The 56,219-nt window shown below is 65.8% G+C and carries 51 protein-coding genes and 2 tRNA genes (1 of these 53 running past the window's edge); 20 read left to right on the top strand and 33 right to left on the bottom strand.

Translation table 11 applies throughout. The features are described from left to right. The 7 genes in view from ACI6S0_RS09235 to ACI6S0_RS09205 are tightly spaced (at most 46 nt apart) and all read right to left on the bottom strand, a layout consistent with a single transcriptional unit that may run on beyond the window. Positions 1–108: the 5' end (the start) of an acetyl-CoA C-acetyltransferase gene (locus ACI6S0_RS09235; protein ID WP_434405613.1), read on the bottom strand. 1,092 nt of this gene lie to the left of the window's left edge; only the first 108 of its 1,200 coding nucleotides appear in the window; its start codon is at positions 106–108; the stop codon falls past the left edge of the window. A 28-nt stretch (positions 109–136) separates the two neighbouring features. Beyond that, positions 137–1,291 (bottom strand): acyl-CoA dehydrogenase family protein, encoded by a 1,155-nt coding sequence (locus ACI6S0_RS09230; RefSeq protein WP_159366426.1) that lies wholly within the window; start codon positions 1,289–1,291, stop codon positions 137–139. A 13-nt stretch (positions 1,292–1,304) separates the two neighbouring features. Continuing rightward, complete coding sequence (locus ACI6S0_RS09225) at positions 1,305–2,129, bottom strand: FAS1-like dehydratase domain-containing protein (protein ID WP_434405612.1); 825 nt, start codon at positions 2,127–2,129, stop codon at positions 1,305–1,307. After that, positions 2,126–3,334 (bottom strand): CoA transferase, encoded by a 1,209-nt coding sequence (locus ACI6S0_RS09220; RefSeq protein ID WP_434405611.1) that lies wholly within the window; start codon positions 3,332–3,334, stop codon positions 2,126–2,128. The genes ACI6S0_RS09225 and ACI6S0_RS09220 overlap by 4 nt, the downstream gene beginning before the upstream one ends. Before the next feature lie 11 nt (positions 3,335–3,345). Next, on the bottom strand, positions 3,346–4,365 hold the full coding sequence (locus ACI6S0_RS09215) for an NADP-dependent oxidoreductase (protein WP_434405916.1): 1,020 nt from the start codon (positions 4,363–4,365) through the stop codon (positions 3,346–3,348). Positions 4,366–4,372: 7 nt separating this feature from the next. Beyond that, complete coding sequence (locus ACI6S0_RS09210; RefSeq protein ID WP_434405610.1) at positions 4,373–5,524, bottom strand: acyl-CoA dehydrogenase family protein; 1,152 nt, start codon at positions 5,522–5,524, stop codon at positions 4,373–4,375. 46 nt (positions 5,525–5,570) lie between these two features. Continuing rightward, positions 5,571–6,752 carry an acyl-CoA dehydrogenase family protein gene (locus tag ACI6S0_RS09205; protein ID WP_434405609.1) on the bottom strand — a complete coding sequence of 394 codons (1,182 nt, stop codon included), beginning with the start codon at positions 6,750–6,752 and terminating at the stop codon, positions 5,571–5,573. 370 nt (positions 6,753–7,122) lie between these two features. Between ACI6S0_RS09205 and ACI6S0_RS09200 the strand changes: the two genes are divergently transcribed. Genes ACI6S0_RS09200 through ACI6S0_RS09190 form a run of 3 tightly spaced genes read left to right on the top strand, consistent with a single transcriptional unit; the run spans position 7,123 to position 9,955 of the window. Further along, the gene (locus ACI6S0_RS09200) at positions 7,123–8,364 is read left to right on the top strand and encodes a cytochrome P450 (protein ID WP_434405608.1); all 1,242 of its coding nucleotides are present in this window, start codon (positions 7,123–7,125) and stop codon (positions 8,362–8,364) included. Beyond that, complete coding sequence (locus ACI6S0_RS09195; RefSeq protein ID WP_004212347.1) at positions 8,361–8,552, top strand: ferredoxin; 192 nt, start codon at positions 8,361–8,363, stop codon at positions 8,550–8,552. The genes ACI6S0_RS09200 and ACI6S0_RS09195 overlap by 4 nt, the downstream gene beginning before the upstream one ends. Further along, positions 8,549–9,955: a M20/M25/M40 family metallo-hydrolase gene (locus ACI6S0_RS09190; RefSeq protein WP_434405607.1), complete on the top strand. Its 1,407-nt coding sequence runs from the start codon at positions 8,549–8,551 to the stop codon at positions 9,953–9,955. The genes ACI6S0_RS09195 and ACI6S0_RS09190 overlap by 4 nt, the downstream gene beginning before the upstream one ends. 22 nt (positions 9,956–9,977) lie before the next feature. Here ACI6S0_RS09190 and ACI6S0_RS09185 read toward each other — a convergent pair whose 3' ends face one another. After that, positions 9,978–11,453 (bottom strand): aldehyde dehydrogenase family protein, encoded by a 1,476-nt coding sequence (locus ACI6S0_RS09185; protein WP_434405606.1) that lies wholly within the window; start codon positions 11,451–11,453, stop codon positions 9,978–9,980. Between the two features lie 26 nt (positions 11,454–11,479). Then, entirely contained in the window at positions 11,480–12,862 is a 1,383-nt protein-coding gene (locus ACI6S0_RS09180; RefSeq protein ID WP_434405605.1) for an MFS transporter, read from the bottom strand. A 364-nt stretch (positions 12,863–13,226) separates the two neighbouring features. Here ACI6S0_RS09180 and ACI6S0_RS09175 point away from each other — a divergent pair, with 364 nt between their 5' ends. Beyond that, entirely contained in the window at positions 13,227–16,232 is a 3,006-nt protein-coding gene (locus ACI6S0_RS09175) for a TonB-dependent receptor domain-containing protein (protein ID WP_434405604.1), read from the top strand. Between the two features lie 176 nt (positions 16,233–16,408). Here the strand turns inward: ACI6S0_RS09175 and ACI6S0_RS09170 are convergent. The 7 genes from ACI6S0_RS09170 to ACI6S0_RS09140 form a co-directional block, all read right to left on the bottom strand. After that, positions 16,409–16,484 (bottom strand) — tRNA-Lys (locus ACI6S0_RS09170). 59 nt (positions 16,485–16,543) lie between these two features. Continuing rightward, positions 16,544–16,619: transfer RNA gene (locus ACI6S0_RS09165), tRNA-Lys, on the bottom strand. A gap of 120 nt (positions 16,620–16,739) precedes the next feature. Then, positions 16,740–17,852 carry a rod shape-determining protein RodA gene (gene rodA / locus ACI6S0_RS09160; RefSeq protein ID WP_434405603.1) on the bottom strand — a complete coding sequence of 371 codons (1,113 nt, stop codon included), beginning with the start codon at positions 17,850–17,852 and terminating at the stop codon, positions 16,740–16,742. Further along, positions 17,852–19,951, bottom strand: a complete 2,100-nt coding sequence (mrdA, locus tag ACI6S0_RS09155; RefSeq protein ID WP_434405602.1) for a penicillin-binding protein 2 — start codon at positions 19,949–19,951, stop codon at positions 17,852–17,854. Before mrdA ends, rodA begins: the two co-directional genes overlap by 1 nt. Continuing rightward, positions 19,948–20,475, bottom strand: a complete 528-nt coding sequence (mreD, locus tag ACI6S0_RS09150; RefSeq protein ID WP_017499256.1) for a rod shape-determining protein MreD — start codon at positions 20,473–20,475, stop codon at positions 19,948–19,950. Before mreD ends, mrdA begins: the two co-directional genes overlap by 4 nt. Continuing rightward, the gene (mreC, locus tag ACI6S0_RS09145; RefSeq protein ID WP_434405601.1) at positions 20,472–21,392 is read right to left on the bottom strand and encodes a rod shape-determining protein MreC; all 921 of its coding nucleotides are present in this window, start codon (positions 21,390–21,392) and stop codon (positions 20,472–20,474) included. The genes mreD and mreC overlap by 4 nt, the downstream gene beginning before the upstream one ends. Positions 21,393–21,409: 17 nt before the next feature. After that, entirely contained in the window at positions 21,410–22,456 is a 1,047-nt protein-coding gene (locus ACI6S0_RS09140; protein WP_004212359.1) for a rod shape-determining protein, read from the bottom strand. A gap of 134 nt (positions 22,457–22,590) precedes the next feature. Between ACI6S0_RS09140 and mutL the strand changes: the two genes are divergently transcribed. Then, positions 22,591–24,405 carry a DNA mismatch repair endonuclease MutL gene (gene mutL / locus ACI6S0_RS09135; protein ID WP_097382923.1) on the top strand — a complete coding sequence of 605 codons (1,815 nt, stop codon included), beginning with the start codon at positions 22,591–22,593 and terminating at the stop codon, positions 24,403–24,405. Positions 24,406–24,415: 10 nt separating this feature from the next. On the opposite strand, the gene sppA is transcribed toward mutL, so the two are convergent. Next, complete coding sequence (gene sppA / locus ACI6S0_RS09130) at positions 24,416–26,299, bottom strand: signal peptide peptidase SppA (RefSeq protein WP_434405600.1); 1,884 nt, start codon at positions 26,297–26,299, stop codon at positions 24,416–24,418. Between the two features lie 154 nt (positions 26,300–26,453). Here sppA and gpmA point away from each other — a divergent pair, with 154 nt between their 5' ends. The 8 genes from gpmA (at position 26,454) to ACI6S0_RS09090 (ending at position 34,531) form a co-directional block, all read left to right on the top strand. Next, a complete protein-coding gene (gene gpmA / locus ACI6S0_RS09125; protein ID WP_434405599.1) occupies positions 26,454–27,140 on the top strand; it encodes a 2,3-diphosphoglycerate-dependent phosphoglycerate mutase in 687 nt (228 codons plus the stop codon). Positions 27,141–27,248: 108 nt separating this feature from the next. Next, entirely contained in the window at positions 27,249–27,737 is a 489-nt protein-coding gene (purE, locus tag ACI6S0_RS09120; protein WP_026108770.1) for a 5-(carboxyamino)imidazole ribonucleotide mutase, read from the top strand. An 8-nt stretch (positions 27,738–27,745) separates the two neighbouring features. Then, a complete protein-coding gene (locus ACI6S0_RS09115; protein ID WP_434405598.1) occupies positions 27,746–28,816 on the top strand; it encodes a 5-(carboxyamino)imidazole ribonucleotide synthase in 1,071 nt (356 codons plus the stop codon). Between the two features lie 127 nt (positions 28,817–28,943). Continuing rightward, a complete protein-coding gene (locus ACI6S0_RS09110) occupies positions 28,944–29,438 on the top strand; it encodes a dihydrofolate reductase (protein ID WP_434405597.1) in 495 nt (164 codons plus the stop codon). A gap of 137 nt (positions 29,439–29,575) precedes the next feature. Then, on the top strand, positions 29,576–30,502 hold the full coding sequence (locus tag ACI6S0_RS09105; protein WP_434405596.1) for a bifunctional riboflavin kinase/FAD synthetase: 927 nt from the start codon (positions 29,576–29,578) through the stop codon (positions 30,500–30,502). Positions 30,503–30,648: 146 nt separating this feature from the next. After that, positions 30,649–33,588 (top strand): isoleucine--tRNA ligase, encoded by a 2,940-nt coding sequence (gene ileS / locus ACI6S0_RS09100; protein WP_434405595.1) that lies wholly within the window; start codon positions 30,649–30,651, stop codon positions 33,586–33,588. Further along, positions 33,585–34,097 carry a signal peptidase II gene (gene lspA, locus ACI6S0_RS09095; RefSeq protein WP_004212370.1) on the top strand — a complete coding sequence of 171 codons (513 nt, stop codon included), beginning with the start codon at positions 33,585–33,587 and terminating at the stop codon, positions 34,095–34,097. Before ileS ends, lspA begins: the two co-directional genes overlap by 4 nt. After that, complete coding sequence (locus tag ACI6S0_RS09090) at positions 34,097–34,531, top strand: DUF3035 domain-containing protein (protein ID WP_004212371.1); 435 nt, start codon at positions 34,097–34,099, stop codon at positions 34,529–34,531. Before lspA ends, ACI6S0_RS09090 begins: the two co-directional genes overlap by 1 nt. Position 34,532: 1 nt before the next feature. Here the strand turns inward: ACI6S0_RS09090 and ACI6S0_RS09085 are convergent, their stop codons facing one another. From ACI6S0_RS09085 to ACI6S0_RS09035, 11 genes are all read right to left on the bottom strand, one after another. Further along, positions 34,533–34,865: an ArsR/SmtB family transcription factor gene (locus ACI6S0_RS09085; RefSeq protein WP_434405594.1), complete on the bottom strand. Its 333-nt coding sequence runs from the start codon at positions 34,863–34,865 to the stop codon at positions 34,533–34,535. Further along, positions 34,852–35,307, bottom strand: coding sequence for an SRPBCC family protein (locus ACI6S0_RS09080; RefSeq protein WP_010339045.1), 456 nt, complete (start codon positions 35,305–35,307; stop codon positions 34,852–34,854). The genes ACI6S0_RS09085 and ACI6S0_RS09080 overlap by 14 nt, the downstream gene beginning before the upstream one ends. 64 nt (positions 35,308–35,371) lie before the next feature. Next, on the bottom strand, positions 35,372–36,859 hold the full coding sequence (locus tag ACI6S0_RS09075) for a DUF4403 family protein (RefSeq protein WP_434405593.1): 1,488 nt from the start codon (positions 36,857–36,859) through the stop codon (positions 35,372–35,374). Positions 36,860–36,931: 72 nt separating this feature from the next. Continuing rightward, the gene (gene dxs, locus ACI6S0_RS09070; RefSeq protein WP_434405592.1) at positions 36,932–38,851 is read right to left on the bottom strand and encodes a 1-deoxy-D-xylulose-5-phosphate synthase; all 1,920 of its coding nucleotides are present in this window, start codon (positions 38,849–38,851) and stop codon (positions 36,932–36,934) included. A gap of 10 nt (positions 38,852–38,861) precedes the next feature. After that, positions 38,862–39,884 carry an AAA family ATPase gene (locus tag ACI6S0_RS09065; protein WP_434405591.1) on the bottom strand — a complete coding sequence of 341 codons (1,023 nt, stop codon included), beginning with the start codon at positions 39,882–39,884 and terminating at the stop codon, positions 38,862–38,864. Continuing rightward, entirely contained in the window at positions 39,881–40,450 is a 570-nt protein-coding gene (gene pnuC, locus ACI6S0_RS09060) for a nicotinamide riboside transporter PnuC (RefSeq protein ID WP_434405590.1), read from the bottom strand. Before pnuC ends, ACI6S0_RS09065 begins: the two co-directional genes overlap by 4 nt. A 10-nt stretch (positions 40,451–40,460) precedes the next feature. Further along, positions 40,461–40,928, bottom strand: coding sequence for a Fur family transcriptional regulator (locus tag ACI6S0_RS09055; protein WP_017499240.1), 468 nt, complete (start codon positions 40,926–40,928; stop codon positions 40,461–40,463). A gap of 44 nt (positions 40,929–40,972) precedes the next feature. Then, on the bottom strand, positions 40,973–41,302 hold the full coding sequence (locus ACI6S0_RS09050; protein ID WP_004212379.1) for a DUF423 domain-containing protein: 330 nt from the start codon (positions 41,300–41,302) through the stop codon (positions 40,973–40,975). After that, positions 41,299–43,101, bottom strand: a complete 1,803-nt coding sequence (locus tag ACI6S0_RS09045) for a cation:proton antiporter domain-containing protein (RefSeq protein WP_004212381.1) — start codon at positions 43,099–43,101, stop codon at positions 41,299–41,301. The genes ACI6S0_RS09050 and ACI6S0_RS09045 overlap by 4 nt, the downstream gene beginning before the upstream one ends. Beyond that, on the bottom strand, positions 43,101–43,523 hold the full coding sequence (locus ACI6S0_RS09040) for an iron-sulfur cluster assembly scaffold protein (protein WP_303761165.1): 423 nt from the start codon (positions 43,521–43,523) through the stop codon (positions 43,101–43,103). Before ACI6S0_RS09040 ends, ACI6S0_RS09045 begins: the two co-directional genes overlap by 1 nt. A gap of 51 nt (positions 43,524–43,574) precedes the next feature. Continuing rightward, positions 43,575–44,471, bottom strand: coding sequence for a LysR family transcriptional regulator (locus ACI6S0_RS09035; protein WP_434405589.1), 897 nt, complete (start codon positions 44,469–44,471; stop codon positions 43,575–43,577). Between the two features lie 99 nt (positions 44,472–44,570). Here ACI6S0_RS09035 and ACI6S0_RS09030 point away from each other — a divergent pair, with 99 nt between their 5' ends. The 3 genes from ACI6S0_RS09030 (at position 44,571) to ACI6S0_RS09020 (ending at position 47,283) form a co-directional block, all read left to right on the top strand. Beyond that, complete coding sequence (locus ACI6S0_RS09030) at positions 44,571–45,557, top strand: aldo/keto reductase (RefSeq protein ID WP_434405588.1); 987 nt, start codon at positions 44,571–44,573, stop codon at positions 45,555–45,557. A 98-nt stretch (positions 45,558–45,655) separates the two neighbouring features. Then, positions 45,656–46,111 (top strand): YaiI/YqxD family protein, encoded by a 456-nt coding sequence (locus ACI6S0_RS09025; protein WP_434405587.1) that lies wholly within the window; start codon positions 45,656–45,658, stop codon positions 46,109–46,111. Further along, the gene (locus tag ACI6S0_RS09020) at positions 46,111–47,283 is read left to right on the top strand and encodes an NAD(P)/FAD-dependent oxidoreductase (protein ID WP_434405586.1); all 1,173 of its coding nucleotides are present in this window, start codon (positions 46,111–46,113) and stop codon (positions 47,281–47,283) included. Before ACI6S0_RS09025 ends, ACI6S0_RS09020 begins: the two co-directional genes overlap by 1 nt. A gap of 164 nt (positions 47,284–47,447) precedes the next feature. Here ACI6S0_RS09020 and ACI6S0_RS09015 read toward each other — a convergent pair whose 3' ends face one another. Together ACI6S0_RS09015 and ACI6S0_RS09010 are read right to left on the bottom strand one after the other, a co-directional pair. Next, positions 47,448–49,166, bottom strand: coding sequence for an ATP-binding protein (locus ACI6S0_RS09015; protein WP_434405585.1), 1,719 nt, complete (start codon positions 49,164–49,166; stop codon positions 47,448–47,450). A 170-nt stretch (positions 49,167–49,336) separates the two neighbouring features. Beyond that, entirely contained in the window at positions 49,337–51,412 is a 2,076-nt protein-coding gene (locus ACI6S0_RS09010) for a transglycosylase domain-containing protein (protein ID WP_434405584.1), read from the bottom strand. A 107-nt stretch (positions 51,413–51,519) separates the two neighbouring features. Between ACI6S0_RS09010 and ACI6S0_RS09005 the strand changes: the two genes are divergently transcribed. After that, on the top strand, positions 51,520–51,729 hold the full coding sequence (locus ACI6S0_RS09005) for a hypothetical protein (RefSeq protein WP_004212393.1): 210 nt from the start codon (positions 51,520–51,522) through the stop codon (positions 51,727–51,729). Here the strand turns inward: ACI6S0_RS09005 and ACI6S0_RS09000 are convergent. Next, positions 51,726–53,045: an MFS transporter gene (locus ACI6S0_RS09000; RefSeq protein ID WP_010339062.1), complete on the bottom strand. Its 1,320-nt coding sequence runs from the start codon at positions 53,043–53,045 to the stop codon at positions 51,726–51,728. The two genes, ACI6S0_RS09005 and ACI6S0_RS09000, sit on opposite strands and share 4 nt — an antisense overlap. A gap of 131 nt (positions 53,046–53,176) precedes the next feature. Between ACI6S0_RS09000 and pgsA the strand changes: the two genes are divergently transcribed. The 3 genes from pgsA to ACI6S0_RS08985 are packed head-to-tail and all read left to right on the top strand — an operon-like array spanning position 53,177 to position 54,446. Then, a complete protein-coding gene (gene pgsA / locus ACI6S0_RS08995; RefSeq protein WP_004212395.1) occupies positions 53,177–53,740 on the top strand; it encodes a CDP-diacylglycerol--glycerol-3-phosphate 3-phosphatidyltransferase in 564 nt (187 codons plus the stop codon). A 5-nt stretch (positions 53,741–53,745) separates the two neighbouring features. Beyond that, on the top strand, positions 53,746–54,006 hold the full coding sequence (gene moaD, locus ACI6S0_RS08990) for a molybdopterin converting factor subunit 1 (protein ID WP_214864217.1): 261 nt from the start codon (positions 53,746–53,748) through the stop codon (positions 54,004–54,006). Next, positions 54,003–54,446 (top strand): molybdenum cofactor biosynthesis protein MoaE, encoded by a 444-nt coding sequence (locus ACI6S0_RS08985; protein WP_434405583.1) that lies wholly within the window; start codon positions 54,003–54,005, stop codon positions 54,444–54,446. Before moaD ends, ACI6S0_RS08985 begins: the two co-directional genes overlap by 4 nt. A gap of 4 nt (positions 54,447–54,450) precedes the next feature. On the opposite strand, the gene ACI6S0_RS08980 is transcribed toward ACI6S0_RS08985, so the two are convergent. Together ACI6S0_RS08980 and ACI6S0_RS08975 are read right to left on the bottom strand one after the other, a co-directional pair. Next, positions 54,451–55,380 carry a hydrogen peroxide-inducible genes activator gene (locus ACI6S0_RS08980; RefSeq protein ID WP_434405582.1) on the bottom strand — a complete coding sequence of 310 codons (930 nt, stop codon included), beginning with the start codon at positions 55,378–55,380 and terminating at the stop codon, positions 54,451–54,453. Positions 55,381–55,419: 39 nt separating this feature from the next. Then, positions 55,420–56,193, bottom strand: a complete 774-nt coding sequence (locus ACI6S0_RS08975) for a sulfite exporter TauE/SafE family protein (RefSeq protein WP_004212403.1) — start codon at positions 56,191–56,193, stop codon at positions 55,420–55,422. Positions 56,194–56,219: the final 26 nt, after the last annotated feature.

Here is a 56,219-nt window from a genome sequence, read left to right as displayed (position 1 = left end):
CGCCTTGATGATGACCGCGCCCAGATCGCCGGCGCTGAAGGATTTCAGAGAACCGCCATATTTGCCGACGGCGGTGCGCATGGGGGCGACGATGGCGGCTCTGCGCATGCGATGTCCTTTGCGGGAATGGGGAGGATCAGGCGGCCGCTTCGGCCTGGCGGATCATCTGCTTGGCGATGATGGTCTGCTGAATCTGGCTGGTGCCTTCATAGATGCGCAGCAGCCGGACATCGCGATAGAAGCGCTCGACCTTATATTCGGCCATATAGCCGGCGCCGCCATAGATCTGGACGGCGCGGTCTGCGATCCGGCCGACGGCTTCGGAGGCGTAATATTTGAGCGCGGCGCATTCCAGGCTGACCGGCTCGCCGGCGTCGAACTTGGCGGCGACCGACTGCATCAGTGCTTCGGTCGTCAGCATGTCGACCTTCATGTCGGCGAGCATTGCCTGGACCAGCTGGAAATCGGCGATGCGCTGGCCGAACTGTTTGCGCTCCATCGCATATTGCAGCGCCATGTCGATCAGCCGCTGGCACATGCCGAGCGCGACGGCGGCGATATGGATGCGGCCGCGATCCAGCACCTTCATCGCGGTCTTGAAGCCGCGACCGGGTACGCCGCCGATGATGTTGGCGGCCGGCACGACGACGTCATCCAGGATCACATCGGTGGTGATCGATCCCTTCTGCCCCATTTTCTTGTCGGGCTTGCCGAAGCTGATGCCGGGGGTGCCAGCGGGCAGGATGAAGGCGGAGATGCCGGCCGCGCCCTTCACGTCCGGTTCGGTCCGGGCCATCAGGGTGAAGACGCTGGCGCGCGGGGCATTGGTGATATAGCGCTTCGTGCCGGTGATGCGGTAGGTATCGCCGTCGCGGATGGCGACGGTGCGCAGCGAACCGGCGTCGGACCCGGCCTCCGGCTCGGTCAGGCCGAAGCTGGCGATCGCCTCACCGGTGGCGAATTTGGGCAGCCATTCGCGCTTCTGTTCCTCGGTCCCGTCCATGACGATGCCCTGGCTGCCGATGCCGACGGTGGTGCCGATGACGGAGCGGAAGACGACGGACGCGCGGGTGATCTCGCGGATGATCGCCGCTTCCTCCGCCATGGTGCAGCCGATGCCGCCAAATTCCTCCGGCACGGACAGGCCGAACAGGCCCATGTCGCGCATCTGCTGGATGATGGTTTCGGGAACGGCATCCGCTTCCTCGACGGCGTCCTCGGCCGGGATCAGCTTTTCACTGACGAAGCGGCGGACGGTGGTGCGGAACAGGTCGAACGTCTCGGCGTCCATGAAAAATCTCCTCTCAATATCCGATGTCGGCGACCATCGCGTCGCTGCCGTCGCAGCGGATCGCGCGGCAGCGGCCGGCTTCATCCTCGCGCAGCAATACGGGCTGACCGGCGAAGACCGGCGCGACCGCGCGGAAGGCGAAGCGGGTCGGGCTGCGGCCGCCGCGCCGGGCATGGCCGAACAATCTGGCGGCGGTGAAGGGGCCGTGGATCACCAGGCCGGGATAGCCTTCCTCGCCGGTCGCATAGGGCAGGTCATAATGGATGCGATGGCTGTTGAAGGTGACGGCCGAAAAACGGAACAGGTCGACGCTGTTCGGCGCCCAGTTCACGTCATCGGGGGCGCTATCAAAGGCGGCGGGGACGATCGCGGGCGTGGGTGCGCCGGTGTCGCGATAGACGATGGTCTGCACCTCGCTCACCCGTTCGCGATCGGCCTGGACGATGCTGTGGCCGACCTTCACAAGGACAAGCTCGCCACTGCGGCCGCTCTTGTGGGCGATGTCCAGCACGGTCGAGGTGCGGGTCGCTTCCCAGTCGAGCATCAGGGGCGCATGAAACTGCATCTCGGCGGCGGCGAACATGCGGCGGGGCAGGCTGATCGGCGGCAGGAAACCGCCGCGTTTGGGATGGCCGTCCGGGCCGATCTGGTCGGCGGCGGCCACCGGCAGGAAGAAGGCCCAATGGGCCAGCGAGGGCTGCACTGTCTCGACATCGAGCAGTTCGCCGATCGCGGCGGCAAAGCGGCGCAGCGCTTCCCGGTCGAGCATCTCGGTCCGGCTCTCGGTCCTCCCGACCCATGTCTGCCAATGGGCGATATCGGATGGAGAAAGGGTCATGCGACCAGTCCTTCGTCATGGAGGCGGCCGATCGCGCCGCTGTCGAGCCCCAGCAGCTCGCTCAATATCTGGTCGCTATGTTCGCCAAGGCGCGGGGCCGTGCCGACGGCGCCGCGCGCCTCGCCGGCCAACGTGCCGGCCGGACCGGACGTCGGGTAAGTGAGGCCGCTGGGATGGGCGATCGTTTCGAACAGGGGATTGGCGGTGAACAGCCGTTCGTCCTGCGTCACGGCCTGGTGCAGCGACTGATATTCGCCCCAGGTGACGCCGCCCGCGTCGAAGGCGGGTTTCAGGGCATCGCTGCTGCGGGCGGCGAAGGCAGCTTCGAACAGCGGGAAGAGCCGGGCGCGGTGGGTGAAGCGGGCGCCTTCATCCCTGGCGAAATTTGCGCCGGTTTCGCTTTCGATCGCGGCGATCGCTTTGCCAAGGTCCAGCGTCTTGAGCAGGCCGGTCCATTGGCGCGGGGTGATGGCGACGACGATCAGTCTTTTGCCGTCGGCGGTCAGGAAATCCCGGCCGAAGGCGCCGAACAGGTCATTGCCCATGCGCGGCCGGTCGCCGGCCGACAGGACTTCCGCCACGGAGCCGAGATGCGACAGGGTGGAGGCCGCGAGGTCCGACAGGGGCACGCGGATTTCCGCGCCCTGGCCGGTCGCGCGCCGGCGCAGCAGGGCGGACGTCATGGCGAAGGCGGCATAGGCGCCGCCGAGCAGATCCCAGGCGGGCAGGACATGGTTGACCGGGCGGTCATCGTCGGCCGGGCCGGTCATCATCGGCACGCCGGCGGCGGCGTTGATCGTGTAATCGACCGCCGGTGATCCATCGGCCCAACCCATCACGCGGACGCTGATGATGTCGGCGCGGCGCGCGGCCAGCGCCTCATGGCTGAGGAAACCCTTGACCGGATAATTGGTGAGGAACAGGCCGGCATTGTCGCCCGGCGCGGTGGCGATGGCGACCGCCAGTTCGCGCCCTTCGGGCCGGCCCAGATCGATCGCGATCGATTTCTTGCCCTTGTTGAGGCCTTCCCAATAGAGGCTGGCGCCGGACGGTGCGATCGGCCAGCGGCGATAGTCCGGGCCGCCACCGATGGCGTCGAAACGGATCACCTCCGCCCCCATCTGTGCCAGGTGCAGGCCGCAGGACGGGCCGGCGATGAAGGCGGCGCCTTCGACCACGCGCAGGCCCTTGAGCATGTCGTACATGGAATTCCCCCCTAGCCCAGCCTGACCATGGTGCGGCCGATATTGGCGCCCGAGAACAGGCCCCGGAAGGCGTCGAGCGCCTTATCGATCCCGTCATAGACGGTTTCGGCCGAGGCCATCTGGCCGGCCTGGTTCCAGGCGGTCATGCGCTCCAGCATCTCCGCCTCCAGATCCATATGGTCGAGTGCGATATAGCCCTGCATGCGGATGCGCTTGGTCATCAGCATGGTCAGGTTGCGCGGCACGGTCGGCGCGTCGGTGACATTATATTGCGAGATCATGCCGCAGATGGCGAAGCGCGCGAAATCATTGGCGAGCGACAGGGCGGCCTGCAGATGATCGCCGCCGACATTGTCGAAATAGACGTCGATGCCGCTGGCGCCGATTGCCTTGACTTCGCGGGCGAGGGCCTTGGTGAGGTTCGGCTCCGCCTTGTAATCGATCGCGGCGTCGACCTTGAGCACATCGCGCAGGAAAGCGGTCTTGTCCGGGCCACCGGCCGATCCGATCACCCTGCATCCCATGTTGCAGGCGATCTGACAGGCGATCGATCCGACGGCGCCGGACGCAGCCGACACGAAGACGGTATCGCCCGGCTGCAATCCGGCAATGCGGATGAGGCCGGCATAGGCGGTGAGGCCGGTCATGCCGGCGAAGCAGAGATAGGCCTGGGGTGGCAAGGCCTGGCGATCGCGATGCTGGAGCGCGCTGCCGGGGGCGTTGAACGCCTCACGCCAGCCAAGCCGGGAAAAGACCAGGTCGCCGGGCGCGAAGGCCGGATCGTTGGAGGTGACGACTTCGCCGATGGCCGGTCCCTCCATCGCCGCATCGAGCGCGAAGGGCGGGACATAGCTTTTGGCGTCGCTCATCCGCCCGCGCATCGCCGGGTCGACCGCCATCCAGAGATTGCGGACCTGGACCTCGCCGGGGCCGGGTGGTGGCAGAGCCTGTTGGACGGTGGCGAAATCCTCTGCCACCGGGGCGCCGACCGGACGGCGTTTCAGCTGTATTTCGCGCGATGGCATGGTTATCGGCCCTTCAATAGCCATTGAGCCGCGCCCAGCGTTCGCGATGCCAGGCGGTGCTGCCATGGCATTGCTCGGCGACGCGGGCGCGCTTGAGATAAAGGCCGGCATCATGTTCATGGGTCATGCCGATGCCGCCATGCAGTTGGACCATCTGCGAGGAAATGCGGTGCAGCGTCTCGCCGGCGGTCGCCTTGGCAAGCGAGGCGAGGGCGGGAAGCGCCGGATCATCGGCATCGATCGCCGCCAGCGCGGTTTCCACTGCCGATCGCGTCAGCTGCAATTCGCCGAACAGTTCGGCCGCGCGATGTTGCAGCGCCTGGAAGGAGCCGATGATCGCGCCGAACTGGACGCGGGTCTTGAGATAGTCGAGCGTGATGTCGAAGGCCTGGGTCGCGCTGCCCAGCATTTCGGCGGCCATGCCGATCGCGGCCCGGTCGCGGATCGCGTCGATCAGGTCGGCGGCCTTGCCGACTGCACCGAGCACATCGTTGACAGCGATGTTGACACTATCGAAGCGGTAGAGGGCCGGGCGACGGGCGTCGATCTGGTCGAGCGGCTGCCGCTCCAGCCCGGCGCTGTCGGTCGGCACCAGGAACAGGGTCAGGCCGTCCCGATCGCCGGCCACGCCGCTGGTGCGTGCGGCGACGATGGCGAGATTAGCGATCATGCCGTCCTGCACCGGGCGTTTCGTGCCCAACAAAGTCCAGCCATCGCCCGAGGCTGTGGCGGCCAGCGCGGTGCGCTCGGGCGCATGATGCGGCCCTTCGTCAAGCGCCAGCGTGCCGATCAGCGATCCGTCGGCGATGCCCGGCAGCCAGCGGGCCTGCTGATCCTGCGTGCCGGCGAGGCGCAGCGCAGACGCAGCGACCAGCGCGGAGCTGATGAGCGGTGAGGCGGCCAGGGTGCGCCCCAGTTCCTCGATCACCAGGCCAAGACTTAGATAGCCAAAGTCGGCGCCACCATGGGCTTCCGGCACGATGATGCCGCACCAGCCCATCTGCGCCATTTCGGCCCAGGCGTCGGCATCATAGCCGTCCGATCCGCTGAGACCGCCGCCGCCATGATCGTAGAGGCCGCGCAGCGCGGTCACGGGCAGGCGGTCGCGCACCCATTGCGACGCCATGTCCTTCAGCATCGTCTGTTCTTCGTTCAGCACCGCCACGGCGCGTCCTCCCGCATTCTGTCTTTTCTCTCGTCCTCGCCCATGCTCAGCCCGGCAGGCCCAGCGTGCGCTTGGCGGTGATATTGTTCTGCACCTCGTAGCTGCCGCCGTAGATGGAGAAGGCCTTGCTGTGCAGCCAGGCGCGCGTCGCCTCCTTCTCGGCCGCGCTATAGGGATCGCCAGCCCAGCCCAGCCCATCGGCGCCCATGATCTCGACCAGCAGCTCGGCCCGTTCCTGGATGATGCCGGACCAGAGGTTCTTGAGCGCCGATACGCCATGGCTGGGGCCGCCATTCTTCCCTTCGGCGGCGAGCCGGCGGACGGTCGCCATATAGGCTTCATGCCGCATCGCATTGCGCACCATCCGGGCGCGCAGGTCCGGGCTGTCGATCCGCCCAAGCGCATCCGTGCCCAGATAGTCATGAGCGAGCGGGGCGAGGGGGGTGATGTCGGCCTTCACCTCCGACAGGCTGTTGCGTTCGAATTGCAGCAGCCGCTTGGCGATGGTCCAGCCCTGGTTGACCTCGCCCACCAGATTGCCCTTGGGCACCTTCACATCGTTGAAGAAGACCTCGCAGAAATGGGTCGAGCCGCTGATGAGCACGATCGGCCGGGCCTCGATCCCCTCCGATTTCATGTCGACCAGCAGGAAGCTGATGCCGGCCTGCTTGCGCTCGGTATCGGTGCGGACGAGTACGAAGCACCAGTCGGCCTGATCGGCGCCCGATGTCCAGATCTTCTGCCCGCTGACCAGCCAGTGGTCACCCATGTCGATGCATTTGGTCTGGAGCGCGGCGAGGTCCGATCCCGCGCCGGGTTCGGAAAAGCCCTGGCACCAGCGCCGTTCATGGCTGGCGATGAAGGGCAGATGTTCCAGCTTCTGCGCTTCGTCGCCATATTCCAGCAGGGTGGGGCCAAGCATCATCGTGCCATAGCTGCGGATCGGGTTGAAACCGCCGATCGCGGCCAGTTCCTCGCCGATGATCTTGCCATGCGCCTCGGTGAGGCCGGCGCCGCCATAGCGCGGCGCCCAGGTCGGCACGCCCCAGCCCTTGTCGGTCATCCGCTGGCGCCAGAGCTGATAGTCGGCATTGGCGGCGGCGGCATGGGCGTCGCCCTGGAAGAGGAGGCCGGGCACATTGGTCAGCGAGGGCGGAAAATTCGCCTTCAGCCAGGCGCGCGCCTCCTGCCGGAATTCTTCTCTATCGATGGGCTCCATTTCCGCCATCCACTCACATCCCTGTTCTGCTCGAAAGGCGAGCGCGCCGTCCGGGTGTTACCCGTCGGGCTGCTCGCGGCTTTCGGATGGCCGCTTGCGATCCATGACCGATTCCTTAGGTCAATATTGCACAGGTGGCTAGATATATTTTGCACTCAAGGATAATTTTCATCCGCAACGGAAATCGCGAATTTTGCGCAATGTGGCGGAAAAGCGTGGAAATGCGGCGGCGCCCTTGCGCTGTGCGCGGGAAAATATCGTAACGACGATTGTCCGATTGACAGCCGGCGGCGTGCCCATAAACTATACCATAATGCAAAATTGATAAGGCCGGTCCGTCTTGGCGCGAGAACTGGCTACCGCTGCAGGAGAGCGTAGTATGGAAACCATGGCCGCCCGTCCGATCCCGGCGCATGTGCCGCCCGACATGGTCGGCAATTTCAGCCTGTTCAGTTCGCCGGGGCTGGAGCCGACCCCCAATGGCGATCCGCAGGCGGCGAGCGCGGTGGTGCATGATGGGCCGCGCATCTTCTATTCGCCGGTCAACACCCGCGACGGCAAGGGCACCTGGGTCATCACCCGCGCGCAGGACCAGCGGCGGGTGTTGCAGGATCCCGAAACCTTCTCCAGCCATCGCAGCATCTTTGCCTCGGCGCTGGGCGAGAGCTGGCCGATGATCCCGCTGGAGCTGGACCCGCCCGAACATGGCAAGTTCCGCTCGTTGCTCAATCCGCTGCTGTCGCCCAAGCGGGTAATGGCGCTGGAGACGGCGGTGCGCGAAAGGGCGAGTGTGCTGATCGACCGGATCGCGGCGTCGGGCACCAGCTGCGACGTGATGACCGATTTTGCCTTCCCGTTTGCGGTCAATATTTTCCTGCGCTTCCTGGGCTTGTCGGACGATCGGCTCGACGAATTTGTCGGCTGGGCCAATGACCTGCTGCATGGCGACAATGTGAAGCGACCGGCGGCGGCGCGCACCATCGTCGCCTTCATCGACGAATTGTCGGCCGACCGGCGTCGGCAGCCGGTGGATGATTTCATGTCCTTCCTGGTGCAGTCGCGGATCGACGACCGGCCGCTGACCGACATGGAGATCAGGGGCACGGGCGTGCTGCTGTTCATCGCCGGGCTGGACACGGTGGCCGCCGCAATCGGGTTTGACCTCAACTATCTGGCGCGGCATCAGGCGGACCAGCAATGGCTGCGCGACGACCACAAGCGGATCGTGCTGGCGGCGGAGGAATTGCTGCGCGCCTATCCGACGGTGCAGATGATCCGGGTGGCCACGAAGGACGTGGATTTCGAGGGGGCGCCGATCCGCAAGGGCGACTATGTGTCCTGCGCGACGATGATCGCCAATCGCGATCCGCTGGAATTTGCCGATCCCGCGCGCATCGACCTCGCCCGCGAGGATAATCGCCACACCGCCTTTGCCTATGGCCCGCATCGCTGCCTGGGATCGCATCTGGCGCGGCGCGAGATCGTCGTGGGGCTGGAGGAATGGCTGAAACGCATCCCGACCTTCCGCATCAAATCCGGCACCGCGCCGGTCACCTATGGCGGCCATGTGTTCGGGATCGAAAAACTCATCCTCGACTGGTCGCAGGAGGATGCGGCATGAAGATCATCGTGCATCGCGAGAAATGCCAGGGCCATGCCCGCTGCTGGGCGATGGCGCCTGATATCTTCGAACTGGATGACGAGGGCTATATCATGCCCGGCGACATCGATGTGCCGGAAGAGCAGGAAAGACTGGCCTGGATGGGTGCCAAATCCTGCCCCGAACGCGCGCTCGACATCCAGAAATGAGAGGCTCCCTGCTGGCCCTTGGGGGCCTTGTCGCGCTGGCATCCGGCCCGGCGACGGCGGCGGAATTGCGCCCGGACCAGATCGCCTTTCGCGATATCTATCGCGAACTGGTGGAGACCGACACCAGCGCCCCGACCGGCAGTTGCACCGTGGCGGCGGGCCGGATGCTCGATCGGCTGCGCAAGGCAGGGTTCGGGCCGGACCGCGCCGAGGTCTTCGTGCCGGAGGGGCATGACAAGGATGGCGGCCTGATTGCCCGGATCGAGGGGAGCGATCCGCGCGCCGCGCCGATGCTGCTGGTCGATCATATCGATGTGGTGGCGGCCCGGCGCGAGGATTGGCCGCGCGATCCGTTCCGGCTGACCGAAGAGAAGGGCTATTTCATCGGGCGCGGGGTGATCGACGACAAGGCGCTGTCTGCGATCTGGATCGACAGCCTGATCCGGATGCAGGCGGCGGGCTTTCGTCCCCGGCGCACGATCAAGGTGGCGCTGACATGTGGCGAGGAAAGCGGTGACGCGGTGAACGGCGTCGACTGGCTGCTGCGCAACCGGCGCGATGCGGTGCAGGCCGGCTTTGCGCTGAACGAAGGCGGCTATGGCATTAGCGACAAGGATGGCCGGCCGATCGCCCTCTATCTGGCGGTGGGCGAGAAATATGCGCAGAGCTTCACGATCGAGGCGCGCAACAGCGGCGGTCATAGCAGCCGGCCGCGTTCCGACAATGCGATCTATGACCTGGCCGATGCGCTGGCGGCGGTGCGGCGGCTGTCATTCCCGATCCAGCTCAACCCGACCAATCGCGGCTATTTCACCCGCATGGGGCCGATCGTCGGCGGCGCGATGGGGCAGGCGATGGAGCGGCTTGGGCAGGGGCAGGACGATGCCGCGACGGTCGCGACGGTGACGGGCGACGTCACCTATAATGCGATGCTGCGCACCACCTGTGTCGCGACGCAGGTGGAGGCGGGCCATGCCGAAAATGCCCTGCCGCAGCGGGCGCGGGCGACGATCCAGTGCCGCCTGTTTCCCGGCGACAAGGTGGAGGATGTCGAGGCAAAGTTGCGGTCGGTGCTGCTGTCCGGCATTGCCCTGACGCGCAAGGGCGACAAGGGCGCGCCGGCCGTGCCGCCGCCGCTCGATCCCTGGATCATGGGGCCGGCCGAAAAATTGGCGCAGCGGCATTTCCCCGGTATTCCGGTGGTGCCCAACCTGCTGACCGCCGGCACCGATGGCCGCTATCTGAGCGCGGCGGGCATCCCGACCTATGGCGTGCCGGGCATCGTCCTCGATCCCGACGGCAATGGCGCCCATGGCGTGGACGAGCGCATCCGGGTGAAGAGCGTCTATGACGGGCGCGACTATCTCTATGCGCTGATCCGCGCCTATGCCGAGGGGCGCTGACCGGCCCCTCGGTTGGCGGCGCTCAGGTACGGATCCACACGCCCTTGGTCTGGAGATAGGCGTCGATATGTTCGGCGCCGCCCTCCCGGCCATATCCGCTCATCTTGTAGCCGCCGAACGGGACCGACGGGTCCATGGCGAAATAATGGTTCACCCAGATGGAGCCGGCGCGGATGCGCCTGACCGCCGTCATGGCCTTGCCGATGTCGCGGGTCCAGACCCCACCGGCCAGGCCGAAACGGGTCGCATTGGCGCGACCGATCACCTCGTCCAGGCTGTCGAAGGGCAGGATGCAGGAGACCGGCCCGAAAATTTCCTCGCGGGCGATCCGCATCTCGTCGGTCACATCGGCAAAGATGGTGGGGGCGACCCAATGACCCTTGTCGAGCGCGCCGCCGGTGACGCGATGGCCGCCGGTGACGAGCCGGGCGCCCTCCTGCGGGCCAAGGTCGAGATAGGAGGAGACGCGGGCGAACTGCTTGGCCGACACCAGCGGGCCGATCACGGTTTCGGGGTCGAGGCTGGGGCCGATCTTGAGATTGGCGGCGAAGGCGGCGATGCGCTGCACCATCTCCTCATAGACTGGCCGTTCGACGAACAGCCGGGTGCCGGCGGCGCAGACCTGGCCCGAATTGTTGAACACGCCCATGGCGGCGGCCGGGGTGGCGGCGTCGAGATCAGCGTCCGCAAAGATGATGTTGGGCGACTTGCCGCCCAGTTCCATCGTCACCTTCTTCACCGACCCGGCCGAGGCGGCGATGATCCGCTGGCCGGTCTCGCACGAGCCGGTGAAGGCGATCTTGTCGACGTCGGGATGGGCGGAGAGGGCGGCGCCGGTCTCGCCCGCGCCGGTGACGACATTGACGACGCCGGGCGGCACGCCGGCCTCCAGGCAGAGTTCGGCGAAGCGCAGCGGGCTGAGCGAGGCATCCTCCGCCGGCTTCAGCACGATGGTGCAGCCGGTGGCGAGCACCGGGCCGATCTTCCACGCGGCGCTGAACAGCGGCCCGTTCCAGGGGATGATCGCGCCGACGACGCCGACCGGCTCCTTCAACGTGTAGGAGAGAAGGTCGACCGGGAAGCTGTTGGACAAAGTCTCGCCATGGATGGCGGTGGCGGCGCCGGCGAAATGGCGCAGCGATCGCTGTAACATGCCGCGCAGCCCCATGGCGGCGGTGATCGGCCGGCCCATCTCGATCACATCGAGCAGGGCGAGATCCTGGAACTCGGCATCAACCAGATCGGCGAGGCGCAGCAGCACCGCCTGGCGCTCGGCCGGCTTGAAGCGGCTCCATGGCCCTTCAAAGGCGGCGCGCGCGGCGCGCACGGCGCGGTCGACATCCTCGGCGCCGGCCAGCGCCAGTTCGGCGACCAGTTCGCCGGTCGACGCGCTGAAGCTCTGGAAGCGCTTGCCCGACAGCGCATCGACATGCTGGCCGTCGATCAGCAACTGCTTGGGCTTGCCGTCGATGAAGGCGGGGCGGCGGGTTTCGATCATCTTTATGTCCTTTCGGAAGAGGCCGGTCAGACCGGCTCCCCTTCATGGGCGCGGCGCATCGAGGCGCGGCCGAGGGCGAAGAGAAGGGCGGCGGGCAGCAGCACGCAGAAGACGCTGGTAATGAGCGACAAGCCCACCTTCATCTCGTCGCCCCACAATTTGTCGGTGACGAGGCCGATGAAGGCTGGGCCGCCGGCCATGGCGATGAGGCCGGATGCCAGCACATAGAGCGCCGAGACGCGGCCGCGCAGATAGGCGGGGGTGACGACCTGGACGGTGGCCGGCCCCATGCTGGCGGTCGACAGGATCAGGGCCATGAAGCACCAGTAACAGGCGACCGTCGCCCAGGGGCTGGCGACCAGGAAGGCGGCGATGCCGAACGGGGCGGCGGCCAGCACGGTCATCAGGCACCAGAAGAGATGCGCGTCCTTGCGACCCCGGCGATAGAGGCGGTCGACGGTCCAGCCATGGAGCGGGATCAGTGCGGCGGCGGCGATCTGGGCGATGCCGATCACCGGGCCGATCTGCGCCGGCTGCCAACCATGGACACGGGCAAGATAGACCGGGGTCCAGAGCTGGAAACCGATGGTGGCGGCATAGGCGAGGCCGAAGCCGACAAAGGCGGCGGTGTAGAGCGGCTTGTGTCGGCGGATATAGGCCCATGCCTCGCCATAGCCCGCACCCGCGCTCACGGCCTTGCGCCGGGGCGGCTCGCGGAACAGGAAGACGAGGAAGGCGAGCAGGATGCCGGGCGCGCCGGTCATGATGAACACCTGCTGCCAGGGCTGGAGTGTGCCGAAGATCGGCCAGCTGGCCGGACCCGCCTTCATCGCCGCGCCGACGATCGGGCCGCCCAGCAGGAAGACGATGCCCGCGCCCATGACGCCGCCCATGATGAAGACCGACATGGCGAGCGAAACGCGGTGCGGCGGGAAGCTGTCGCCGACGACCGAATAGCTGCCGGTGCCAAAGCCCGACTCCCCCGCGCCCACCCCGGCCCGCGCCATGGCAAGGCCGATGAAGCTGCCGGCGAGGCCGCAGGACGCGGCGGCGATGCTCCAGACGGTGACCGACAGATAGAGGACGATGCGGCGGCTGAAGCGGTCGAGCGCCATGCCGAGCGGGATGGCGCAGAGGCAGAAGAGGACGGCGAAGGCCGGCCCCTGGAGCAGGCTGATCTGGAGGTCGGAGAGACCCAGATCCTGTTTGATCGGGCCGACCATCAGCGCCATGATGTTCCGGTCGGTCAGCGACAGGATATAGAGCAGGAACAGGATTGCGACCGTCAGCCAGCCCATGAAGGGGCTGGGATAGTCGGCGGTGGCCGGGGCAGGGGGCGGCGGCGCGGGGCTGTCGATCGGCGCGGATGATGACGGCGAAGCTGACAGGGACAAGGCAGGTTCGTTCATCGGCGGAACGCCCTGATTATCACCGATTCTCTGTTGCGCAGGCTCGACACCGACCTTCTCCATGCTGATCGCCGTGCCTGGTCCGCGGAGCGGCACGATCTGTTGCCGGCATAACGCACATTTTTGCACCATAGGTCAATATATGACGCGCCGCTTTTCACGGCTTTATCCCCTGTCCCTAATAAGAAGGCCGGATTTCCGTTGCGGCAAGGGGGCAAATTCTTTTCGATCAAACATTTACCACTGGTGCAAAATTAGTTGACATCCACCGCTGGAGCGATAGAAATAAAAATGCACACCGGGATAATAATGACAGGTGTGGGCCAACGAGCCGACACATTGCGTCCAGGGAGAGGAAAGACCAATGTCCAAGCACAAGATTTTTGCGTCGTCGCTGGCGATCGGCGCCAGCATCGTCGCGATGACGGGCAGCGCGCTGGCGCAGGATGCGGCGCCGCCCGCACCGGCACCGGAGCAGGCCGTCGAACAGGGTAGTGCCGCGCCGGTCAGCACATCCGACATCGTCGTTACCGGATCGCGCATCGTTCGCGACGGCTATACCGCGCCGACGCCGGTGACGGTCGCGACGACCGAAGAACTGTCGCGCACGACGCCGTCGAGCATCCCGGACGCGCTCAACAAGCTGCCGCAATTCTCCAATTCGCTCAGCCCCTCCAAGTCGGCGTCGAACTTCTCGAACGCGCCGATCCACGGCAATGTGCTCAACCTGCGCGGCCTGGGCACGCCCAGCGCCAATCCCAAGGGGCCGCTGCGCACGCTGATCCTGTTCGACGGCATGCGCGTGTCGCCGACCGAATATATCGGCACGATCGACACCAATGTGCTGCCGCAGCTGCTGATGCAGCGGGTCGACGTGGTGACCGGCGGCGCCTCGGCCCAATGGGGGTCTGACGCGGTCGCGGGTGTCGTCAACTTCGTGCTCGACAAGAAATTCACCGGCATCAAGGGCGTCGCCCAGGCGGGCATTTCCGACGAGGGTGACAATGCCAACCAGCGCCTCGGCCTGGCGGTCGGCCAGGATTTTGCCGGCGGACGCGGGCATATCCTGCTGAGCGGCGAATATTCCAACAATGAAGGCATGCTGCGCAGCGATCGCGACTATGCGACCAAGGGCTATAGCTATGTCGGCAGCGTCGTGGGCTGCGCCAAGCTGGCGAGCGAGCCGGCGTCGGTCTGTGCGCCCGGCGGCGCGCGCAATCCTTATACGATCGGGTCGAACATCCTGATTTCGGCGCTGGCGCCCAATGGCCGCATCACCGCCTCCAGCGTGGCGGGCAACCCCTATGTCGGACAGGTCATCAACAATGACGGCACGACCCGGCCATTCAACACCGGCACGGCGGTCGGCACGACCGGCTTCCAGTCGGGGGGCGACGGTTACCAGATCCCGACCACCGGCGCGGCGGTCATTCCGCTGACCACCTATCAGGCGTTCGGGCGCCTGAGCTATGACCTGACCGACGATATCAACGCCTTCGTCCAGGGTAGCTGGTCACGCTCGGACCTGGAATATTCGACCCAGGTGAATGCGCTGGTGCCTTCGTCGCAGGGCGTCACCATCTACAAGGGCAATCCCTATCTGTCGTCCGCGCTGAATTCGGCGCTGACGTCGGCGACCGACAGCTACACGGTCGGCCAATATGATGCTGGCCAGCCGACCGCCATCGCCAAGGAACGCACCGACTACTGGATGGTCAATGCCGGCTTCACCGGCAAGCTGGGCGGGCTCGACTGGAGCGCCACCTACTCGCATGGCGACTCCAAGCATATCCTGGCCAATTCAGGCCTCTATGACAGCAAGAAGCTCTATGCCGCCGCCGACGCGGTGGTGGACCCCAGCACCGGCCAGATCACCTGCCGCGTGCTGCTCGATCCGACCTATGCCAGCCAATATGCGGGCTGCAAGCCGATCGACGTGCTGCATGGCGATCCGTCCAAGTCGACGCCCGAAGGCTATGCCTATGCCACCGGCACGTCGCGTTACCGGGCCAGCATCCGTCAGGACAGCTTTGCGGTGAACCTCAGCGGCAGTCTGTTCGACCTGCCGGCTGGACCGGTCGACTTCGCGGTCGGCGCGGAATATCGCAAGCAGACGCTGAACCTCACCAGCAATGCCGATCCCTCGCTGCTCGACACGGCGGCCGAGCGCAGCGCCTATTTCGCCGGCCTGCGCGGGGTGCCGGCCACCACCAACTTCTACTGGCTGACCAATGTCGGCACGGCGCATGGCAGCCTGAACGTCAAGGAAGCCTATGCCGAACTGGCGGTGCCGATCCTGAAGGACAAGCCCTTCTTCCGGGAACTGAGCATCAACGGCGCGGGCCGCATCACCGACTATTCGACGTCGGGCACGGTCGAAACCTGGAAGGTCGGCGCAACCTGGAAGCCGGTCGACGACCTGTTGCTGCGTGCCACCCTGTCGCGCGACATCCGTGCGCCCAACCTGTTCGAACTCTATTCGGGGGCGCAGAGCGGCATCGGCATCGTCAACGATCTGCAGACGGCCGACGGCAGCTATGGCAGTGGCCTCAACCAGAATGTGAACACGGTCACCAGCGGCAACGCCAATCTGAAGCCGGAAAAGGCCAAGACGCTGACGATCGGTGGCGTGCTGACGCCGTCCTTCTTTCCCGGCTTCTCGCTGTCGGTCGACTATTACAAGATCAAGGTCACTGGCCTGATCGATACGCTCTCGTCACAGCAGATCATCACCAACTGCTATAATGCGGGCGGATCGGGCGTGGCCGAATGCGGCCTGATCGATCGGGCGACGCCGACCAGCCTGCCCTCGCTGGTGCATATCGTGCCGGCCAACATCGCCTTCCTGAAGACCGCCGGCATCGATTTCGACGCCAGCTATCGCACGGCGATGGGCGACGGGGCGCTCAGCCTGCGCCTCTACATGAACTATCTCGACAAGTTCGATGCCCAGCAATATGCGGGCGCGCCGATCGCCCATTATGCGGGCGTCAGCGTGGTCGGCAGCAACCCGGCCGGCTTCCCGCGCTGGCGCGGCAATTTCTCGATCGACTACAGCAACGGGCCGTTCGGCATCACCCTGTCCGAACAATATATTCACAAGATGCGGCTGGATATTCCCGGCGGGCCGGTGCCGATCCAGTTCGTCGACGATAAGGTGAAGGCGGTCTGGTATACCGACCTGGCCATGCGCTTCACCGTGCCCCAGGGGAATGGCAATTTCGAGCTGTTCGCCAACGTCAACAACCTGTTCGACAAGCAGCCGCCGATCATTCCGGGCACCGTGCCGGGGGTGAACCTGCCCACCAATATCGCGGTCTACGACTTTATCGGCCGGGCCTTCACGGCGGGCGTCCGCTTCAAATTCTGATAATCGGCAAAGAGCCATTCGGGGCAAGCCGCTGGAGGCCGGATCATCCGGTTTTCAGCGGCTTTTTTCGTGTCGAGGGGTGGGCGCGCCGTCCTAGAGGGACTGGCGCTAACAGCCGCTAAAAACGCCCGATGTGGGATCTGCGGTTGGCTGTCACATCTGGTGATGGAAGGGGGTGGTGGACGCACTTGGGCTCGAACCAAGGACCCGCTGATTAAGAGTCAGCTGCTCTACCAACTGAGCTATGCGTCCACACTGGCCTATAAACGATCCGCTGGGGGATCGAACCTGCATCAGGCCGATGCAGGATTTGGTGGACGCACTTGGGCTCGAACCAAGGACCCGCTGATTAAGAGTCAGCTGCTCTACCAACTGAGCTATGCGTCCATCCCGTTGCCGGTCAGTCTTGGTGGCTGATCGCTTCGGTGTGGGCGGGCTGTTAGCAGGCACATTTGATTCTGCAAACAGTAAATTGCGTTATCGCACAATTTTTTCTCGATCGACCGCTCAGGCCCAGTTGCCGATGCGCGTGGTGCGCCTGGTCGAGCGGTCGATCGACATGATGATGCCCACGCACAGCATGACCGTCAGCATCGACGAACCGCCATAGGACATGAAGGGCAGGGGGATGCCAACCACGGGGGCAAGGCCCATGACCATCATCAGGTTGATCGCCATGTAGAAGAAGATGGTGGTGGTGAGGCCTGCCGCGACCAGGCGCGCGAACTTGTCGGGCGTGCGCAGCGACACGCGGATGCCCCAGCGGAACAGCAGCATGAAGGCGCCGATCAGGAACACGCCACCGGCCATGCCCCATTCCTCCGCCATGGTGGCGAAGACGAAGTCGGTATGGCCCTCGGGCAGATATTGGAGATGGCTCTGCGTGCCTTGGAGGAAGCCCTTGCCCCAGATGCCGCCGGAGCCGATCGCGATCTTCGACTGGCTGATATGATAGCCCGCGCCCAGCGGATCGCTTTCCGGGTCCATGAAGATCAGGACGCGCTTCTTCTGATAGTCATGCAGGAAGCTGAAGGCGATCGGGATGATCGCGGCGACGGTGAGGCCGGAGCCGATGAACAGGCGCAGCGGCAGGCCGGCCAGGAACATGACGGTGATGCCGCCCGCCAGGATCATCGTGGCAGTGCCCAGATCCGGCTGTACCAGCACCAGCGCCCAGGGAACGCCGATCAGCACCAGCGCGGGCCAGATGGCGTTCCAGCGGCGAATTTCCCCCACTGGCAGCATCGCATAGAAGCGGGCGACCGCGAGCACGATGGTCGGCTTCATGAATTCCGACGGTTGCAATTGCATGAAGCCCAGGTTGATCCAGCGCTGGCTGCCGCCGGCGACGCCGCCGATCAGTTCCACCAGCACCAGCGAAACCAGCACCGCGCCATAGGCGGGGAAGGCAAAGCGGGCGAACAGTTCCAGCGGGATCCGGCTCAGCACCAGCGCCATGACGGCGAAGATGACGAAGCGCACCCCCTGGTTGATTGCCCAGGGGGTGATGCTGCCACCCGCGGCGCTGTAGAGCACCAGCGTCCCGAACAGGGCGATGGCGGCAAGCAGGCCCAGCACGCGCCAGGGAAATTCGGTGACGGACTGGGGTATGATGCTCATTACGGGTTTCCGGGGCCTGGGGGCGCGGGCAGGTCGTCGCCATCATCGGGCTCAGCCGATGACGGGGCCGGTGGTGGCGGGGCGGCGGCTGGCGTGCTGGCGGTCGGCGCGGTCGCATTGGCGGCCTCGCTGCTATTGGCGGCGGCGGCCGGCGGCGGCGCCTGGCCCTTCTCGATCGCCTTGGCCAGGCGGAAGGCGGCCATCTGCCGGGCCTGGCGTTCGGCCGGGGTGCCGCCCCAGCCCTTTTCCAGCGTCACCAGCTTCTCCATCGCCTTCTGCGGATCGAACAGATAGGACATGGTGTCGCTGGCGATCATCGGCGCATCCTCGTTGCGGATGGTGTGGCCGCCATGTTCGATGATGCAGGCTATGGCATAACGGGGATTGTCGAACGGCGCGAAGCCCTGGAACAGGGCGTGGTCGCGCAGCTTGAAGGGCAGGCCGGCATTGCCGCGCACGCCGCCGGCGCGCTCCGCCATGGTGATGCGACGGACCTGTGCCGTGCCAGTCTTGCCGGCGATCAGCACATTGGGGATGCTCATCCGCGCCGCGCCGCCGGTGCCGCCGCCATTGACCACCGCGCTCATCGCGTCGCGGATCGTCACCAGATGCTCCTCGGGCACGCCGACCAGCGCCGGCTCGGGCCGGGCCGCGCCATGCAGGAAATTGGGCATCAACTGCCGTCCGGTCGCCAGCCGCGCTGCCATCACCGCCATCTGCAGCGGATTGATCAGCATATAGCCCTGGCCGATGGTCGCGTTGACGGTGTCGTACACCTGCCATTTCTGGTTGTATTTCTTGAGCTTCCACGCTGGGTCTGGGACCGTGCCATAGCTCTGGCTGGGGAAGGGCAGGTCGAAGCGCTGGCCCATGCCGACGCGGCGGGCCATGCTGGCGATGCGGTCCATGCCGATCCGCTGGGCCATCTGGTAGAAATAGATGTCGCAGCTCTGGGCGATCGCGCCGCGCATGTTGAGCGGGCCATGGCCGCGCTTCTTGTGGCAGTGGAACAATGTGTTGCCGACGCGGATCGCGCCGCCGCAACTGACCGTCTCGGCCGGCGATACGCCCGCCTCCAGTAGCGCCAGCGCCACCATCGGCTTGACCGTCGATCCGGGCGGATACAGGCCTTGCAGCACCTTGTTGCGCAGCGGAACATGGTCGTCCTTCGACAGCATTTCCCATTCCAGATGGCTGATGCCGTCGGAAAAGCTGTTGGGGTCGAAGCTGGGCATCGATGCGCAGGCCAGCACGTCGCCATTATGGCAGTCGATCACGACCACCGCGCCGCTCTGGGTGGCGAGGCGCCGGCCGGCATATTCCTGCAGGCCCGCGTCGATCGTCAGCTTGATCGGATTGCCGGGCGTGTCGGGGCGGGTGGTCAGTTCCCGCACGATCTTGCCGCGCGCGGTGACTTCCACCCGCTTGGCGCCGGGCTTGCCGGTCAGATGCTCGTCATAGGCGCGCTCCAGCCCGTCCTTGCCGACCTTGAAGCCCGGAGTGATGAGCAGCGGGTCCTTGCGCTTCTTATAGTCTTCCGCCGTCGCCGCGCCGACATAGCCGAGCAGATGGCCGACCGTGGCACCGGCGGGATAATGGCGCGAAAAGCCCTGGCTCGGCGCGACGCCCGGCAGGTCGGTCAGGCGGACGGAGACGGCGGCGAACTGGTCATAGGTCAGCTTGTCGGCGACCTGAACCGGACGGAAGCCGGCCGACTTGTCCAGTTCCTCCTTGATCCGGTCGACATCGTCGGGCTGGAGCGAGAGGAGTTGCGCCAGATGGCCCACCGTCGCCTCGGCATCGACGATCCGCTGCGGGATCAGGTCGACGCGGAAATCGGTGCGGTTATTGGCCAGCGGCCGGCCGTTGCGATCGACGATCCAGCCGCGCCGGGGCGGGATCAGCGTCAGGTTGACGCGATTGCTTTCCGACAGCAGCTGATATTTCTCGTTCTCGGCAATGCTGATCCAGCCCATGCGGCCGACCAGCAATGCGCCGATCGCGCCCTGCAGCCCGCCGACCACCATGGCCCGGCGGCTGAAGGTGAAACTCTGGGTGGCTTCGGTGACGATCTTGCGCTTGGGCGTCGGGAATTTCATGCCATCACGCGCCAGCGGTCGATCCGGGCGCATTGCCGGACGACGAAGGGAAAGAGCAATATCGTCCAGAGCATTTGGGGCGCGACCAGCAACAGTTTCACAGGACCTCCGCCGGTAATTCGCGCAAAGAAGACGCCGCCGGCGAGGCAGAAGATAATCGCCATGGTCGCGATTAACCAGTCCTGACGATAGCTGCGCCAGACGAGCCGATGCTCGATCGCGTCGATGCCGATCAGCATCACGGTCCACAGGAACATGGCGGAGCCGATCGGCTGGCCGCTCATCATGTCGTCGAACAGGCCGAGCGGCAGGCCGACCCAGGCGCGCCACAATTCCGGGCGCAGCAGCCGCCAGGCCAGCAGGACCAGCAGGCCGAAGGGCGGCATCGCCGGCGATTGGGCGATGACCGGCAGGATCGTCAGCATCGACCCCAGCATCACGGTCACCACCGGCGTTCCCGCCAGGCGCCAGCGCGACGGATGGCGGCCCAGGCGGGGAACCGGCGGCAGATTGCGATCGATCATGGCGTCGCGGCGTTCCCGGCGGCCAGGCCATTGGGGTCGCTGGTCGCGGCCACGCCCGGATCGGGGCGGGTCACGATCTGTTCGAAGGCGCGTTCCACCACCACGGCATCGACCTTGGTCGGGTTGGCGAGCGGCACGCCATAGGCGATCTCGCCCTGGACGCGGACGACCACGGCGACCGGGATATTGGGCTGGAAGATGCCGCCAATGCCCGACGTCACCAGCAGGTCACCCGGCTTGAACGGATTGCGACCGGCCGCCAGCGCGCGGATCTCCAGCGATCCGTCGCCGCCGCCGGTGGAGATGGCGGGGACATTGTCGTTGGCGCGGCGCACCGGCACGATATTGCTCGTGTCGGTCAGCAGCAGCACTTCGGCGGTGTTGGGCGTGGTCGTGTGGACGCGGCCGATCAGCCCCTCGGCCGCGCGCACCGGCATGCCTGGACGCACGCCCTGCCAGCTGCCGGCGTTGAGCCGGGCGAAGCGACGCGCGCTGCTGGCGGACGAACTGATGAGGCGCGCCGACAGCAGCGCGCTGCTGTCGACATCGACCAGCTTCAACAGCTTCTTGAGCCGCGCATTTTCCTGCGCGATGCCCTTTGCCTCGATGATCCGGTTGCGATCGGCCTCGACCTGACGGCGCAGGCCGACATTCTGGGAACCGGCGCGCCAATAGGCGGCCAGAACCTCGTCGATCGAGCTGACGCCGCTCACCGTCCGCTTCATGCCGGTGGACAGGGGGCGGGTGATTTCCGCCGACCCTGTCCGGATCGCGGCAAAGCCGGTCGGATCGAAGATGGCGACAACGATCAGCAGCAGCGCGATCGCTGCCCCGGCCATTGCCACCACATAGCTGGCGAAGAGGCTATATTGCGCCTTCCGGTTATGACCGGGGCGTCGGCTGGGTGGCCGCGCCATCGTCTATGTCCCCCGGATCAGGCAGTCTGCAACACGCCCCGGAAGATCGGATCCTCCATCGCGCGGCCGGTGCCGATCGCGACGCAGGTCAGCGGATCTTCCGCGATGGTGACCGGCAGGCCGGTCTCGTCGCGCAGTTCATCGTCCAGGCCCTTGAGCAGTGCGCCGCCGCCGGTCAGGACGATGCCCTGATCGACAATGTCGGCCGCCAGTTCGGGCGCGGTGTTTTCCAGGGCGATGCGGACGCCTTCGACGATCGTGCTGATCGGCTCGGCCAGTGCGTCGGCGATCTGGCCCTGGTTGATGCTGATTTCCTTGGGCACGCCGTTGACGAGGTCGCGACCCTTGATGTGGATCGTCTCGCCGACGCCGTCTTCGGGCGGCTGGGCGACGCCGAACTGCTTCTTGATGCGTTCTGCGGTGGCTTCGCCGATCAGCAGATTATGGTGGCGACGCACGAAGCTGACGATCGCCTCGTCCATCTTGTCGCCGCCGACGCGGACCGAGGTGGTGTAGGCGAGGCCGCGCAGCGACAGCACGGCGACTTCGGTGGTGCCACCGCCAATGTCGACGACCATCGAGCCGATCGGTTCGGTCACCGGCATGTCGGCACCGATCGCGGCGGCCATCGGTTCCTCGATCAGGAACACCTGGCTGGCGCCGGCATTGCTGGCGGCGTCGCGGATGGCGCGGCGCTCGACGCTGGTCGAACCCGACGGCACGCAGATCACGATCTCGGGCGCGCGCCAGGGGCTGTGTTTGCCGCCATGCACCTTGTTGATGAAGTGCTTGATCATCTGCTCGGCTACGTCGATGTCGGCGATGACGCCGTCGCGCAGCGGGCGGATCGCCTCGATCGAATCCGGGGTCTTGCCCATCATCAGCTTGGCATCGTCGCCGACCGCCTTGACGCGCTTGACGCCGTTCAGCGTCTCGACCGCGACCACGGAAGGTTCATTGAGGACGATGCCGCGGCCACGGACATAGACCACGGTGTTGGCGGTACCCAGGTCGATGGCCATGTCCTGGGAGGAAAATTTGAAGAGGCGCGAGAAGATCGACATGCTTCATCCTGTTTCGCCCGGTTGCGCCGGGACGGCAGTGTTCGTGCCCGCGCTCCGTTCCGCCCAAATCTATGCTGGAATATTTTTGGGGTCGCGGCTCGCGGAAAGCGCTCGCTTGGGCTAGTCACTAATCAATGTCAATACGCCGTCTGCCCGAACATCTGGTCAATCGCATTGCCGCAGGCGAAGTGGTCGAAAGACCCGCCAGCGCGCTCAAGGAAATCGTCGAAAACGCGCTGGATGCCGGCGCGACGCGCATCGCCGTGCGCCTGTCGAGCGGCGGGCTCGACCGGATCGAGGTCAGCGATGACGGCTGTGGCATGGATTCGCAGGACATGGCCCTGGCGCTGGAGCGCCACGCCACCTCCAAGATGCCCGACGACGCGATCGAGAATGTCGCGACGCTCGGTTTCCGGGGCGAGGCGCTGCCCTCGATCGCCTCGGTCGCGCGCCTATCGATCGACAGCCGGCCGCGTGGCGCCGATGGCTGGAACCGCACCGTCGACAATGGCGTGCTGGTGGCCGAAGGGCCGGCCGCACTGCCGCCCGGCACCCGCGTCACCGTCGACCAGCTCTTCGCCAGGGTGCCTGCGCGGCGCAAATTCCTGCGTTCGGCCAAGTCGGAATATGCCGCCTGCCTCGACGTCATGCGTCGCCTCGCCATGGCCCATCCGTCGGTCGCCTTCTCGGTCGAGCATGATGGCCGCCGCGTGCTGGGCGTGCAGGCGGGCGAGGCACGGGAAGAGCGGGTCGCCGCGCTCACCGACCGGCAGCTGGCTGACAATCATGTGATCGTCAGCCTGGAGCGGGACGGGGTGCAACTTTCCGGCGTCGCCTCGCTGCCGACCTACAATCGCGGCGTGGGCGATCACCAATATCTGTTCGTCAATGGCCGCCCGGTCCGCGACCGACTGCTGATCGGCGCGCTGCGCGGTGCCTATGCCGACATGCTGGCGCGCGATCGCCATCCGGTGGTCGCCCTGTTCCTCGACGTCCCGCCGCTGGAGGTGGACGTCAATGTCCATCCCGCCAAGACCGAGGTGCGTTTCCGCGACCCGGCGCTGATTCGCGGCATGATCGTTTCGGGCCTGCGCCGCGCGCTCGATGCAGAGGGCTTCCGTGCGGTCCAGCATGCCGATCCAGCCGCGCTCAACGCCTGGCGGCCCGAACCACTGTCGCCTACGCCGATCGGTGCCATGCCGATCTTCGAGGCAGCGGCCACGCCCTATGCGCCGCCCAGCTACAGCCAGTTCGCGCCATCCTCGCCCGCCGGCTATCAGGGCGTCGGGGATCGGCGGCCGAGTTTCCTGACCCCGCCGCCTCAGGCGCGGGCCGAACCCGCCGCCGCGCCGACCCCCGAAGGGCACAGCTTTCCGCTGGGCGTCGCGCGCGGTCAGGTCGCGCGCACCTATATCGTCGCCGAGGCCGAGGATGGGCTGGTCATCGTCGACCAGCATGCCGCGCATGAGCGGCTGACGCTGGAACGGATGCGCCGGGCGATGGAGGGGCAGGGCGTGGCGTCGCAGGCGCTGCTGCTGCCCGAGGTGGTGGAACTGGACGAGCCGGCCTGCGACCGGCTGGAGGCGCGGGTCGCCGAACTCAAGGAATTCGGCCTGGAACTGGAGCGCTTCGGTCCTTCGGCCATGCTGGTGCGCGCGACCCCGGCGATGCTGGGCCAGGGCGATGTGCAGGGGCTGGTCTCCGACCTTGCCGATGATCTTGCCGCCTATGACAGCGCTTTGTCGCTCAAGGAGCGGCTCGATCTGGTCGCCGCGACCATGGCTTGCCATGGCTCGGTCCGCGCCGGCCGTATCCTGAGCGTCGCGGAAATGAACGCGCTGCTGCGCGAAATGGAAGTGACCCCGCGCTCGGGCCAATGCAACCATGGCCGGCCCACCTGGGTGAAGCTCGGCCATGGCGATATCGAGAAATTGTTCGGGCGGAAGTGACGGCCTGGCGTCAGTGCCAGGCTGCCCCTAGTAACGCCAGCCATCCGCGCGCATCCGCCTGGCTTGCGGGCCTGGGCGCGCCATAGCCGCGGCATTCCAGGCAGTCGGCGCGCACGCCCGCGCCGCTGACCAGTCCGCGCACATCGGCGACGGCCTGCAGCGCCCAGCGCTGCTGCAGCTTCGCCTCGCGGCCGATCAGGTCGCGCGGGGCGCCGGCATCGTCCTTCTCGCGGTCGGCGATCGACTGGATGAACTCGGCGAACTTGTCCGGCTGCTTCTCGATCCAGTAGGGCTTGGCCTTGGCCGGATCGATTTTGGCGCGGCGCGCCGCTTCGGCAATCGCGTCGTTGAGGTCGCCGAACCGGTCAATGAGGCCGATCTGGCGGGCGGTGCCGCCATCCCAGACGCGGCCTTGGGCGATGGTGTCGATCTGCGCCGGCGTCTTGTGCCGCGCCTGCGCAACCAGGCCGACGAACCGGCGATAGATATCCTCGACCCCCATTTGCATGATCTGGTCGAATTGCGGGGTAGTGCCGCCGGCGATGTCGGGCTGGCCCGACAAAGGCGTGGTGCGCACGCCGTCGGTGGTGATGCCCATCTTGGCCAGCGTGCCCTCGAAGCTCGGGATGATGCCGAACACGCCGATCGATCCGGTGATGGTGTCGGGCTCGGCAAAGACGATGTCGGCCGGGGTCGAGACCCAATAGCCGCCGCTTGCCGCGACATTGCCCATCGACACGACGATCGGCAGGCCGCCGGACTTGGCCTCCATGATGGCACGGCGGATCTTCTCCGACGCCTGCACCGATCCGCCCGGCGAATCGACGCGGACGACCAGGGCCTTCAAGTCCTTCTCGTCCAGTGCCTTCAGCAGCAGGTCGGAAATCGTGTCGCCCGCCGCCGTGCCGGGGCCGGCCTCGCCATCGACAATGTCGCCGGCCACGGTCAGCACGCCGATCTGCCCGTCATTGGCGGGCTTCCTGGCCTTCACATAGGCGGCATAGTCGATCGCGGCATAATCGGTCTCATCCTTGTCGGACGGATCGCCTGCGACCTTGGCGACGTGCTCTTCAAAGGCTTCCTGATCGCCCAGATGGTCGACCAGCCCGGCGGTCAGCGCAGCCTTGGCCATGTCACCGCCGGCGGCGCTGGCGGCGGCGGCCGGGTCGGCGGCATAGGCCGCAACCTTGGCCTTGGGCCGCGCCTTGGTCACGTCGTCCTGCCAGTTCTGCCACAGTGCGCCGGCCAGTTCCTGATTGGCCTGCTTGGCCGCGGGCGACTGGTCGGCGCGGATATAGGGTTCGACGAAGCTCTTGTAGGTGCCGACGCGATAGACATGGGTGTTGACGCCCAGCTTGTCGATCAGCCCCTTATAATAGAGGCCGGAGCCGCCGCGCCCGGCGATGGCGACGCCGCCCATCGGGTCGACCCAGGCTTCGCTGGCATGGGCGGCGAGCTGGTAGCTGTCGTCGCTATAGAGGGTGGCAAAGGCGAAGACCGGCTTCTTGGCGGCGCGCACCGCATCCAGCGCCTTGCCGACGCGGGCGATGGCGACCTGGCCGCCGCCGGTGAAATCGTCGAGGTCGAGCACGACCGCCTTCACCTTGTCGTCGGTGCGGGCGGCGTCGAGCGCGGTCAATATGTCGGACAGGCGATATTCCTTCGCCTGATCGCCCGAGCCCGACAGGATGGCGGTGGCGCCGACCTCGGCCGGCTGTTCGACGATGCTGCCGTCAAGGTCCAGCAGCAGCGCGCCGCTGCCGATCGGCTTGGCCGGCTTGGGCGAGAAGGACAGGGCGGCATAGAGCAGCCCGAAGAAGAGCAGGAGGAACAGGAGCACCAGTCCGTCCTTGATCGCGACCAGGATGCGCCACGCGCCCTTCACAAATGCCAAATCGCCGTTCCTTTTCCGTTGGTCGTCCCGAGCTATCGCATCGCCGGTTTGACTGCAATGTGGGCTTGTCCTGACCCGCGACAAGCTTGCGCCCATAATTTTGCCCGCTATGGCAGGCGCATCTTTCGCCCCTATCGTGCAGGAGACACGCCCGATGCCCACGCTCGTCCTCATCCGCCATGGTCAGTCGACCTGGAACCTGGAAAACCGCTTCACCGGCTGGTGGGATGTCGACGTGACCGAAAAGGGCGCGGAAGAGGCGCGCGCCGCTGGCCGGCTGATGAAGGAAAAGGGGCTGGATTTCGACCAGTGCTTCACCTCGCTCCAGACCCGCGCGATCAAGACGCTGAACCTGGCGCTGGAGGAAATGACCCGGCTGTGGCTGCCGGTCGAGAAGGACTGGCGCCTCAATGAGCGCCATTATGGCGGCCTCACCGGCCTCAACAAGGCCGAGACCGCGGCCAAGCATGGCGACGATCAGGTCAAGATCTGGCGCCGCAGCTTCGACATTCCGCCGCCGGTGCTGGAAGCGGGCAGCGAGTTCGACCTGTCGAATGACCGCCGCTATGACGGTATCGCCATCCCCTCGACCGAGAGCCTGAAGGACACGATCGCCCGCGTGCTGCCCTATTGGGAAGGCCGCATCGCCCCCGAGCTGCGCGCCGGCAAGCGGGTGCTGATCTCCGCCCATGGCAATTCGCTGCGCGCGCTGGTCAAGCATCTGTCGAACATTCCCGATGACGAGATTACCGAGCTGGAAATCCCGACCGGCCAGCCGATCGTCTATGAGCTGGCCGACGATCTGACCGCGACCGATCGCTATTATCTGTCGGAACGGTAATTCGGCCCGGCCGATACGGAAAACCACATTGCCCCCTGGCGGCCCGGCCGCTAAGGGGCTTTGCTTTCCGGGCAGGCCGGTGGGCCGCCCCATCAGGGGAAGCGATTTATGAGCGGGGCAGTGGAAGTCGGCATCATCATGGGCTCGCGCTCCGACTGGGAGACGATGCGTCATGCCGCCGAGACGCTGGAAGCGCTGGGCGTCGCCCATGAGTGCAAGGTCGTGTCCGCCCATCGCACCCCGCAGCGCCTCTATGATTATGCCACCAGCGCCGCTGGCCGCGGCCTCAAGGTCATCATCGCCGGTGCCGGCGGGGCCGCCCATCTGCCGGGCATGGCCGCATCGATGACCCGCCTGCCGGTGCTGGGCGTGCCGGTGGAGTCCAAGGCATTGAAAGGCATGGATTCGCTGCTGTCCATCGTCCAGATGCCCGGCGGCATCCCGGTCGGCACGCTGGCGATCGGCAAGCCCGGCGCGATCAACGCCGGCCTGCTCGCCGCGTCGATCCTGGCGACCCATGACGATGCGCTGGCTGAGCGGCTGGACGCCTGGCGCGCACGCCAGACCGACGCCGTCGCCGAAACCGTCGAGGACTGATCCCGATCATGACGACCATTGCCCCCGGCGCCACCATCGGCATCCTTGGCGGCGGCCAACTCGGCCGGATGATCGCCATGGCCGCGGCCCAGCTTGGCTATCGCACCCATATCTACGCGCCCGAGGAAAGCGGTCCCGCCGCCGATGTCTCGCCGAGCTGGACCCAGGGCGCCTATGAGGATGCCGCCGCGCTCGCCGCCTTTGCCGAGGGCGTCGACGTCGTCACCTATGAGTTCGAGAATATCGATCCGTCGGCGGTCGAGGTGCTCGCAAGCCATGGGCTGGTCCGCCCCGGCGCCGGGGCGCTGCGCATCGCGCAGGATCGTCTGGCCGAAAAGCGCTTCGTCGCCGATCTGGGCGGCCTGACCGCGCCGTTCGCGCCGGTCGACAGCCTGGACGACCTGGAAACCGCGATCGAGACGATCGGCAGCCGCGCCATCCTCAAGACCAACCGCATGGGCTATGACGGCAAGGGCCAGGCCCGGATCAACGAGCCGGGCGACGCGGTCGGCGCCTGGAATGCGATCGGCCGCCAGCCTGCGATCCTCGAAGGCTTCGTGACCTTCGATCAGGAATATTCGGTGATCCTGGTGCGTGGCGCCGACGGCGCGATGCGCTTCTGGGATTCAGCCGCCAACGTCCATGTCGACGGCATCCTCGCCACCTCGACCGTGCCGGCCGGATCGCTGATCGAGGGGCAGTTGCCCGCCGCCCGTGCGCTCGCCAAGCAGGTCGCCGATGCGCTCGACTATGTCGGCGTGCTGACGCTGGAATTCTTCGCCAGCGCCGACGGCCCGGTGTTCAACGAAATGGCGCCGCGCGTCCATAATAGCGGCCACTGGACGACTGAGGGTGCGCTCACCAGCCAGTTCGAGAACCATGTCCGCGCGATCTGTGGCCTGCCGCTCGGCGATACGGGCCTAGCCGCCCGGCAGGTCGAGATGCGCAACCTGATCGGCGACGATGCTGCGGAATGGCTGGCGATCCTGTCCGATCCGGAAAATCATCTCCACCTCTATGGCAAGCATGAGGCGCGTCCGGGCCGCAAGATGGGGCATGTGACGCGGTTGTCGCTTTAATCTATTTACCTCGTCATCCCCGCGAAGGCGGGGATCCATCTCGCGGGTTCGCCCCATTGCCTTGGTTCGGTGATGGATTCCCGCCTGCGCGGGAATGACGAGATTTTTTGGCGGAGGAAGCGCGATCATGAGCGAGCAGCCCGACATCGTCCTGATCCTGGCCCGCGCCGACAATGGCGTGATCGGCCGGGATGGCGACCTGCCCTGGCGGTTGCCGGCTGACCTCAAACATTTCAAGGCGCTGACCGCTGGCCATCCGATGCTGATGGGGCGCAAGACGTTCGACAGCCTGCCCGGCCTGTTGCCCGGCCGTCGCCATATCGTGCTGACCCGCGATCCGGAATGGATGGGCGAGGGGGCGGAGGTCGCCCATGATGTCGATGCCGCGATCGCGCTGGCCGATGCGCCGGTGCTGATGGTGATCGGCGGCGCGGAAATCTATCGCCTGTTCCTCGACCATGCCGACCGGATCGAACTGACCGAGGTGCATGTCGACGCCGAAGGTGACACCCATATTGCCTATCCCGATCCTGCGGACTGGCGCGAAACGGCGCGCGCGGATCATCCCGCGCTGGACGGGCGCCCGGCCTACAGCTTCGTGACGTTCGGCCGTCGCCCGTAAATCTTCCGTCATTGCGAGCGCAGCGAAGCAATCCATGGGCGCCGGTGGATTGCTTCGCGACGCTCGCAATGACGACAGGGATGTGTGGACGTGATCGCCAATTGCCACGCCCTGTGTGTCACCCTATAGCCCCGGCCATGGAGCGGCTTACCAGCAATGCCCCGATCCCTGCGCATCTGCGCGGCGGCGTCATGGCGCTTGGCAATTTCGACGGCTTTCATGCCGGCCATCAGGCGGTGGTCGGCCGCGCGATCGCGCGTGCGCGGGCGGAGGGGCGGCCGGCGATCGTCGCCACCTTCGATCCGCATCCCATGCGTCTGTTCCAGCCCGATACACCACCCTTCCGCCTGACCACGCTGGACCAGCGCCAGGCGCTGTTCGCGGCCGCCGGGGCCGACGCGATGCTGGTGTTCGACTTCACCCGCGAACTCGCCGCGCTCGACCCGGCCGGCTATGTCCGGTTGCTGATGGAAGAGCTGGGCGTTGCCGCCGTCGTCACCGGCGAGGATTTCACCTTTGGCAAGGGCCGCAGTGGCACCATCGCCAGCTTTGCCGAACTGGGCCTGCCGGCAGAAGCGGTCGCACCGGTCATGGACGCGGAGGGAGTTATCAGCTCCAGCCGCATCCGCGCCGCATTGCAGGCGGGCGATTGCGCCACTGCCACCCGCCTGCTGACCCGCCCCTTCACGATCCAGGGCATGGTCCAGCATGGCGACAAGCTGGGTCGAACCATCGGCTTCCCGACCGCCAATATCGACCTTGGCCCCTATCTGCGCCCGGCCTTTGGCATTTATGCCGTGCGCGGGCTGTTGGCCGATGGCCGGGTGCTGGACGGCGCCGCAAATCTTGGCATCCGCCCGACCTTCGATCCGCCCAAGCTGCTGCTGGAACCGCATTTCTTCGATTTCGCCGAAAGCCTCTATGACCAGAGCATAGAAGTGCAACTGATCCACTATCTCCGGCCGGAGGCGAAATATGACGGCCTCGACCCGCTGATCGCGCAGATCGCACGTGACTGCGACGACGCACGGCAAATCCTTGCGGGAACGCCTTACCTCGCTTAATGCCCCCTGACCTCACCCGTTCGTGCTGAGTAGGGGCTGAGCCTGTCGAAGACCCGTATCGAAGCATTCAGCCTTCGATACGCCATTTCGACTTCGCTCAATGGCTACTCAGGACGAACGGATTTGCTTAATTTGCCGGACCCCATATGACCGACCAGCCCGATTATAAAAGCACCGTCTTCCTTCCCGTCACCGACTTTCCGATGAAGGCCGGCCTCGCGCAGAAGGAACCGGCGATTGCCGCGCGCTGGGCGGCGATGGACCTGTACGGCAAGCTGCGTGAGAAGCGCGCCGGCCGCGAACGCTTCATCCTGCATGACGGCCCGCCCTACGCCAATGGCGACATCCATATGGGCCATGCGATGAACAAGGTGCTGAAGGACATCATCGTCCGCAGCCAGTCGCTGCTCGGCAAGGATGCGCCCTATGTCCCCGGCTGGGACTGCCACGGCCTGCCGATCGAATGGAAGATCGAGGAGGAATATCGCAAGAAGAAGCTGAACAAGGACGAGGTGCCCGCGTCCGAGTTCCGCGCCCAGTGTCGCGCCTATGCCGACAAATGGGTGGACGTGCAGAAGGAGCAGTTCAAGCGCCTGGGCGTGATGGGCGACTGGGCCGATCCCTATCTGACCATGAAGTTCGACGCCGAGGCGACGATCGTCGGCGAACTGCTGAAATTCGCGGAAAGCGGCCAACTCTATCGCGGCGCCAAGCCCGTCATGTGGTCCCCGGTCGAAAAGACCGCGCTGGCCGAAGCGGAAGTGGAATATGAGGACATCACCTCGACCCAGATCGACGTGGCGTTCGAGATCGTCGAAGCGCCGAACGCGCCCGAACTGGTCGGCGCCCATGCGGTGATCTGGACGACGACGCCCTGGACGATCCCGGTCAACCAGGCTTTGGCCTATGGGCCGGAGGTTGAGTATGTGTTGGCCGAAGTGCTCAGCATTGGTCAGGCTGGGGGCGATCCAGCGTTGGATGGCGATGCTCTGATCGTAACATCGAATGAGTGGCGTGGCCGGAAGTTTGTAGTCGCTCTGGATTTGCTTGACGAGTTCAAGCGGAAAATCAGCGGCGAACTATCCATTGGCAGGAAAGCCGAGCTTTATCCGGTGTTCCAAAAAAAATGGACCGGCAAAGGCTCCCAACTCGCCGGCGCTGTCGCCCGTCACCCGATGCACGCCCTCGGGGGCTTCTTCACCAAGCCGCGTCCGTTCCTTGCGGGCGATTTCGTCACGACCGATGCGGGTACCGGCCTCGTCCATATGGCGCCCGACCATGGCGAGGACGACTTTGCGCTGTGCAAGGCGAACGGCCTGAACCCCGTCTTCGCGGTCGAGGGCGACGGCAAATATCGCGCCGACTGGCTGTGGCTGGGCGGGCAGGGGTCGGTCATCAACCCCAAGTTCGTCGGCAAGGATGGCCCGATCTGTTCGGACCTGCGCGAAGCGGGCGCGCTGCTCGCCGCGTCGGACGATTTCAAGCACAGCTATCCGCACAGCTGGCGCTCCAAGGCGAAGATCATCTTCCGCTGCACCCCGCAATGGTTCATCCCGATGGACAAGCCGCAGGAAGGCGTGGTGGCCGATGTCGATGGCGGCGTGATGCCGACCCCGATCGTCACCGGCAACGGCCCGACCCTGCGCGAGATCGCGCTCGACGCGATCGAGCATACGCGCTGGGTGCCCGAGCGCTCGACCAACCGCATCCGCTCGATGGTGGAAGGTCGCCCCGACTGGGTGATCAGCCGCCAGCGCGCCTGGGGCGTGCCGATCGCGCTCTATGTTCATCGCAAGACTGGCGACTATCTTGTTGATCCGGCAGTCAATGCTCGCATCATCGACGCGTTCAAGGGCGCCGGTGCGGATGCCTGGTTCGGCGCCGATCATCAGGCGCTGCTCGGCCCCGATTATGACCTCAATGACTATGAGGTCGTGAACGACATTCTCGACGTCTGGTTCGACAGCGGCTCGACCCACAGCTTCGTGGTCGAGGGCCGCTATGGCGAGGGCACCCGCGCCGACCTCTATATCGAAGGGTCGGACCAGCATCGCGGCTGGTTCCAGTCCTCGCTGCTCGAAAGCTGCGGCACCCGTGGCCAGGCCCCCTATAAGGCGGTGCTGACCCATGGCTTCGCGCTCGACGGATCGGGCAAGAAAATGTCCAAGAGCCTTGGCAATGTCGTCGATCCGCTCAAGATCATGGCCGAAAGCGGCGCCGACATCCTGCGCGTCTGGGTGGCGAGTACCGACTATTTCGATGACGTCCGCATCGGCAAGGAAGTGCTGGCCGGTTCGTCCGACGCCTATCGCAAGCTGCGCAACACCTTCCGCTACATGCTGGGCGCCCTGTCCGACTATGATGAGAGCGAGGCGGTGTCCTACGCCGAGATGCCGGAGCTGGAGCGCTACATGCTCCATCGCCTGGCCCAGCTCGACGCGGAACTGCGCGCGGTAGTCGACAAGGCGGCGAAGAGCGAGAACTGGCTGGAATTCAGCCGTTATACCCGCGCGATCTTCGACTTCGCGAACAGCGACCTGTCGGCCTTCTTCTTCGATATCCGCAAGGACTGCCTCTATTGCGATGCGAAGTCGGATCCCAAGCGTCGCGCCTATCGCACCTTGCTCGATACGCTGTTCCACGCGCTGGTCCGCTATGTCGCGCCGATCATCCCCTTCACCGCTGAGGAAGTATGGCAGAGCCGCTTCCCAAGTGACGAGGATAGCGTCCATTTCCTGGAATGGCCCGAGGTCGACCATCGCTGGATCAACACCCATCTGAACGACAAGTGGGCGGAGCTGCGCGACCAGCGCGAGCAGGTCAACGAGGCGATCGAGCCCTTCCGCCGCGAAAAGGTGATCCGCTCCAGTCTGGAGGCCGATGTCACCATGGGCGAAATGCTGCCCAGCGACGGTGTGAACTTCGCCGAAATCGCCATCGTCGCCCGGATCGAGATGGGCGTGGGCGACGGCATCATCGTCAAGCCCAGCGAGTGGCACAAGTGCGGCCGCTGCTGGCGCCTGCTGCCCGAGGTCGAGGAAGATGGCACGCTGTGCAATCGCTGTGATGAGGTGTTGAAGGCATGAGTGCCATCAACCATCGCCCGCTGGGGCTGACGGTCGCGATCGTCACCCTCGCGCTCGACCAACTGGTCAAATATACCGTCACCTATCCGCTCGCGCTGCAGAGCCGGGCGGATGCGGGGATCGAGATACTGCCCTTCTTCCGCCTGCGCTGGCTGGAAAATCGCGGCGTGTCGATGGGCTTCTTCCATGCCGACAACGACACGATGCGCTGGATGCTGGTCGGCATGACCATGTTGATCGCCGGCTTCGTGGGGGTGTGGATGTGGCGCGAAAAGGCGCGGTCGGACGTCGCGGCGCTCGGCCTGGTGCTGGGTGGCGCGATCGGCAATATCGTCGACCGGATGCGGCTGGGCTATGTCGTCGACTATGCCGACCTGCATTTCGGCGAATGGCGCCCCTTCCTGATTTTCAACCTGGCCGACGCGGCCATCACGTTCGGCGTGCTGATCCTGCTTGCGCGGGCGCTGCTGCTGCGCGAGAAGGGCGCAAAGACGGAGACCCTGAAGTAATGCGTAAACTGATCCTCGCCGCCGGCCTTGTTGCAACCCTGTCGGCGTGCGGCGGCGGTGGTAACGGCCTGCTCAACCGTGGCCGTCCCGACGAGTTCGCTGTGACGCGCCAGGCGCCGCTGGTCGTGCCGCCCGATTTCGCGCTGGTTCCGCCCGCGCCGGGCACCCCGGCTGCTGCCACGGTCGATTCGAGCCGCGCCGCGCAGGAAGCGCTGTTCGGCGGTCCGGCCCCGCGCAGCGCATCGGAAAGCGCGGCGCTGAACTCGGCCGGCCGTGGCACGGCCGCCGCCGGCATCCGCTCGCAGGCAGGTGATCCGGGTACCGAAGTGGTCGACAAGGGCGCCACCACCCGCGACATCATCGCTGCGCCCGAAGGCGACGGCCAGGACGCCCGCGCCGCCACCGGCACGCAGACGACCCCGCCGCAGCAATAATCTAGGGGGAAGGGGGCGTCTGATCGTCCCCTTCCGCAAAGGCCTTGAGCCGGGCGAGCGTGCCATCCCATTGCGCGCCGACCCGGCCGAGCCAGTCCTGCGCCGCCGCAACCGCTTCCCGGCGCAGCGCGAAATGCACTTCCCGCCCCTGCTTGCGCCTGCGCACCAGCCCGGCGCCGTACAGCACCTCCAGATGCTTGGCTACCGCCTGACGGCTGATCGGCAGGCCTTCGCCAAGTTGCACGATCGATCGGCCATTGCCGTCGCCCAGCCGCGCGATGAGCCCCAGGCGCGTGGGATCGCCCAGTGCGGCGAAAATCTCAGCCGGTGACATGGTCGCGGATATTCTTCACCTGTTCCGCCCAGCCGCCGTCATTGTCGCGCATGACATTGGTCCGGCGCGGTTCGGGCACCGCATCGAACCCGCTTTCGGTGACGGTCAGGCGCGTGCCGCCGTCGATCGGCTCCAGCACAAACTCCACCAGCGTCCATTCGGGCACCGGCACGCCGCTCTCCATCAGTGCCTTGTCGCCGCCGGTCGCGGGCCATTCATAGGCAAAACGGGTCATCGGCTCGATCGCCACGACCCGCGCCTGCCAGCGATACGCCTCATAGCCCGGATAGGTCATATGCCCGGTCGAGGGCTGGCCGATGGCGAAGGGCTGGTCGAGCGCGACGCGGAACCAGGTGCCGAATTGCGCATGGTCGGTCAGGGCGTCCCATACCCGCTCTACCGGTGCGGCGATGTCGATCGTCTTGATGATGCTGTCGGTCATGATAGGCAACCTCCTGATTGCCTATATGCGCCTCAAGGCGGGGATATGCAACTATATGGTTGCTCTATAACGGCCCGCCGGCGTAGCGGATCGAGGCCCGGCCGGTCGCGCGCACCGGCAGATACAGGCCCTGGCCATGGGCGCTGATCTGGCCGATTTCCGTGCTGTCCAAATTGGTGCGGATGCGGAAATGCGGGGTTTTTCGTTCGCCGATGGCGCGCCGGATCTTGCCCTTCAACTCCTCCAGATCATGGGTGAAATTCTGGCTGAGGGCGTCGGCGATGACGCTGGAAAAGGCCGGGCTGCCGGCCAGCGTGATCAGGATGTCGCCGCCGATCCCGTCGCTGGTGCCGGTCACCTGCAGATCCTCGAAATGGACCAGTGCCGAATTGGGCTGGTTGACCGGGCGGGCGGTCAGCCAGACGGTGCCATGGGTATCGCCGAGCTTGCTGTCCGCCGGACGCGCCGCGAGCGTGACGCCCACGGCGATGCGGTTGCCCGTCGTGCCATAGGCGGTCAGCTTGTCGAAGCGCGCGACGATAGGGCCTAGCTTTGGCAAATCGAACGGCCGTGCGGCGCGCTTGTGCAGGGCGCGCAGGATCACCGGCTCCAGCTGCGCATAATCGGCCCGCACCGGCAGGAAGAAATGCAGCGCGTCATTGATCGGCGCACGCGCGGGCGGTGGCAGTCCGGTTGGCTGCGGATCGACCGGACGGTCGCCGACCACGGTTTCGGTCAGCGCCTCGATCCCCAGCCGGAAGCGCAATTGGGTGCCGCTGTTGCCATAGCCGTCGAACAGGAAGCGTTGGGGCGTGACGCGCATCCATACCGGCGGATCATGGTCGTTGAGCGAGAGGCTGGTGAAGGCCGCGCGCCACAGCCGCTCGATCTTGCTGCGCAGGTTGACCTTGGCCAGTTCGCGCGGCAATTGCCGTTCGAGGTCGCGGATGACCGGCGCGATCTTGCGATCCACCTTGTCGGCGAAGGTGATGCGTTGGCCGAGGAAGTCGATGCCGGGCGTCTGGGTCCAGTCATAGCTGAGTTTCAGCGTGCCATGGGGGCGCCACTGGGTGTCGAGCGACAGCTGAATCCGGGCATGGGCCATGGCGTCGCCGGTGGCGGTCTCGCCCTTCAGCAATCCTGCGATGTCGCGCGCGCTGACCTGCGGATGGATCGGGATGTCCGCGATCAGGTCGCGCCCCGCGCCGCGCAGGCGGATCGGCCCGCGCGTGACCGCGCCGATGATGTGGCAGTCGATCGGCGGCGTCACCCTGATCTGCTTACCGAGCAATTTGACCCGCCTGGGCTGGACGCAGCGCGTGCCTGGCCGGTCGATCCGCCAGAGCTGGCGCGGCATGGCCCGCTCGATCGCCTGGGCAATCAGGGCGCGGTCGATCTCCACCGGGACGCTGATGATGGAGGATGCGCTGGTCGCCGGCACGGGATCATTGGCGCGCGGCGGCGGCTCTACCGCCTGTTTCTGTGAACAGGCGGCGAGCAGCGGCAGGAGCAGCAGCCAGCGATGATGTCGACCCGGCAATACACTGCCCAACCGCCTTCTCCCGAACATGGTCCAGCGGAAGGCAGGCTAGGGCAGTTGGGGGAGGAGGTCCAGCGCGGACCTTCAGGCCCGCGCTTCCTCCACGCCGGCGCTGTTGTGGCGCAGCGCCGTCAGCACCGTGTCGACGATCGCATCGGCATCCAGCCGCGCGTCGGCATATTGCTGTTCGGGCTTGTCCTGGTCCTGGAAGATGTCGGGCAGGCGCATGGTGCGGATCTTGAGGCCATTGTCGGTCAGGCCAAGGTCGCTCGCCAGGGTGAGGACATGGGCGCCCAGACCGCCGATCGAGCCTTCCTCGATCGTCACCGCAACCTCATGGGTGGTCAGCATCCGGCGGATCAGCGCCTCGTCCAGCGGCTTGGCGAATCGCAGATCGACTACGGAGGCGGACAGGCCCTTGGCCTCCAGCGTGTCGGCGGCCTTCATCGCTTCCTCCAGCCGGGTGCCGAGCGACAGGATCGCGACCTGGCGCCCTTCGCGCACGACGCGGCCCTTGCCGATCTCCAGCGCTTCGGGAACCTCGGGCATGGCGACGCCGGTGCCGTTGCCGCGCGGATAGCGCACGGCGATCGGCCCGCTGTCATGCATGGCGCAGGTATGGACCATGTGCGTCAGCTCCGCCTCGTCGGCGGCCGCCATCACGACGAAATTGGGCAGGCTGGCGAGATAGGTGACGTCGAAGCTGCCGGCATGGGTGGAGCCGTCGGCACCGACCAGACCGGCGCGGTCGATGGCGAAGCGCACGGGCAGGTTCTGGATGGCGACATCATGCACCACCTGGTCATAGGCGCGCTGCAGGAAGGTCGAATAGATGGCGCAGAAAGGCCGCATCCCCTGCGCCGCGAGGCCGGCGGCGAAGGTCACGGCATGCTGTTCGGCGATGCCGACGTCGAAGGTCCGGTCAGGGAAGGCCAGCTCGAACTTGTCGAGGCCCGTACCCGACGGCATGGCGGCGGTGATCGCGCACACGCGTGGATCGCGCTGCGCTTCGGCGATCAGCGCCTGGGCGAATACATTGGTGTAACTGGGCGGACCCGGAGGGGCCTTCGCCTGGGTGCCGGTGATGACGTCGAACTTCTGCACGCCATGATATTTGTCGGCGGCCGCTTCGGCCGGGCCATAGCCCTTGCCCTTCTGGGTCACGACATGGATCAGGCACGGTCCTTCGGCCGCATCGCGGACATTTTCCAGCACCGGGATCAGATGTTCGAGATTATGGCCGTCGATCGGGCCGACATAATAGAAGCCCAGTTCCTCGAACAGGGTGCCGCCGGTCGCCATGCCGCGCGCGAACTCGTCGGTCTTCTTGGCCGCCTTGTGCAGCGGGCGGGGCAGTTTGCGCGCCAGCTTCTTGGCCATGTCGCGCAGGCCCAAAAACTCGCGGCTCGACACCAGTCGGGCGAGATAGGCGGACAGTCCACCGACGGGAGGCGCGATCGACATGTCATTGTCGTTGAGGATGACGACCAGCCGGTTGCCGGCCTCGCGCGCATTGTTCATCGCCTCATAGGCCATGCCCGCCGACATGGCGCCGTCGCCGATCACGGCGATGCCCTTGCCCGGCTTGTCCTGCATCTTGTTGGCGACGGCAAAGCCGAGCGCCGCGCTGATCGAGGTCGAGCTGTGCGCCGCGCCGAACGGGTCATATTCGGATTCGGCGCGCTTGGTGAAGCCGCTGAGGCCACCGCCCTGGCGCAGGGTGCGAATGCGATCGCGCCGGCCGGTCAATATCTTGTGCGGATAGCATTGATGGCCCACGTCCCAGACCAGCTTGTCGTTGGGCGTATCGAACACATAATGGATGGCGGTGGTCAGTTCCACGACACCCAGGCCCGACCCCAAATGGCCCCCGGTCACGCCGACGGCGGCGATGGTTTCGGCGCGCAGTTCATCGGCCAGCTGGCGGAGCTGGTCGGGCTGCAGCTTGCGCAGGTCGGCGGGGATCTTGACGGTGTCGAGCAACGGCGTGGACGGATTGGACATGGGGAACTGCCTACTCGCTTTCCTGCGCCAAGTCGAACCCTGACGTCATGCAGGGGGACGCCAAATCTTCAATCAGGGAAACGGCGCGGGTGAAACGGCTGTCCCAATCCCCGCCGACCGAATCCCAGTTAACGCCGCTGTCGATCAGCACGTTCCGGCTGATATCGGCAAATCGCGCCCGCACCGGATCGTCGCCATAGATACGCGTGCCATCGTCGATCCAGGCGACATCGGGTTCCAGCAGCAAATAGAGGTCGGCCTTCGGGTAGGCGAGCAGCGCGTCGGGCGCATGGCCGATCATCATCTCGGCCCAGGCCGCCGTCATCAGCGCGTCGGTGTCGGCGAACAGGCGACGGTTCGCCAGCCGCCGGCCGGCGGCGATCGTCGCGGACTGGGCCGCGCCGATCAGCAGCAGGTCGGCCTCGTCCATATCGACACTGTGAACTTCGGCCTGGGCACGGCCATATTCGGGCACCCAGATCGTGTCGAAATGCCGGGCGAGGCGTTCGGCCAGCACCGACTTGCCGGTGCTTTCGACGCCATGCAGCAGGATCGTCCGGGTGAAATGCGCGCGGACCGGCGGCGCGATCCAGCGCCACTGGCCCCAAGGATCGGCACGCACGGCGCTGGCGGACAGGCCGCCCAGTCCGTCCTGGTCCGCGCCCAGGATCCGGGCACCCAGCGGCACGAAGCGCCCGCCGACTTCCTGCGCCAGCCGCAGCCCATAGGCTTCGCCTGCGAACAGCAGGTCGATCGGCTCGGGGTGGGCCTGGGCCACGATGGCCCGCCAGATCGGCCAGAAGTCGGCGGAGTCTTCAGGCGCCTGCGGCACGACGGCATCATGGCCGATGACCCGGCATCCCGGCGCCAGTTCGCGCATCCATTGCAGCCGCAGCGGACCGGGGATCGGATCGTCCGGCAGCCAGCAGACGAGGATGGTGAGTTCGTCCACCATCGCCCGCGCGCTGTCGATCAACATCTGATGGCCCGCATGAGGCGGCATGAACTTGCCGAGCAGGAAGCCGCGGGTCATGCGGGCGCTCGGTCCATCGTGCGGCGCCAGGCGATCAGGCCCCATAGCGCGATGAAGAAGAAGAGGGCGTAGAGGATCGACGTCGCGATCAGGCCGCGGCTCCAGAACAGGCCGGTGGCAAGGGCATCCACCGCCACCCACAGCACCCAGCTTTCGACCTTGCGCTGCGACTGCAATATCTGTGCGGCGACGCTCATGCCGGCAATCATGGCGTCGGCGAAGGGCGCGGCGGCATCGGTGAAGCGGGCCATGCCCATGCCCCAGGCCAGGCTGGCGAGCGCCGTGCCCGCGATCCAGGCGAGACGGGCCGGCGTGCCGAGGCGCACCACCGCGATGCCGCCATCGGCGACCTTCTCGCTATGCACCCAGTTCCACCAGCCATAGGCGTTGATCACCAGGAAGAAGATCTGCAGCAGCGCGTCGCTGTAGAGCTTCGCTTCGAAGAAGACGAAGAAATAGAGCGCGACCATGGCGATGCCGAACGGATAGTTCCACAGCGAACGGCGCGCCACCAGCACGACATTGACCAGGCCGAGCGCCGCTGCGACCCATTCGATGATGGTCATGAACCGCCCGTCAGTGGCAGGCGCTGCAGGTGCCGCGCACCTCGATCACCGGACGCACCGGCGCGAAGCCGGCCTTTTCCGCCACCGACCGCAGCGATCCGGTGATGGGATCATTGTCGATATGCGTCACCTGGCCGCAACTGTCGCAGACCAGGAAGATGCAGTCATGATGGCAGCCGGGATGCGCGTTGGCGATATAGGCGTTCGCGCTTTCCACCCGCATCGCGATATTGTTCGCCACGAACAGGTCGAGGATGCGGTAGACGCTGTTGGGCGCGACCCGCTTGCCGCGCGCCTTGGACACAGTGTCGGCGATATCATAGGCCGATGCCGGCTTTTCTTCGGCCGCCAGTGCGTCGAAGATGGCGGCGCGCATCGGCGTCCACTGCTCATCCTTCGCCTCCAGCGTAGCCTGCGCCGCGTCGGCCAGCTTCTTGCCGGTGGGTTCCTGATGATGATGGTGCGAATGATCTGCCATGGCGATTATCTAGGCGTGTCCAACTGCGGCGGCAAGTGGCTGGCTCAGCCGCGCTGCCAATAGGCAAGGGCCGCCCAGAGCCAGCCGCCGATCATCATCGCGCCGCCGATCGGCGTCACCGCGCCCAGCCAGCGCGGGCAGCCCAGCGCCATGGCATAGAGGCTGACGGCAAAGATCGCCGCGCCGATGAGCAGCAACAGGGCGCCGCCGCGCGTGATGCCCATGATCGTCAGGACGGCGACGGCATGGATGAGCTGATAGAGGCCGCCGGTGCGCAGCCACTCCGCCGCCTGCGGGCTGGCGGCGCCATGGGCGCCAAAGGCACCGGCAGCAATGGCAAGCGCTGCCGACAGGGCGGCCAGAATGGCGATCATGCTTCTTCTCCATCTCCGCGCGCGCGCAGGCGCATGCCCCGGCCGGGGCGGTACATCAGGTCCTTGGCCGCCAGCAGATTGCCATGCTCGATCTGCAGGGCGAGGCGCTGGCCGTCATTCTCGCGATATTGGCGTTCGACTTCCTCGACCTCTTCGGGCGGCACGCCCAGCGTCTGCATCGCCTGGACACCCATGCAGATGGCCGATTCGAATACCTCGCGCACCACGCCGGCCAGTTCGATATCCTGCATCGCCAGGATCTGGCGACGATCGAACACGCGCGCCATCAGCGCGGCCTGGGGGAAGGCCTCGGCAATGGGCTGCAGCACACGGCCATCCAGCGAGGGATCGTCGATGCAGAAGGCGATCAGCCGGGCTTCATCAGCACCGGCGCGGCGGAGCAGGTCGATCCGCGTGCCGTCCCCATAATAGACCTTCATGTCGAAGCGGCTCGACACCTCGATCTGGGCAGGCTTCTTGTCGATCAGCACGACGCCGAAGCCATGGCCCATCAGCATCTGCGCCACGGTCTGGCCGAAACGGCCATAGCCCACGATGATCGCACTGCCGCGCGGCGCATCCTCCGGCCCGGGCAGGTCGTCGCGATCCTTGGGCTGGGCGAATTCGAAGCGGCGGGCAAACAGCATCAGGAAGGGCGTGGTCGCCATCGAGAAGGTGACGATCGCACTGAACAGGCTCGCCGCCTGCGGCGCGATCAGATAGGCATTCTGCGCCTGGGCAAAGAGGACAAAGCCGAATTCACCGCCTTGGGAGAGCAGCAGGCCGGCGCTCAATGCCTGTTGCCAGGCCATGCCGAACAGCCGGGCGAGCAGGGCGATGATCGCGGTCTTGGCGGCCACCAGCATCGCCGCCATGCCGATGACGAACAGGGGATTGGCGGCGACAGCGCGCAGGTCCAGCACCATGCCGACGGCCAGGAAGAAGAGGCCGAGCAGGATGGAGCGGAACGGTTCGACATCGGACTCGATTTCGTGCCGATAGGGGGAGTCGGCCAGCATTACGCCGGCGACGAAGGCGCCAAGCGCGGTCGAGAGGTGCAGGCTGTGCATCACCGATGCGGCGGCCAGCACGGTGAACAGGCCGACTGCAACGAACAGTTCGCGCTCGCCCTGCCGGCCGACCAGATTGAGCAAAGGGCGCAGGATGAAGCGACCGGCCAGCACCAGCCCGGCGATCGCGGCGACGGTATAGCCGGCCAGCACCCATCCGGGCGGCCCGCCCGCGTCGGCCGGATTGCGGGAGAGGGCGGCGACGATGGTGATCAGCGGGACGATCGAGAGATCCTGGAACAGCAGGATCGAGAAGACCTTCTCGCCAAAGGGCGAGTTGATGCGGCCGCTGGATTTGAGGCTCGGCAGCACCTGCGCGGTCGAGGAGAGGGCGAGCGGCAGGCCGAGTGCGATCGCCGCGCCCCAGGTGAAGCCGGTCGAATAGAAGATGATGGCGATGAGGGCGAGGCCGCACAGCACGACCTGCGCCAGGCCAAGTGCGAAGATGTCGCGCTTCAGTCGCCACAGGCGCGCGGGATGGAGTTCGAGGCCGACAAGGAAAAGCAGCAGGACGATGCCGATTTCGGCAATCGCCAGCTTCGATTCCGCGCCGCCGACGAGGCCCAGCCCTTGCGGGCCGACCAGCGCGCCGGCGACCAGATAGCCCAGCACCGCACCCAGGCCGAAGCGGCGGAACAGCAGGACGAAGGCAACGGCGACGCCCAGCAGGATCACGCCTTCGGAGAGGAGGACGTCGGTGGCCGACATGGCGGTTTCGGCGACCGGCATCAGGCGTCCGCCATCCGCGCGGCTTCGGCAATCGCCTCGAAACCGAGCCGGATCGAGGGGTGGCGCGCAGGATAGCCGCGGGCCGGCGCCAGCACGGCAAGACCGGGCCAGAAATCCAGATCCTCGCTCTCGCCCGACAGATAGGCGGCCAGCTTGTCGCGCGCCTCTGCCAATTCGTCAGCAGTGAGGCCGATCGCCTGCGCCGCCATCAGCGCGGCGGAGGCCTGGCCCAGGGCGCAGGCCTTCACGTCCAGGCCCATTTCGGCGAGCTTGCCGTCGGCCATGCGGACATCGGCGGTGATGCGCGATCCGCAGGTCGGCGATCGCTTCTCCACGCTCGCTTGCGGATCGGTCAGCCGCTGGTGATGCGGGATGCTCGCGGCGAGGCGAAGAATGTCGTTATTGTAGAGGGATGCGCTCATTGTCCCTCCATGTAGGACAGTTATCGCCGCGGGAGAAGGCGGCAAAATGGCCTAGGGGCCGCGATAGCGTAGCGCGTCGACCAATATGCTGAACGCAGCGGCCGGTTGGCGGCGACTGGGATAATAGAGATGATAGCCGGCAAAGGGCGGGCTCCAGTCCTCCAGCACCGGGATCAGCCGGCCTTCATCGATATCCGCGCGCACCTGATCCTCCATTACGAAGGCGAGGCCGAAGCCGGCGAGGGCGGCGCGGCGGATCATCTCGATGCTGTTGAAGGCCAGTTGTCCCTCCACCCGCACCCGGATTTCATGGCCGTCCTTTTCCAGTTCCCAGGCATAAAGGCCGCCGGCGCTGCGCAGGCGCAGATTGATGCAGTCATGCGCGGCCAGATCCTGCGGCGTACGCGGCACCGGGCGGCTGGCGAAATAGGCGGGTGCGCCGACCACGATCATGCGCAGGTCCGGGCCGATGCGTACGGCCACCATATCCTTGGCGATCGCCTCGCCCAGCCGCACGCCGGCGTCGAACCGTTCCTTGACGATATCGACAAAGCCGGAATCGATGCTCAATTCGACATGGATGTCAGGGTAGCGCGGCAACAGCCGTTGCAATGCTGGCCAGACGACCGTGTTGCTGGCATGTTCGGCGGCGGTGATGCGGATGGTGCCGGCCGGCCGTTCGCGCAGATCGCCAAGCGAGGCGAGTTCGGTCGCGATGCTGTCGAGCGCCGGGCGCAGCGTGGCGGACAGGCGATCGCCTGCCTCGGTCAGGGAGACGCTGCGGGTGGTGCGGGTGAGCAGGCGGACCCCCAGGCGCGTTTCCAGCCGCCTGATGGTATGGCTGAGCGCAGACTGCGACGTGCCGAGCAGCGCTGCCGCCCGGGTGAAATTGCCGGTGTCGGCGACCATCAGGAAGGCGTTGAGGTCGACCAACTCTTCGCGCCGCATTCATGAACTCCAGATATAAAGTCTTGCCGCTTTTATGATCTAATCCGCCGCTTGGCGACAGCCTATCTTCCGTTCGGACATCAAATCGGAGTGACCGCTATGGAAAAGCGACTTTTGGGCAAGAGCGGGCTGGAGGTTTCGGCCATTGGCCTGGGCTGCATGGGCCTCAACTTCGGCTATGGCACCGCCGTCAGCCAGGATGAAGGGATCAGATTGATCCGTGCGGCTGTCGACTTCGGTGTCACCTTCTTCGACACGGCGGAGGTCTATGGCCCCTATACCAATGAGGAAATGGTCGGCGCCGCGCTGGCGCCGGTGCGCGACCAGGTGGTGATCGCCACCAAGTTCGGCTTCGACATCGGCGCAGGCCTTGGCGCGCTCAACAGCCGGCCGGACAATATCCGCGCGGTGGCGGACGCCTCGCTCAAGCGGCTGGGCGTCGAGGTGATCGATCTTTTCTATCAGCATCGCGTCGATCCGGCCGTGCCGATCGAGGATGTCGCCGGCACGGTCAAGGATCTGATCGCCGAGGGTAAGGTCCGGCATTTCGGCCTGTCGGAACCGTCGGCTGCGACGGTCCGCCGCGCCCATGCGGTGCAGCCGGTCGCCGCGCTCCAGAATGAATATTCGCTCTGGACCCGTGGCCCGGAAACCAACGGGATCCTTGAAACCTGCGAGGAACTGGGCATCGGCTTCGTGCCCTACAGCCCGCTCGGCAAGGGCTTCCTGACCGGCGCGATCAGCAAGGATACGGCGCTGGCCGAAGGCGATTTCCGCAACAGCCTGCCGCGCTTTGCCGCAGAAGCGCGGGAGAAGAACCTGGCGCTGGTCGATCTGCTCAAGGGTATCGCGGCCGAGAAGGGGGTGACCCCGGCGCAGATCGCGATCGCCTGGCTGCTGGCGCAGAAGCCGTGGATCGTGCCGATCCCCGGCACCACCAAGCTGCACCGGCTGGAGGAAAATCTGGGCGCGGCCAAGGTCGAACTGAGTGATGCCGACCTGACCCGTATTCGGGAGGCGGCCGGCGCCATCCCGGTCGAGGGCGAGCGCTACCCGCCGCATCTGCTCGAAATCGTCGGGCGCTAATTACGGATGGGCCGGGGCTAATATCCCGGCCCATTGCACGTTGGTCCCTGTCCGCCTATCGCCGCCGCGAACGGCCGGAACGAAAGGATAGCGCGGCGATGCACATATTGGTCGATGCCGACGCCTGCCCGGTGAAGGAGGAAATCTACAAGGTCGCCTTCCGCCATGGCGTTGCGGTCACCATCGTCAGCAACAGCCCGATCCGCATTCCGGCGCATGAACTGATTGACCGCGTGGTGGTGAGCGACGGGTTCGACGCCGCCGACGACTGGATCGCCGAACGCGCCGGTGCCGATACGCTCTGCATCACCGCCGACATCCTGCTCGCCGATCGTTGCCTCAAGGCCGGGGCCGGGGTGATCGCGCCCAATGGCAAGCCCTTCACCAGCGCCTCGATCGGCAGCGCGATCGCGGTGCGGGCGATCATGGCGGACCTGCGCGCCGGCGCGGTCGGCGATCCGGTCGGCGGCCCACCGCCTTTCTCCAAGGCTGATCGATCCCGCTTCCTGTCCGCGCTGGACGAGGCGATCGTGCGGATGAAGCGAGGGCGGTGATGGGCGATTATGACGCGATAATCCTGGGCGCCGGCGCCGCCGGCATGATGTGCGCCGCGACCGCCGGCCAGCGCGGCCGCCGGGTGCTGCTGGCCGACCATGCCGATGCGCCGGGCAAGAAGATCCTGATCTCCGGCGGCGGCCGCTGCAATTTCACCAACATCCATACCGCTGCCGATCGCTATCTGTCGGCCAATCCCCATTTCGCAAAGTCGGCGCTGGGCCGCTACACGCCGCAGGATTTCCTTACCCTGATCGGCCGTTATGGCATTGCCTGGCATGAGAAGACGCTGGGCCAGCTCTTCTGCGACGGATCGGCGAAGCAGGTCGTGGCCATGCTGGCAGAGGAATGTGCGGCCGGCGGCGTGACCATGGCGCTGGGCCAGCCGGTGACGGATATCAGCCATGGTGATGGCCTGTTCCGCGTCAAATTGGGCGATCGCATCGTGTCGGCGCCGTCGCTGGTACTGGCGACCGGTGGCCCGTCCATCCCGAAATTGGGCGCTACCGGCTTCGCCTATGAGGTTGCGCGCCAGTTCGATCTCAAGGTGGTGCAGCCCCGGCCGGCGCTGGTGCCCTTCACCCTGGGGCCGGACGACGCGCTGTTCCAGTCGCTGTCGGGCGTATCGGCCGAAGTGGAGGTGCGCTGGAACAAGACCCGGTTTCGCGAGGCGGCGCTGTTCACCCATCGCGGCCTGTCCGGTCCGGCGATGCTGCAGATTTCCTCCTATTGGGAACATCGCACGCCGATCCACGTCAATTTCCTGCCCGATCTCGATGTTGACTGGTTGCTGGCCGAGAAGCGCAATCGTCCGCGCACTGGCCTGCGGCGCGTGCTGGTCGAGCGCTTCCCCGAGCGCATGGCCGATGCCCTGCTCGAACGGATCGGGGCGCAGGGCGACCTTGGCAATCTGCCCGACAAGACCCTGCGCCAGATTGGCGAGCGGCTGGCGGGCTGGTCCTTCATACCGTCCGGCACCGAAGGCTATGCCAAGGCGGAGGTCACGGTCGGCGGCATCGCCACCGCCGGCCTTTCATCGCGGACGATGGAAGCCGCCAAGGTGCCGGGCCTCTACGCCATTGGCGAGGCGGTCGACGTCACTGGCTGGCTGGGCGGCTATAATTTCCAATGGGCCTGGGCGAGCGGTTGGGCGGCCGGGCAGGCGCTCTAGGGGCAATCGACATTCAGCCCTGGCGGCCTGCAAATGGCGGCCTTCCGCGCTTCCGGTGCTCACATACTTTGAGTACGCTGCGTTGAAACGAGGCACGTGACTCGTTTCAAGGGGCACGGAAAACCACCATTTTCGTCACGTCATCATCTGAATGTCGATCGCCCCTAGGCGCGCCCCACGGTCTGGGCCTGCGCGGCTGCGATGCTGGCCTGAAGATGCTGGCGGCGGAAGGGCTTGGAAAGCCGCGGAATATCCGGTGCGATCAGGTCGACGCCTTCATAGCCGGATATGATGAGCAACGCGATCTCGGGATGGTCGACGCGCAGTCGCAGCGCCAGTTCGGCGCCGGTCATGCCGGGCATGATATGGTCGGTGACGACGATGTCGGGCCGGAAATCGGCGGCGATCATGCTGAGCCCCAGTTCGGCATTGTCGATGTCGACCACGTCATAGCCAAGGTCGGTCAGCATTTCCCGCGTGCCATGGCGGACCAGGGCATTATCGTCGATCAGCAGCACCTTGCCTTGCGTTGCTGCGATCTCGCCGCCATCGCCATCCGCCACTACGGCTACCGGCTTCTGCTTCTCGATCGGCAGCCAGAGCTGGATTTCCGTGCCCTGGCCCACTTCGCTGACGATTTCCAGCGCGCCGCCCAACTGGCCGGCCAGACCATGGGCCATCGATAGGCCAAGGCCGGTGCCATGGCCGACCGGCTTGGTCGTGAAGAAGGGCTCGGTTGCGGACGCCTTGACCGCTGGGGTCATGCCGATGCCGGTGTCGGTGATGCGCAGGCAGACGAATTGGCCGGGGATCAGCGGCACGGGGAGGCGGCTCTTGCACCGTTCGGCGGAAATGATGACCTGCCCGCCGTTCGGCATGGCGTCGCGCGCGTTGACCACCAGGTTGAGGATGGCCAGTTCCAGTTGATGTCGATCAGCGCGCACCGGCGGCACATCCGGCGCGGCGTCGACATGGAGAATGATCTGCGGGCCGACCGTGCTGACCAGCAAGGTCTGCATATTCTCCAGCGTCTCGGAAAGATTGACCGATGTTGGTTGCAACGGTTGGCGACGGCCAAAGGCCAGCAGCCGCTTGACCAGCGTCTGCGCGGTTTCCGCCGCCTGCATCGCGATATTGGCGGTGCGGGCGACCGCTTCGGCGGATCGGCCGCCGGCGATGATCTGGTCCAGCCCGCCGATGATCGGCGTCAGCAGATTGTTGAAGTCGTGCGCGACATGCCCGGTCAACTGGCCCAGCACGTCCATCTTCTGGATTTGCCGCAGCTTGTCCTGCGCGCTTTCCAGTTCGCTCGTACGCTCGCGCACGCGCTGGTCCAGATGATCGTTCAGGGACTCGAGCGCGCCGAAGAGCCGGCCATTTTCGAGTGCGGTGGACGCCGCCCGTGCCAACGCTTCGAGCAGCGAAATCTCGTTGTCGGTCGGCATGGCCGGCTCGGACCAATAGGCGCCCACGGCGGCGATCGGATCGACCCGGCCGATCGGCACCATGATCATGCTGCGGACGAAGGTCTGACTATAGGCGTCCACCGGCACCCGGACATCGTCGAATATATCGGCGATCACCGCGGTTTCCTGGTTCATCATCGCCCAACCGGACACGCAGGTTTCGGCCGGAAAGCGTTGCCCGGCCCATAAAGGCGCCTTGGCATCTTCCGCGATATAATAGCATTTTTCGCCTTCGCGCAGGACGATCGCGATACCGTCTGCGCCGACGGCGCGGCGGGCAAAGGCGCGCAGGACGCTGACAACTGCATCCAGGGAGCGCGCGCCGGCCAGAGCCTCCATGGCCTCGGCGGCTATGGTCCAGCGGGCCGCCAGCGCCTTCTGCGTCGAATGGTCTTCCCGGCCAAATGCTCCATTCATCGTGTGACCTCTGAAGTGGAAGGGAATCGCACTATATCATCGATCGGATGGGCAGGGGAAATGGAGATTTGTCAGTAGGTTAAGACTAGGCATGATTACATAATATACGCAATTTTACGGCCTGTTCGCGCGGGCGCGAAGCCATGAAATGCGGGTCATCGACATCGCCGTCATGGTTGTGGCGGTTCATTCTCCTGCGGTTGGGTCGGCGCGATCCGCGGTGGGGGCACGCCCTGCGGCGGCAGCGGCAAGGGCTGGTCGGACGGAATGCGAAGCTGGTTGCCATCAATGGTGACGGTCATTCCGCCCTGATCCATGCCGACGCCGACATTGCCGATGCCGGTTTCGACGCTGACATTGGCGATGGCATTGACCAGATCGGGATCCTGCTCTTCCTCGGGCACCTTCTCGACCGGCTCGTTGATCGCGCCAGCCATGAAATTGCGCCAAATACGTGCTGGCACACCGCCGCCGGCCGCGCCGCCGGGCAGCGGGGCGTTATCGTCATTGCCGATCCACACCGCCGTCACCAGTCCGCCGGCATAGCCGACGAAAATCGCGTCGCGACTATCCTGGGTCGTGCCGGTCTTGCCAAAGGTGCTGGTGCGCAGCGCCGCGGCGCTGCCGGTGCCGCGATTGGCGGCGGACGACAGGAGGTCGCGGATCATTTCGAGCTGGTCGTCGCTGAAATGGCGCTGGCGCTTCATCAGCCGGTCGAACCAGCCCTGTTCCTCGGGCGGCAGGCCATGGGCGAGCACCGGATAGGCGCCGGCCGCCACCGACGCATAGGCCTCGGCCAGTTCCACAAGCGGGATTTCCGACGTGCCGAGCGCGAGGCTGAGATCCTCGGTCAGCGGCGCGGTAACGCCCAGATCGCGGGCAACCTTGATGACATTGTCGACGCCGACCTTCTGGGTCAGGCGCACCGCTGCCACATTGCTCGACGCGGCAAAGGCCTGACGCAGCGTGATGCGGCCGCGATATTTGCCGCCATGATTGGCCGGGCGATAGGTGCCGGTGGTGATCGGCGTATCCTCGATCATGTCGTCGGGCGTCATGCCGGCGCGGAAGGCGGCGAGATAGACGAACAGCTTGAAGGTGGAGCCGGGCTGGCGTTTCGCCTGCACGGCGCGGTTGAAGCTGCTCTTCTCGTAATTCTTGCCACCGATCATGGCGACGACGCTGCCGTCCGGCTTCATCGCCACCAGCGCCACCTGTGCCCCGCCCAGCGGCGCGCGCCGGATCGCGGCTTCGGCGAGGCGCTGGATGCGCCAGTCGAGCGTCGTCTTCACCTCCTGCGCGCCATAGACGGCGCCGGCGCGGTCGCGCGCTTCGGGCAGCACCCAGTCGGCAAAATAGGTGCCGCTGGTGGCATCCGGCGACTCGCGCACATCAAGGCGGGCCGGGGCGAGCTGATCGCGCTGGGCCTTGCTGATATAGCCGGCCTCGACCATCGCCTGCGTCACCAGCGCGGCGCGGGCACGCGCGCCCTTCAGGTTGCTGGTCGGCGCGAGACGCGAGGGCGCCTTCAGCAGGCCGGCCAGCATCGCGGCCTGAGGAATGGTCAGCCGTTCGGGCTGGCGATCGAAATAATGGAGCGAGGCGGCGCGCAGGCCATAGACATTGTCGCCGAAATAGACGTTCGAGAGGTAGCGTTCGAGGATCTGGTCCTTGGTCAGCCAGGCCTCCAGCCAGAAGGCGATCAACGCTTCGCGCGCCTTGCGGCCCATGGTCCGGTCGCTCGACAGGAATACGCCCTTGGCCAACTGCTGGGTGATGGTGCTGCCGCCCTGCGACGATCCATCGGACCAGATATTGTGCCACATGGCGCGGGCGATGCCGCGCGGATCGACGCCCCAATGGTCATAGAAGCGGCGATCCTCGATCGCCATGAAGGCCTGGGGGACATGGGCGGGCAGCTTGGCCACCTCCACCGGCTTGTCGATGATGGCGCCGCGCCGCGCAACCAGATGCCCGTCGGCCGACATCAGGCTGATGCTGGGCGGGGCAATGGGCTGCAGCGAGCGCGACATGGGCGCCGTTACCGCCAGCCAGGCGATGATCAGCATCAACAGGGCCAGCCCCGCCGCCACGATCCAGCCGAAAATCTGCAGCCGCCGCTTCCACGGGGTGGGCGGGGCAAAGGCGCTGGGCGGGCCGGCGCCGAACGGGCGCGCTTCGTCAGCAGCCGGGGCGGGCGTGCCGGTAGGGGCGGGGTTGGGCATTTCGGTCATCGGCACGGCCATGCTGTATTATGTTGTTGATACGGTCAAGTCTGTCCCGCGACGGGACATCCCGGATTTTACGAAATTTGCCATGGAACTAATGGTAAATATCGCGTTAACCAATCCTTATGAGAAACCGAGTCCTCGTCCTCACCAACGAAGCCGCCCGGCACCCCTTCCGGCAGCGGCTGCCCCGTCACATCTTCCAGCTGACGGACGATGCGTCGTCGCAGGCGCGTCGCCGCCGCGATGTGGCCGTCTCCGACGACAATGACTGGAAGCTGTTCGTGCTGAGCTTCTCGGCCTTCTTCACGGCTTTCTACAGCTTCATCTTCTAAAGCTCGCCGCTGCAGGTCGGGCCGTCACAGGCCTTGTGCAGCCGCCAGGCCAGCCAGGCGCAGGGCAGGCACATCGCCGCCACCAGCAGCAGCTGATAGACCACCTCCAGGCCGGCCAGGGTCAGGCCGATCGCGATCAGCGATCCGACCACCATGGCGCCGGAATTGACGATATTGTTGGCCGCCACGGTGCGCGCCGCCTCGCACTTCTCGACCGTGGTCGTGAGGAAGGCGTAGAGCGGCACCACGAACATGCCGCCAAAGGTCGCCACGCCGAGCAGGCAGAGCGACAGCGGGATCGCCATCGGATGGGCGAGGAAGCCGGCGAGCGGCAGCATCTGGCCACCGGGTGCCGGCGTCCACAGGTCGCACACCACATGGAAGGCGATGATGCAGCAGCCCATGCCGATCACCGACGCGGGGGCATATTTGGCCGAGACATGGCCGGCGAGCAGCCGGTTGATCGCGATCGATCCGATCGCGATGCCGATCGAGAAGATCGCGAGGAACAGGCTGGCAACCGACTTGTCGGCGGTCAGCACATTCTTCACCAGCGGCGGGAACTGGATGAACAGCACCGATCCCACGGCCCAGAAGAAGCTGATCGACATGATCGCCAGATAGAGGCGCGGAATATGCATCGTGCCCCGCACCAGCGCGACCGAGGATCGGATGACGTGGAAGTCGATCGGCTGCTTGGCGAGCAGCGATGGGGCAGGGGGCACGGCCCGGCTGGCAAAATAGCCAATGAAGGCGGTCACCACCACGCCGATGGCCGCAGCCTCGATCGGGATGATGCCGGCGAGGATGGTGCCGGCCAGGATCGCGATATAGGTGCCGGCTTCCACCAGGCCGGTGCCGCCCAGAACCTCGTCATCATGCAGATGCTGGGGCAGGATCGCATATTTGATCGGGCCGAAGAAGGTGGAGTGGATGCCCATCGCGAACAGCGCGGCGAGCAGCAGCGGGATCGCCAGGATATGGACGGCGATGCCGCTCCAGATCAGCGCCAGGCCGGTCGCGCCGACCGTCATGATGACGATTTCGGCTGCCTTCACCCAGCGGATGATGACGGCCTTGTCGCGCTGATCGGCCAATTGGCCCGACAGGGCGGACAGCAGGAAGAAGGGGATGATGAAGATGCCGGTGGCCAGCGCACTGAACCAGGTTTCGGACCGCTCGTCATTATAGACCTGATACACCACGAACAGCACCATGGCGTTCTTGAACAGGTTATCGTTGAAGGCGCCGAGAAGCTGGGTGATGAAAAGCGGCAGAAAACGGCGCTTTTTGAGGAGCCTGAGTGAGGCTTGCATGAGTGCGTTTGGCTTTTCGCTGTGGACGACCGGGGGGCGGTCTAGCCGCTGCAGGCGGGCCTGTCCAATTTCCTGTTCACTTCTTGCTGCCTTCGCTTGTGCCCGATGCGGGACTGTGGCAGGTCGCCCTGATGCTGACGCTGCCCAATTTGCTGACGCTTTCGCGCATCATCACCGTGCCCTTGCTGGTGGCCCTGTTGTGGCCCGGCGAGATGGGCGCGCGCTGGACCACGGGCTATGGCCTGGCCTTCGGTCTCTACTGCCTGATGGGCATCACCGATTATTTCGACGGCTACCTGGCCCGTGCGCAGGGCGCCGTGTCGAAGCTGGGCGTGTTCCTTGATCCGATCGCGGACAAGATCATGGTTGGCGCGGTCATCCTGATGCTCGCCGCGACGCGCGACATCGCCGGCATCCATATCGCAGCCGCGATGATCATCCTGCTGCGCGAGATCGCCGTGTCGGGGCTGCGGGAATTTCTGGCCGGCCTTCAGGTGTCGGTCCCGGTATCCCGCTTGGCCAAGTGGAAAACCACGTTCCAGTTGATTGCGCTGGGCGCCCTGATCCTGGCCGGCGCCGTGCCGCAATTTCCCTTCGTGCAGAGCGTCGGCATCCTGACCCTGTGGGCCGCCGCGATCCTGACGCTGATTACCGGCTGGGATTATCTGCGCGTCGGCATCAAGCATATGGACTGACCGGCATGGCGGCTGTGACCCTCGTCTATTTTGCCTGGGTGCGCGAAGCCATTGGCCGTGATGAGGAGCGGGTCGAACTGGCTTCGCCGGATGAGACCATAGCGGAACTCGTGGCGCGACTGGCGGCGCGGGGTGGTGGCTATGCCGAGGCGCTGGCCGATCCCGATCGATTGCGCGCGGCGCTGGACCAGCAGTTTGTCGGTTTCGATCAGGCAATCGGCACGGCGCGGGAACTGGCGCTGTTCCCGCCGGTCACGGGTGGATGAAACGGGTCGCCATCCAGGCGGATGATTTCGATATTTCGGCCGAGCTTGCCGCGCTCGAAGCGCTGGGCGGCGGCGGGGTGGCCAGTTTCACCGGTATCGTCCGCGGCGAAGAGGGGCTGGTGGCGCTGGAGCTGGAACATTATCCGGCGATGACGCAGCGCCAGGCTGAACGGATCGCGAAGGAAGCGATGGCGCGCTGGCCGCTGCTGGGGTTGTCCATCATCCATCGCCATGGCCGGCTGTTGCCGGGCGAACGGATCGTGTTCGTCGGCACGGCATCACGGCATCGCGCGGCGGCGCTGGAAAGCTGCGCCTTCCTGATCGACTGGCTGAAATCGCGCGCGCCCTTCTGGAAGAAGGCGCATTATGCCGATGGCGCAGGTGCCTGGGTCGCGCCCCGCGCCGAGGATGAGGCCAAGGCGCAGGACTGGGATCGCTGATCGATCAGGCGGCGTTGGCGCGGATTGCGGGATGGTCCGCCGCGTCGCGCAATATCTCGGCGAGCAGATGGAATTCCTTTTCGCGCGGACTGTTCTTGCGCCAAACCAGGGCAATGTCGCGCCAGGCATGATCGGACTGCAGCGGGCGCGCGGTGATATTGGTATGTTCCAATATGCCGCCGGCCAGCGCCATTTCCGGCAGCATGGTGACGCCCAGCCCATTGTCCACCATCTGGATCAGCGTGTGGAGCGAGGTGCCCATCATCGTCGCGCTGGCGCGCAGGTCGGGGCGATTGCAGGCGGCCAGCGCATGGTCCTTCAGGCAATGCCCGTCCTCCAGAAGCAGCAGCTTGTTCTCGTCGATCATGTCCGGCTTGATCCAGTCCGGCGGATTGGTCGGATCGTCGCGCGGGAAGGCGACATAGAGCGGATCCTGGAACAATATCTCGCTGTCCAGTTCACCGGTGGGATAGGGCAGGGCCATCAGCACGCAGTCGACATTGCCATGGCGCAGCGAATCGATTGCCGCCTGGGTCGTTTCCTCGCGCAGATAGAGTTTCAGTTCCGGCCGCTCGGCGCGCAGGCGGGGCAGCAGGCGCGGCAGCAGGAAGGGCGCGATCGTCGGGATGACGCTCATCCGCAATTCGCCGGTCAGCGGCTTGCCCGATGCCTCGGCGATGGCGGCCAGCTCCTCCGCCTCGCGCAGGACGCGGTGCGCCTTTTCGACGATGCGATCGCCCAGCGCCGTGAAGCGCACGACGCGGCGCGTTCGCTCGACGAGGGTGACGCCGATCAGGGACTCCAGTTCGCGGATGCCGGCCGACAGGGTGGACTGGGTCACATAGCAGCTGTCGGCCGCCTTGCCGAAATGGCCATGCTCCTTCAGCGCAACCAGATATTGCAGCTGTTTGAGCGTGGGCATGTAGTTCGACATTTATCGGATTCCTGAATTAGAAATCCGAATATAAGCGAATTATCCGATATAACCAAGATATTTGGCGATGCCGAAGGCCGACGTCAGGGTCAGGATGATGCCGACGGCCACGAACAGCACCTTGGGCGCGACATGGCGGGCCAGCATGGCGCCGAAGGGAGCCGCCACCACGCCGCCGATCAACAGGCCGATCGTGTAGGTGGTGAAGCTTTCCCAGCCCAGATGGAACAGGAAGGTCAGGCTGATCGACAGGGTCAGGATGAATTCGACGCTGTTGACCGTGCCGATGGTGTGGCGCGGGCTCGATCCCTGGATCAGCAGGTTGGAGGTCACGACCGGACCCCATCCCCCGCCGCCCGACGCATCCATGAAGCCGCCGACCAGGCCGAGCGGTGCTACCCATTTCGGGCTCTTGCTGTGCGGGGGGAAATGGAAGCCGCGCCAGATCAGGTAGATGCCGATCGCTGCCAGATAGAATTGGACGAAGGGCTTGATGATCGCGCCGTCGATGTTGGACAGCAGGTAGGCGCCGGCCACGCCGCCGATCACGCCGGGAATGACAAGCCGGGCGAACAGGCCCCAGTCGACATTGCGGTGCAGGATATGGCTGATCGCGGACACGCCGGTGGTGAAGGTTTCGGCGGCATGGACGCTGGCGGACGCACGGCTGGGCGGCACGCCCATGGCCAGCAACAGGGTGCTGGAAATCACGCCATAAGCCATGCCAAGGGCGCCATCGATAATCTGCGCGCCGAAGCCGATCAGGATGAAGGGCAGTATTTCGCCAAAATGGGCGATAAATGTGTCGATCATCCAAACACCTTCGTTCTAATTGTCTA

The organism is Sphingobium sp. DN12, from assembly GCF_051058005.1.
GTDB classification, from domain to species: domain Bacteria; phylum Pseudomonadota; class Alphaproteobacteria; order Sphingomonadales; family Sphingomonadaceae; genus Sphingobium; species Sphingobium yanoikuyae.
This window is presented reverse-complemented; position numbering and strand designations above follow the sequence as displayed.

Bases quoted from the DNA above. Each gene is read 5' to 3' on its own strand.
- ACI6S0_RS09225 (WP_434405612.1), bottom strand. From the start codon at position 2,129: ATGACCCTTTCTCCATCCGATATCGCCCATTGGCAGACATGGGTCGGG.
- ACI6S0_RS09025 (WP_434405587.1), top strand. From the start codon at position 45,656: ATGCACATATTGGTCGATGCCGACGCCTGCCCGGTGAAGGAGGAAATC.
- moaD (WP_214864217.1), top strand. From the start codon at position 53,746: ATGGCGGCTGTGACCCTCGTCTATTTTGCCTGGGTGCGCGAAGCCATT.
- ACI6S0_RS09000 (WP_010339062.1), bottom strand. From the start codon at position 53,045: ATGCAAGCCTCACTCAGGCTCCTCAAAAAGCGCCGTTTTCTGCCGCTT.
- dxs (WP_434405592.1), bottom strand. From the start codon at position 38,851: ATGTCCAATCCGTCCACGCCGTTGCTCGACACCGTCAAGATCCCCGCC.
- ACI6S0_RS09005 (WP_004212393.1), top strand. From the start codon at position 51,520: ATGAGAAACCGAGTCCTCGTCCTCACCAACGAAGCCGCCCGGCACCCC.
- pnuC (WP_434405590.1), bottom strand. From the start codon at position 40,450: ATGACCATCATCGAATGGGTCGCAGCGGCGCTCGGCCTGGTCAATGTC.
- ACI6S0_RS09185 (WP_434405606.1), bottom strand. From the start codon at position 11,453: ATGATCGAAACCCGCCGCCCCGCCTTCATCGACGGCAAGCCCAAGCAG.
- lspA (WP_004212370.1), top strand. From the start codon at position 33,585: ATGAGTGCCATCAACCATCGCCCGCTGGGGCTGACGGTCGCGATCGTC.
- ACI6S0_RS09190 (WP_434405607.1), top strand. From the start codon at position 8,549: ATGAGAGGCTCCCTGCTGGCCCTTGGGGGCCTTGTCGCGCTGGCATCC.
- rodA (WP_434405603.1), bottom strand. From the start codon at position 17,852: ATGAGCATCATACCCCAGTCCGTCACCGAATTTCCCTGGCGCGTGCTG.
- ACI6S0_RS09115 (WP_434405598.1), top strand. From the start codon at position 27,746: ATGACGACCATTGCCCCCGGCGCCACCATCGGCATCCTTGGCGGCGGC.
- ACI6S0_RS09055 (WP_017499240.1), bottom strand. From the start codon at position 40,928: ATGGCAGATCATTCGCACCATCATCATCAGGAACCCACCGGCAAGAAG.
- gpmA (WP_434405599.1), top strand. From the start codon at position 26,454: ATGCCCACGCTCGTCCTCATCCGCCATGGTCAGTCGACCTGGAACCTG.
- mreD (WP_017499256.1), bottom strand. From the start codon at position 20,475: ATGATCGATCGCAATCTGCCGCCGGTTCCCCGCCTGGGCCGCCATCCG.
- ACI6S0_RS08985 (WP_434405583.1), top strand. From the start codon at position 54,003: ATGAAACGGGTCGCCATCCAGGCGGATGATTTCGATATTTCGGCCGAG.
- mutL (WP_097382923.1), top strand. From the start codon at position 22,591: ATGTCAATACGCCGTCTGCCCGAACATCTGGTCAATCGCATTGCCGCA.
- ACI6S0_RS09200 (WP_434405608.1), top strand. From the start codon at position 7,123: ATGGAAACCATGGCCGCCCGTCCGATCCCGGCGCATGTGCCGCCCGAC.
- ACI6S0_RS09105 (WP_434405596.1), top strand. From the start codon at position 29,576: ATGGAGCGGCTTACCAGCAATGCCCCGATCCCTGCGCATCTGCGCGGC.
- ACI6S0_RS09010 (WP_434405584.1), bottom strand. From the start codon at position 51,412: ATGGCCGTGCCGATGACCGAAATGCCCAACCCCGCCCCTACCGGCACG.
- ACI6S0_RS09090 (WP_004212371.1), top strand. From the start codon at position 34,097: ATGCGTAAACTGATCCTCGCCGCCGGCCTTGTTGCAACCCTGTCGGCG.
- mrdA (WP_434405602.1), bottom strand. From the start codon at position 19,951: ATGAAATTCCCGACGCCCAAGCGCAAGATCGTCACCGAAGCCACCCAG.
- ACI6S0_RS09180 (WP_434405605.1), bottom strand. From the start codon at position 12,862: ATGAACGAACCTGCCTTGTCCCTGTCAGCTTCGCCGTCATCATCCGCG.
- ACI6S0_RS09205 (WP_434405609.1), bottom strand. From the start codon at position 6,752: ATGGCGGAAATGGAGCCCATCGATAGAGAAGAATTCCGGCAGGAGGCG.
- ACI6S0_RS09065 (WP_434405591.1), bottom strand. From the start codon at position 39,884: ATGACCCGCGGCTTCCTGCTCGGCAAGTTCATGCCGCCTCATGCGGGC.
- ACI6S0_RS08975 (WP_004212403.1), bottom strand. From the start codon at position 56,193: ATGATCGACACATTTATCGCCCATTTTGGCGAAATACTGCCCTTCATC.
- ACI6S0_RS09050 (WP_004212379.1), bottom strand. From the start codon at position 41,302: ATGATCGCCATTCTGGCCGCCCTGTCGGCAGCGCTTGCCATTGCTGCC.
- ACI6S0_RS09220 (WP_434405611.1), bottom strand. From the start codon at position 3,334: ATGTACGACATGCTCAAGGGCCTGCGCGTGGTCGAAGGCGCCGCCTTC.
- ACI6S0_RS09020 (WP_434405586.1), top strand. From the start codon at position 46,111: ATGGGCGATTATGACGCGATAATCCTGGGCGCCGGCGCCGCCGGCATG.
- pgsA (WP_004212395.1), top strand. From the start codon at position 53,177: ATGCTGACGCTGCCCAATTTGCTGACGCTTTCGCGCATCATCACCGTG.
- ACI6S0_RS09195 (WP_004212347.1), top strand. From the start codon at position 8,361: ATGAAGATCATCGTGCATCGCGAGAAATGCCAGGGCCATGCCCGCTGC.
- purE (WP_026108770.1), top strand. From the start codon at position 27,249: ATGAGCGGGGCAGTGGAAGTCGGCATCATCATGGGCTCGCGCTCCGAC.
- ACI6S0_RS09030 (WP_434405588.1), top strand. From the start codon at position 44,571: ATGGAAAAGCGACTTTTGGGCAAGAGCGGGCTGGAGGTTTCGGCCATT.
- ACI6S0_RS09230 (WP_159366426.1), bottom strand. From the start codon at position 1,291: ATGGACGCCGAGACGTTCGACCTGTTCCGCACCACCGTCCGCCGCTTC.
- ACI6S0_RS09040 (WP_303761165.1), bottom strand. From the start codon at position 43,523: ATGAGCGCATCCCTCTACAATAACGACATTCTTCGCCTCGCCGCGAGC.
- mreC (WP_434405601.1), bottom strand. From the start codon at position 21,392: ATGGCGCGGCCACCCAGCCGACGCCCCGGTCATAACCGGAAGGCGCAA.
- ACI6S0_RS09015 (WP_434405585.1), bottom strand. From the start codon at position 49,166: ATGAATGGAGCATTTGGCCGGGAAGACCATTCGACGCAGAAGGCGCTG.
- ACI6S0_RS09045 (WP_004212381.1), bottom strand. From the start codon at position 43,101: ATGCCGGTCGCCGAAACCGCCATGTCGGCCACCGACGTCCTCCTCTCC.
- ACI6S0_RS09110 (WP_434405597.1), top strand. From the start codon at position 28,944: ATGAGCGAGCAGCCCGACATCGTCCTGATCCTGGCCCGCGCCGACAAT.
- ACI6S0_RS09175 (WP_434405604.1), top strand. From the start codon at position 13,227: ATGTCCAAGCACAAGATTTTTGCGTCGTCGCTGGCGATCGGCGCCAGC.
- ACI6S0_RS09080 (WP_010339045.1), bottom strand. From the start codon at position 35,307: ATGACCGACAGCATCATCAAGACGATCGACATCGCCGCACCGGTAGAG.
- ileS (WP_434405595.1), top strand. From the start codon at position 30,649: ATGACCGACCAGCCCGATTATAAAAGCACCGTCTTCCTTCCCGTCACC.
- ACI6S0_RS09035 (WP_434405589.1), bottom strand. From the start codon at position 44,471: ATGCGGCGCGAAGAGTTGGTCGACCTCAACGCCTTCCTGATGGTCGCC.
- ACI6S0_RS09140 (WP_004212359.1), bottom strand. From the start codon at position 22,456: ATGTCGATCTTCTCGCGCCTCTTCAAATTTTCCTCCCAGGACATGGCC.
- ACI6S0_RS08980 (WP_434405582.1), bottom strand. From the start codon at position 55,380: ATGTCGAACTACATGCCCACGCTCAAACAGCTGCAATATCTGGTTGCG.
- ACI6S0_RS09085 (WP_434405594.1), bottom strand. From the start codon at position 34,865: ATGTCACCGGCTGAGATTTTCGCCGCACTGGGCGATCCCACGCGCCTG.